This is a genomic window from Mannheimia sp. E30BD, assembly GCF_041807785.1.
Lineage (GTDB): Bacteria > Pseudomonadota > Gammaproteobacteria > Enterobacterales > Pasteurellaceae > Mannheimia.
Genome location: NZ_JBGTYX010000003.1, coordinates 171,478 through 229,148 on the forward strand (window position 1 = coordinate 171,478; position 57,671 = coordinate 229,148).

The following is a 57,671-nucleotide window of genomic DNA, read 5'->3' on the forward strand; positions in this document are numbered from 1 at the left end:
TAATCATCGGTACTCATTGCACACACAATCAAATTATAGCCACCCACTTTGGTGTTTTTCTGCATATTTTCAACAATTGCTGGAATGCGTTCACGGTTTAAGAACATCATTACCACCGTTGAAATAATCAGATCATATTCGCCATTTTGATTGGCGATGGTTGCCTCGTTAATATCATAAATATCTGCCGTAATATTCTGAGCTTGTTCTTTTTCGATCATATAGTTGAGGAAATCGATGCTTTCCTGATTCTGATCAACAGCGGTTACATCAAAGCCTAATAAATTTAGGTAAAGAGAATTACGGCCTCGTCCGCAGCCTAAATCTAAGGCTTTGCCACCTTTTACATAATTAACCGCATTTAACACTTCAGAGTGGGTTGTAGTGAGGTTGTATTTTTTCGCAAAGTAATCTTCTGGTTTGCAATAAAAGGCAAGTTGGCATTCAAGATCATCAGATAACGCTTCAACTTTGTGCCATAGTTGAGGCTCAACCATTGGGCGTTGGCGGTTTACATCGAAAATATCTTCTTTAATCACTTCGCCATCTTCGGTTAATTCGTAATATTTTAGCGAGCCTTTTAAAATGGTGAGTTTCGCCCAAGTGCCCACTTTAGTATTGTGCTTTTCTTGGAACATTTGTGGCAAGGTGTCTTTTGTCCACACTGGCATTTGTTTATAGCAGATTAAATTTTCCATTGTTCTGTCCTTCTGTGAAAAAACGAGTGGGAAAATTTTATCACTGTTTAAATGCCTGAAAACAAAAAATCCGACTAAAAAAGTCGGATTTGATCAAATTTATGTGAAATATATTTTGTTAGTCAATGTTTACACTTCTAAATTGACGAGCAAAATAAATTAAACTGTGGTTCGGCTCGACATCAATATGGTTAACTTCCACCACAAAAATAGTATGTGTACCCACAGCGTGAGTATCCACAATATTGCCTTGTAAAGCCGAAATGGCACTGCGTAACACAGGCTGATCGTCAAAGCCATTATCCCAAATATCCCAGCTAAAACGCTCTTCCATTGTGCTTTCAAGAATAGCAGCGAAATGTTTGGCGATGTCTTCTTGCTCGTGGCTTAGCACATTAATACAGACTTTGCCGTTGTGCTTGATAATATCGTGAACGTGGCTGTTTTTATTCACGCAAAAAAGCACCGTTGGGGGAGCATCGGTTACTGAGCTTACTGAAGAAACAGTAAGCCCAACTTTGCCAGCTGCTCCGTTAGAGGTAACGATGCTTACCGCTGATGATAAATGTGCCATTGCTTCACGAAATTTTAGTGAGGCGTTAATAGGTTGAGATGTATCGATGTTCGACATATTTTTCCTTATTATTCTTTCCAAACAACGTGATATTCACGATTTTCTTCTTCGTGTGAAATTAAGAAACGGGCGAATACATCGTCCATTTCGTCTTTCTCATTTACTAAGCCAACCCAAACCTCCGCAAAGGCTTCTGGGTCGATCAGCGTGCCGATTTCTTGATCCCAATCTTCACTGGTTTCGACCATTTCGACCGCACCACACTCTTCAAACTGGAGATTAAACAGTAAAATATCGGCAGGGTCTAAATTCTCGCCAGCCATTTCTAAGAAAATATCGTATGCAATATCTATTGCTTCATCAGGAGTTAATTTTTTCATATGTTGATTCTAATAGTCCTACCATAAAAGTGTTAGATAGATAAGTTTTATTTTATGCTTTTTAGTTATAAAAAACAAAAATATTACGCTTGAATTAAACGGCTTACTACCATTCCCGCCGTTTTCTCTTTTAAAAGTTGCCAGCCTTCAGGCAAATTTAATGGGGCGTGATTTTTTTCCGTTTCCACATACAAAATCGCATTTTCTGCCAACCAGTTATTTTCAACTAGCAATGTTAGTACTTGTGGCACAAGATTTTGATGAAAAGGGGGATCGATAAACACAATATCAAATGGCTCACCGCTATTTTTATTTGATAGATATTGTAACGTATCGGTTTGAACAACAGAGCCATTTTCTGTTTTTAAGGTTTGCAGATTTTTCTTCAACAAATTAGCGGTATTTGCAAATTTTTCCAAAAAAACGACCGCTTGTGCTTGGCGAGAAAGTGCCTCAAACCCCAGAGAGCCACTGCCTGCAAAGCAATCTAAACAGCGTGCGTGAGCAATATCGTGCATTAACCAGTTAAACAGCGTTTCTTTCACTCGATCTGTGGTGGGGCGTAGCCCTTCTGCATTCAATACGGGTAATTTTCTACCTCGCCAAAGCCCAGCAATAATACGTACTTCGCCCATTTGTTGGTTAGATTGCGGAGAATTTCGATTTTTTTTCATACTCACTAAAGGAAAATAAAGGATTTTTTGATAAACTATGTAAGTTTAGTCTATTTTCAGTATAAATGAGAGAAAAATATGTCAGAGAAGAAAAAAGGTTTTTGGTCTTGGCTTGGATTTGGTAAGAAAGAAGAAACAAAACAGGAAGATATTCAGCAAGAACAAGAGGTTATTCAACCCGAAGAGCCTGTGATTATTAAACCAGAAACCGAGAAATCGTTTTCTGAGAAATTAGATGATCTGGAAGATAGAATCGAAGAAAAGACAGATCAGCTAGAAGACTATTTTGAGGAAAAAGAAGATCAAATTGAACAGAAGTTTGAGGAAATTGAGGATAAATTCGAGGAAAAAGTCGAAGAGTTCAAAGAGTTTGTTGAAGAAAAAGTTGAAGAGGTAAAAGAGTTCTTTGATGATGTTGAAGACAAAATTGAACAGACATTTGAGGAAGAAAAAGGCGAACAAGCGGTCGAAAATCTGCAAAATATTGCAACTGAGCAGCTAGATCTTAACGAACAAGAGCAAGTGACTTATCAAGTAGAAGAAGCTCAAGTGGAAGAAGCGGTAGCTCAGGAAGTTGCTGTAAGCGAAGATTTACCTCAGGCGGTTTTAGTTGAAGATGTTGTAGAGCCAATCATTACCGAACCAGAGCCTTTAGATGCTCAAGAGATTGTTGAAGAGCCGACAATTCAAGACGAATATCAAGAAAAGCCTAGTCAAGGAGGTTTCTTTAGCCGTTTAATTCAAGGCCTAATTAAAACCAAGCAAAACATTGGTTCGGGTTTCCGCAATTTCTTCAGTGGCAAGAAAATTGATGATGAATTATTTGAGGAGCTAGAAGAACAGCTACTTGTGGCGGATTTAGGTATGCTGACCACACAAAAAATCATCAATAATTTAACGCAGCACGCCACGAAAAAGCAGTTAAAAGATGCTGAGTTGCTTTACCAGCAATTAAAAATTGAGTTGGGCGAAGTGTTAAAACCTGTGGCTCAGCCTTTAGTGCTTGAAGAGAAAAAACCGTATGTGATTTTAATGGTGGGCGTTAATGGTGTGGGCAAAACCACAACCATTGGTAAACTTGCTCGTAAGTTCCAAAATGAAGGGAAATCGGTGATGTTAGCTGCAGGCGACACTTTCCGTGCAGCAGCAGTAGAGCAACTTCAAGTTTGGGGCGAGCGAAATAACATTCCTGTGGTGGCACAAAGCACGGGTTCAGATTCTGCCTCTGTGATTTTTGATGCAATGCAATCTGCAGCGGCAAAAGGGATTGATGTGCTAATTGCAGACACTGCAGGCAGATTACAAAACAAAAACAACTTGATGGACGAGTTGAAAAAAATCGTGCGTGTGATGAAAAAATATGACGAAACCGCACCGCACGAAATTATGCTTACCCTTGATGCAGGCACGGGGCAGAATGCAATTAGCCAAGCAAAATTATTTAATGAAGCGGTGGGCTTAACGGGCATTACATTAACCAAATTAGACGGTACGGCAAAAGGCGGTGTGATTTTTGCGATTGCGGATCAATTCAATATTCCTATCAGATTTATCGGGGTGGGCGAGAAGATTGAAGATTTACGTCCGTTTAACGCAGAAGAATTTATCGAAGCCTTATTTAGCCACGAGGACGAACAACAATGATTAAATTTACTAATGTGAATAAGGTTTACAAAGGCGGTAAACCTGCTTTACAAGGCATTGATTTCCACTTGCCAGCAGGTGGAATGGCGTATATTACAGGGCATTCCGGTGCGGGTAAAAGTACGCTGTTAAAATTAATTATGGGCATTGAGCGTGCCAATGGCGGGCAAATTTTGTTTAACGGACACGATATTACTCGTCTTTCTCATCACGAATTGCCGTTTTTACGCCGTCAAATCGGAATGGTACACCAAGATTATCGTTTATTAACCGATAGAACCATTTTAGATAATGTTGCCCTCCCGCTCATTATTTTAGGTATGAACCAAGCGATTGTAGAGCGTGAAGCGCTTATTGCACTTGAGCGAGTAGGGCTTGCGGATAAAGCCAATTATCTACCATTGCATCTTTCAGGCGGCGAACAGCAACGTGTTGATATTGCCAGAGCCATTGTTCATCGCCCAATTTTGTTGTTAGCAGATGAACCAACGGGGAATTTAGATGAAAAGCTCTCGTTTGAAATTTTCCGTTTATTTGAAGAGTTTAATCAGGCTGGCACTACGGTGCTTATTGCGACACACGATACCAATATCATCTCAAAACGTTCAAAGCCGTGTTTGGTGTTGGAACAAGGGCATCTTAAATTTTAAGGGAAGATTATGATTCGTTCATTTAACAAATTAGGTGCTCAAACCAGCTACTCTTTACGAGCGGTTTGGCAAGATTTAATGAAACGCAAACTAGGTACATTTTTAACCATATTAGTGATTGCGGTTTCACTCACTATTCCAACGGTAAGTTATTTACTGTGGAAAAATACGCACACAGCGGCAACACAGTTTTATCCAGAACCACAACTTACGGTTTATCTGCACAAAAACTTAGCGGAACACGATATCAATACGGTGGTTGATCGTATTCGTGCTTATGAATCAGATAAAATTGATTCCTTTAATTATATTTCTCGTCAGCAGAGTTTAGAGGAATTTCGCTCTTGGACAGGCTTTGGAGAAGCGTTAGATATTTTAGATGAAAATCCACTGCCGGCGGTAGTTACCTTAAAACCAAAAGCAAATTTCAATAGTGCGGATGCAATGGTTGAGCTACGCAATGGTTTACAACAAATCAAAGGTGTACAAGAAGTCCGTTTAGATAATGGTTGGTTAGAAAAATTAACCGCCTTAACGTGGCTGATTGCACGCATTGCGGTTGTTTGTACAGTATTGATGTTATTAGCGGTCTTTTTAGTGATTGGTAATAGTGTAAGAACCGATGTGGCAAATAGCAAAGCGGCGATAGAAGTGCAGCAAATTCTAGGGGCAACCGATCACTTTATTGCTCGTCCGTTCCTTTACACAGGAATGATTTACGGCTTTTTCGGCAGCCTGTTAGCTGTACTGTTTAGTGCAGTAACGATTAGCTATTTTACAGGCATTGTGAAGTATGTAACCGATATGTTCACGGTTCAATTTGAACTAAAGAGCTTAAATTTTAGCGAAGCCTTTTTCTTAATTGTACTTTGTATATTTATCGGCTGGCTGTCGGCAAAAATGGCGACAATGCGAAATATTTTCAGAATTGGCAGTCGATAATTTCTTTTAAATAAAAGCGGTCTATGTTGTTCAATTTGCAAAATAATGAACAAAATAGACCGCTTGTTGTTTCTATTCCAATACCATTAAGCCCGGCAGCGTTGCAAAACTTTGATCTTTGATGGTGTCGTGGAAATCATCTAGGTAGGCAAGGGCAGCATCTGATTCACGAATTGCCCCATAAAGGTTGCTATATAAACCTTGCTGAGTGATTTTGCGAGCTACCACATAGCCTCTGTCCAAATAAGGTTTAACCGCCCAATAAGGCAGAGCTGCCACCCCTCGACGGCTTGCCACAAGCTGAATAATGGCAATGGTTAATTCGCTATTGCGACGAGTAACTTTAATGCCCGCAGGATTTAGCACTTTACGCAGTAAATCGAGCATATCATCAGGCACAGGGTAGGTAATGAGGGTTTCATCTTTAAAATCTTCCGCTTCCCACACTTCTTTTGTTGCAAGAGGGTGATCTTTCGAGCAAATCCCCACCATTTCATAAGAAAATAGCGGTTTACAAATAATGCTTGAATTATCTTCAACTTCCGACACAATCGCCAAATCTGCCCTATGGCTTAATAATAAGCCCACTGTATCCGTATGGAAGCCCGATACAATATCCAATTCCACTAATGGCCAATGCTGGCGGAAAGTATCCATTGCAGGCATTAACCAGTCAAAACAAGTATGGCATTCCACCGCAACCCGCACTTCGCCCACTTCACCTTGTTTTACCCGAGCCAAATCAAGCTCAGCCTCGATCACTTGTGGCAAAATATCATAGGCAAGTTTAATTAAGCGTTCTCCTGCTTGGGTGAAGCGAATGGGCGAGCTTTTACGTTCGAATAGTGTAAGATCGTACTGCTCTTCTAAGAGTTTGATTTGATGGGAAAGGGCTGATTGGGTTAAATGCACACGTTTTGCTGCTAAAGAAACGCTGCCGCTTTCTTTTAACGCAACTAATGTTCTTAAATGACGGATTTCTAGGAAAATGGGCTTCATAATTTATTCATCTAAAAGTGAAAAAAGATGAAAAGAATTATAACAAACAAGCGGTCAGATTTTGCAAAAAATTTACAAATTCTGACCGCTTGTAGAGATTGGTTATTAGGATTATTTAGTTAATTGAACTAAAATACGGCGAACAGGCTCTGCTGCACCCCATAATAATTGGTCGCCCACCGTGAATGCTGCTAAATATTCACCACCCATTGCTAATTTGCGTAAACGCCCAACTGGTACGCTTAATGTGCCGGTTACTTTCGCAGGTGTTAATTCACGCAATGTGGTTTCTTTGTCGTTTGGAATCACTTTCACCCATTCATTGTGAGCTGCAATGATTTGCTCAATTTCTGCTAATGGAATATCTTTCTTCAGCTTAATTGTGAATGCTTGGCTGTGGCAACGTAATGCGCCAATACGCACGCATAAACCATCAACAGGAATTGGATTTTCGCTTAAACCTAAGATTTTGTTGGTTTCCGCATAGCCTTTCCACTCTTCTTTGGTTTGTCCTGTTTCAGGTAATAATTTATCAATCCAAGGAATTAAGCTACCACCTAATGCCGCACCGAAGTTCTCAGTTGGGAAATCGTCCGCACGCATTTTTGCGGTTACTTTACGTTCAATGTCTAAAATTGAAGAAGCAGGATTTGCTAATTCTGCTTTTACGCTATCTTCTAATTCACCCATTTGTGAAAGTAATTCACGCATATTTTTTGCACCAGCACCAGAAGCTGCTTGGTAAGTAGCAACAGAAACCCATTCCACTAAATCTTTTTCAAATAAGCCACCGATTGCCATTAGCATTAAACTTACCGTACAGTTACCACCTACGAAAGTTTTAATACCGTTTTTCAAGCCTTCAGAAATAACGTGTTGGTTTACTGGGTCTAATACGATGATTGCATCATCTTTCATACGAAGTGCAGAAGCAGCATCAATCCAGTAACCGTTCCAGCCGCTTTCTTTTAATTTTGGATAAACTTCGTTGGTATAATCGCCACCTTGACAGGTTACGATGATGTCTAATTTTTTTAATTCTTCGATATCAAAGGCATCTTTTAATTCACCAGCATCTTTTCCACCAAATACTGGGGCTTTTTGACCGGCTTGTGAAGTAGTAAAGAAAATAGGATTGATGTTAGCGAAGTTATTTTCTTCTACCATACGATCCATTAATACTGAACCCACCATTCCACGCCAACCGATAAAACCTACATTTTGCATTGTGCTTGCTCCTAAAAAGTTATTGTTTTAAAATTTAAATAAATACAGGATTTTCATTGAAAAATCAATGTTTTTTATTTGTTTGTAAAACTTTGACTGCTATGGTTAAAATGAATTGCCAATTACGGCTTATCTATAAAAAAGGGCAGTCTTATGAAAATGAAAACAGCATTAGCAATTGCATTAGGTTCTTTATTCAGCTTTTCGGTAACAGCAGCCGAACCGGAAAAAATTATCGTGCCGATTCAACTTCTTGATGTAGAAAAAGGCAATAAAGATATTGGTACAGTAGAAATTACTGAATCTAAATACGGCTTAGTATTTACTCCAAATCTAAAAGATTTAACAGAAGGCTTACACGGCTTCCATATTCACGAAAACCCAAGCTGTGATGCAAAAGAAAAAGATGGCAAGCTCACAGTAGGCTTAGCCGCAGGAGGACACTGGAACCCTAATAAAGCTCCACATCACGGCTTCCCGTGGTCTGATGATGCTCATTTAGGCGATTTACCTGCATTAACCGTTTTACACGATGGTACATCAACTAATCCAGTATTAGCCCCTCGCTTGAAAAAATTAGATGAAATTAAAGGTCGTTCATTAATGATCCACGAAGGCGGCGATAACCACTCAGACCACCCGGCTCCTCTTGGTGGTGGTGGTCCTCGAATGGCGTGTGGTGTAATTAAATAAAATTTGATTTAGTTAAAAAGTGTTGGTTTAAATATCATTCCAACACTTTTTTATTTCTAGCCATTACCATATAATTACCTCCTATTAAGGAGAAATATATGTCTATAAAAGCAAAAAAAGAACCCCATAAGATACTTCCAGAACAAGCAACTTTTTCTAAGAGTTCGCCGGTTTATATTCCCCTATTTTTTGCTAACAAAAAGGCAAGAGTACAAACAGTATGGGAATTAGAACTTGAAAATGGTGAACGTGATTCAGGAAAGGTGAAACGTAATCGTATTCAATTTAATCGTTTGCCAGTCGGTTGTCACAAATTAACAGTTATTGCTGGTACACCGCTTTTAGGGCAAGGCACAAAGATTTTTGAGTGTTCATTACATATCATTGATAAGCAATGAAATAAAAACTCATCAAAACGTCTATCTGTTTTCTGATTAAAAAATCATTCTCAAGCTGCTTTATAGATAAGCTATTCATAAACTTGAATAGCTAAAAAATTTACAAATTATAATTAAGCAAATAAAAAACCTGACTGCAAATAGCTGCTAGTCAGGTTTTTTACTTATCAACTAACTATATTTATGCCTTTTTTCTCACCACTAACTGGCTTAATACCACAAGGGTTAATGAGAAGATAATCATAATGGTTGCTAGTGCATTTACCTCTGGGGTTACACCTGTTTTAACCAATGAGAAGATTTTCAATGGTAATACTTCGTAGCTTGGGCTTGTTACGAATGAAGAGACGATAACGTCATCTAATGAAATCGTAAAGCTTAGTAGCCAGCCTGAAATAATTGAAGGTAATGCCAGTGGTAAAATGATTTTGCGTAAAATCGTGACTTCACTTGCACCTAAATCTTTCGCCGCTTCTAACATCTTGCCATCAAAATCGCTTAAGCGTGATGAAATAGCGATAACCACATAAGGTAAACAGAAAGTGATGTGAGCAATTAATAGCGAAATAAAGCCTAATTTTATACCTAAGATCATAAATAATACAAGCATAGATACCGCCATCACGATATCTGGCGACATCATTACCACGAATAACATTCCGCCTACTAATTTTTTACCACGAAAGCGGTAACGATAAAGTGCGATTGAAGTTAATGCACCTAAAATAGTAGAGAATGTAGCAGCGAAGAACGCAATGGTTAATGAGTTCATTGTTGCTTGTACTAACGTATCATTGCTGAATAAACGCTCATACCAGTTCCAAGTAAAGCCTTTCCAGTTCAAGCCGAAACGGTCTGCATTGAAAGAGTTTACCACTAAAATAATAATTGGAATATATAGGTAGGCAAATACAGCCAACATAAAAAGGTTTCTAAACATCTTTTTCATTATTCAAGCTCCACCTTTTTATTTAATAGTTTATTTGCACGATAGTAAACATAAAGCATTAACGCCATTAAAATAGTTAAAGCAATACTTACCGCAGAACCGACTGCAAACTGGTTAGTATTTAAGAATAAGCTCTTAATAATGTTACCTACCAATGGTGTTTTACCGCCGCCTAATAAGTCTGCCACATAGAACATACCCATTGCAGGTAGTAATACTAATAAACAACCCGCCACAATGCCCGGCATTGTAAGTGGAATAGTTACTTTAATGAAACGTTGGAATGCATTTGCCCCTAAGTCTTTTGCAGCTTCTAGTAAGCGGTTATCAATTTTCTCGATTGATGAATAAAGTGGCAAAATCATAAATGGTAATAGAATGTAAACTAAACCGATGATAATTGCCGCTTCTGAGTTTAATAAACGTAAAGGTTCATTGATCAAGCCTATTGCCAATAAAGTTTCATTTAAGAAACCTTTTACACCTAAGAAAATTTTAATACCGTAAATACGAATTAGCGAGTTAGTCCAGAACGGTAACACCACTAAAAACAGTAAAAACGGGCGCAATTTTGCAGGCATTTTTGCGATAAAAAACGCAAAAGGGTAACCAATTACCAAGCAGATAATTGTTGCAACGCCTGCCATATAGAGCGAGTTCCACAATACGGTTGCGTAAGTGTCATTAAATAATGCTTTATACGCATCTAAGCTAAACGCAAAATCAACAAAGTATTGGCTTTGACGATTTTCCGTTAAGAAACTGATAATTAAAACGAGTACGTTCGGCACTAATACGAAAAGTAATAACCAACCGAAAATAGTTGCGACCGCACCATTTTGGAATTTGTTATTCGCCTTCATCGTTTAACACAACCTCCCAGCCTTCATACCAAGTAAGAGCCACTTTTTGCCCTACTTCGTGGTCAATGTTCGGGTCATCTTCGTTGAAGAATTCGCTAACCAATACGTTCATACCGTTATGATCTAATCTTACGCTAGACTCTAACGTCATACCTTTATAGTTACGGTCGATAATATGACCGATAATCGCTTTCGAGCTTTCGTTTTCATCTAACTCTTCAATCACGATATCTTCAGGGCGTAGTAATACTTTTAGTTTTTGGTTCGGGTGAACGTCTAAATCTTCAATTTTAATGTTGCAGATGCGACCTTCTACATTCGCTTTCACGTTAGTTGCATCAACACGCTCAATCACAGTTGCATCAAACACGTTGATTTCGCCGATGAAACGAGCTACGAATAAGTTGCTTGGCTCTTCGTAAATTTCACGAGGTGTGCCATCTTGAGCAATTTTACCGCCATTCATTACAATAATACGATCAGACATTGTTAATGCTTCTTCCTGATCGTGTGTTACGAAAATAAAGGTAATACCCAATTGACGTTGTAACGCTTTTAACTCATTTTGCATCTCTTTACGCAATTTATAGTCAAGAGCAGATAGAGATTCATCTAATAACAATACTTTTGGCTTATTAACTACCGCACGAGCAATCGCAATACGTTGTTGCTGACCACCAGAAAGCTGAGCAGGTTTTTGTTGCGCTCTATCTTCTAAACGCACCATACGTAATGCTTCCATTACACGAGGTTCGATTTCTGAATTTGGCACTTTCTGCATACGCAAACCAAATGCTACATTTTCAAAAATAGTCATATGTGGGAAAAGCGCATAGCTCTGGAATACGGTATTCACAGGGCGTTGTTCTGCCGGAACATTAGAAACATCTTGCCCATCAAGAATAATTGAACCCTCAGTTAAATCTTCAAAGCCGGCAATTAAACGCAACGCAGTTGTTTTACCACAACCTGAAGGGCCTAAAATCGTTAAAAATTCACCATCGTTAATGGTTAAATTCAAATTTTTAAGAATCGTTTTACTACCGTAGCTTTTCGTTACATTTTTAAGCTCGATGATAGCTTTTTGTTCTAATTTTTCCATCTACTGTTTTTTTCCCTTAAATTGAAAAAAGAAAAGTACTCACAAAATCAGGCTCTCGCCCCCAAAAAATCAACTTATAATGATATAGCTAAAGGGGCAAGATTGAAAGGAAAAATTTACATTTTGGGGATTTTTCTTGGATTAACAAGCGGTCTAAATTTTAGAATTTTTTGCAAAGTTTTTAAGAAATTCGACCGCTTGTTTTCTTTCCGTTAAAATACTTCCCAACAATTACTTTTCAAACTATCTTATGAAACTCAATTCTCAACAACAACAAGCCGTAGAATATACAAACGGGGCTTGCCTTGTGCTGGCGGGGGCCGGTTCGGGTAAGACTCGGGTTATTATTAATAAAATTGCTCATTTAATTGCAAACTGTGGCTATTCGCCGAAACAGATTGCGGCGGTTACTTTTACCAATAAAGCCGCCCGCGAAATGCGGGAGAGGGTGGCTCATTCTATTGGTAAGGAAAACAGCAAAGGGCTGACGATTTCTACCTTCCACACACTCGGTTTTGATATTTTAAAGCGTGAATACAAATTGCTGGGCTTTAAATCAGGTATGACCTTGTTTGATGAACACGACCAAATCGCCTTACTCAAACATTTATTGCCTGAAAATGTTACGGAAGATAAAGATTTACTGAAGGCCCTGATTTCCACCATTTCAAATTGGAAGAATGATCTGCTTTCGCCTGAAATGGTCATTTCTCGTGTGCGTGATGAGCGTGAGCGAGTCTTTTCGCATTTTTATCAGCTCTATCAAAATCAACTTAAAGCCTATAATGCGTTGGATTTTGATGATTTGATTATGCTGCCTGTATTGCTGTTTCGCCAATTTCCAGAGGCAAAAGAACGTTGGCAGAACAAAATTCGCTATTTGTTGGTTGATGAATATCAAGATACCAATACCAGCCAATATGAGTTAATTAAGCTGATTGTCGGCAACGAGCCAAACTTTACGGTGGTGGGCGATGATGACCAATCTATCTACTCTTGGCGTGGAGCGAAGCCAGAAAATATGCAGCGGCTGCGTGAAGATTTTGATTCAAAAGTGATCAAGTTGGAGCAGAATTACCGTTCCAGCCAGCGGATTTTGCATTGTGCCAATATTTTGATCGACAACAACGACCATCTGTTTACTAAACGCCTGTTTTCAGAGCTTGGCGAAGGCGAAAAGCTAAATGTAATTGAAGCGAAAAATGAAGAACACGAGGCGGAGCGAATTGTTGGGGAGCTGATTGCACACCGTTTTTCTTGCAAAACAAAGTATAAAGATTATGCGATTTTATATCGGGGTAATAGTCAATCCCGTTTGTTGGAAAAATTGCTCATGCAGAACCGTATTCCCTACAAAATTTCGGGCGGCACATCATTTTTTGCCCGAGCGGAAATTAAAGATATGATGGCGTATCTGCGTTTGGTGGTAAACCAAGATGATGATGCGGCATTTTTGCGGATTGTAAACACGCCAAAACGGGAAATTGGGGCTGCAACATTAGAAAAATTGGGAATACTGGCGAATGAAAAACAAGTCAGCTTATTTGAGGCGATTTTCGATTTTGAGCTGATTCAACGCTTAACGCCAAAACCTTACCAAGCCTTGCAAGATTTTGCCCGTTGGATTGTGGAAATTGCCGACCAAGCAGAGCGGTCTGACCCGATTGAAGCGGTAAAAGATTTGTTGGCAAAAATTCAATACGAAGCCTATTTGTATGAAATGGCTGCAAATCCAAAAGTGGCGGAAATGCAGAGCCGAAACGTGCAGACCTTGTTTGAATGGGTGCAAGGAATGTTAGAGGGAGATGAAATAGAAGAGCCGATGAGTTTGGTACAAGTAGTAAACCGCTTAACCTTGCGAGATATGTTAGAGCGTGGCGAAGATGACGATGAAGCCGACCAAGTACAGCTAATGACGCTTCACGCCTCCAAAGGCTTAGAATTTCCACACGTTTTCTTAATTGGAATGGAGGAGGGCATTTTGCCACACCAAACCAGCCTTGATGAAGAGAATGTGGAAGAGGAACGCCGTTTGGCTTATGTGGGCATTACCCGAGCCCAACAAACGCTTACTTTTTCACTCTGTAAGGAACGCCGCCAATATGGCGAAATCATCAAACCCGAGCCAAGCCGTTTTTTAATGGAATTACCGCAAGACGATTTGGTGTGGGAAAGCAGTAAACCAAGGCTTACAGAAGAGCAGAAAGAGGCAAAATCGTCCGCTAATATAGCGAACTTAATGGCGATGTTAAAAGCGAATAAGAAATAGCAACAAGCGGTTAAATTTTGCAAATTTTTCAGCAAAATCTGACCGCTTGTTTATGTGATAATTTTTGACTTATCTCAATAAATTGGCGGAATACCTATTTTCAATTATTACATTGAGCGTTTCGACGTTATAGACTAAAAAGTGTTTGTAGAGGAGAAATAAGATGGAATTAAAAACAGTTATTGAGCAACGCAAAACTATTAAAGCCTTTAATCCTACCGTGAAAATCAACCGTGAAGAGCTGCAAGAGATGCTAACCTTAGCACAATTTGCCCCTTCAAAAGCGAATTTGCAGCCTTGGCGATTTGTGGTGGTTGATGATGAGGCAGTCAAAAAAGAGCTGTCGGGCAATGTTGCTTTTAATGGACCACCTTGTGAAACAGCCTCTGCTGTGGTTGTGGTGCTTGCCGATTTGCAATATGACAAATTATTAGGTGATATTGTTGATCAATCGGTTGAAACAGGTTGTTTGCACCAAGAGTTTCGTGATCGTAAATTTGATTTTCTACTCGGTCTCCATCAGCAATTAACAGATGCGGATATTCGTGATCAGGTGCTAATCGATAGCAGTTTAACTGCTATGCAGCTGATGCTGATTGCTAAAGACAGAGGCTACGATACCCACGCAATTGGTGTATTTAACCGTAGTGCTGTAATGGATTTACTGGAAATTGATAGCTCTCGTTATCTGCCGGTAATGTTATTAGCCATTGGTCGAGCGGCAAATCCGGCATTACCAAGTTGCCGTTTAGGCTTAGAATACACGGTGTCTTGGAATAACGGCAAAGGATTTAAAAAATAGTCAATAATCTTCACAACAAGCGGTCGAATCTCTTAATTTTTTTGCAAAAAATTGCTAGAATTCGACCGCTTTTATTATTGTGTTTTTATAATTATGTGGGATTGATATGAATACAGGATTAGATCCAAAATCGAACTTTTTCGGCAAAATGATTTTTGCCAGCCGCTGGCTACAGTTGCCTATTTATCTAGGTTTAATTGTGGTGCAGGGGATTTATGCGTACAAGTTTATGAAGTCGCTATATCATTTGGTGGTTGATCTCAACCAAATGGATTCAAATATGGTAATGCTTGCTGTATTGAATTTGATTGATGTGGTGATGATTGCTAATCTTTTAGTGATGGTGATTGTAGGTGGCTATGAAACCTTTGTGTCTAGATTGCGAGTTGATGGACACCCAGATCAGCCTGAATGGCTTGATCACGTTAATGCGACGGTACTGAAAGTCAAACTGTCGATGGCAATTATCAGTATTTCATCTATTCACTTGTTGCAAACTTTCATTAATGCCTCCAACCTTGATGAGAAGCAAATGATGTGGCAGGTAATTATTCATCTTACTTTTGTGGTTTCTGCTTTAGTGTTGGCATATATTGATAAAATTTTGAATGCTCAACACATTAAAAATTAATCTTAGGTACATACATTTTGACTAAAAGCGATTATAATAAAATCGCTTTTATTATTATTTAGACGAATTGATAGGACGAAATTATGGCAAAACATTATGATTATATTGCAATTGGTGGTGGTAGTGGTGGTATTGCTTCTATCAATCGAGCGGCAAGCTATGGGCAAAAATGTGCGATTATTGAAGCAAAACATCTAGGTGGTACTTGTGTTAATGTAGGTTGCGTGCCGAAAAAAGTAATGTTTTATGGTGCTCAAATTGCAGAAGCAATTCACCGTTATGCCTCTGATTATGGCTTTGATGTCTCTGTTGAACATTTTGATTATGCAAAATTGGTGGAAAGTCGACAAGCCTATATTGAGCGTATTCACACTTCATACAATAACGTACTGAGTAAAAATAATGTTGATGTGTTAAATGGTTTTGCTCGCTTTAAAGATACAAAAACTATTGAAGTGAGTTATGAAGATGGATTGAAAGAAGATATAACGGCTGATCATATTTTAATTGCAACAGGTGGTCGCCCAACTATTCCTAATTTAGAAGGGGCAGAATATGGCATTACGTCAGATGGTGTATTTGCATTAAATGAATTACCAAAATCAGTGGCAATTATAGGGGCTGGCTATATTGCTGTTGAATTAGCAGGTGTATTTAATAGTTTAGGCGTAAAAACGCATTTGTTTGTGCGTCAGCACGCACCTTTACGCCAGCAGGATCCACTTATTGTCGAAACATTGTTAGAGGTGTTAGAGCAAGATGGCATTGAGTTGCACACTCAAGCAATTCCGCAAAAAGTAACGAAAAACCAAGATGGAACACTTACTTTAGCTTTAGAAGATGGGCGTGAAACCACTATTGAAACCTTAGTTTGGGCAATTGGACGTGAACCTGCAACCGATGTGATTAACTTAGAGGTAACAGGTGTTAAAACAAACGAACGCGGTTTTATCAAGGTAGATAAATTCCAAAATACCAATGTGCCAAATATTTACGCAGTAGGCGATATTATTGAAGGTGGTATTGAATTAACGCCCGTAGCGGTGGCAGCAGGTCGCCGATTATCAGAACGTTTATTCAACAATAAACCAAACGAACATCTAGACTATAATTTAGTGCCAACGGTAGTATTTAGTCACCCTCCAATTGGAGCTATTGGCTTAACTGAGCCACAAGCTATTGAGCAATATGGAAAAGAGAATGTAAAAGTCTATAAATCTTCTTTTACCGCAATGTACACAGCGGTAACTCAACATCGCCAACCTTGTCGAATGAAGTTGGTGTGTGTAGGCAAAGAAGAAAAAATTGTCGGGTTACACGGCATTGGCTTTGGCGTTGATGAGATGATTCAAGGATTTGCAGTTGCAATCAAAATGGGAGCAACAAAGGCGGATTTCGACAATACAGTCGCAATTCACCCAACAGGTTCAGAAGAATTTGTCACAATGCGATAAATATAATAGAATATGGCGATGGATAGAGAATATTATTCTAATAATTTTTAGGAAAAATATGAGGACATCTCTTATCTTAGTGACCTTATGTTCGTTTATGATTGGGAATGTTTATGCACAGCCTAATAGTAAAACTAATATAAGTGACTTGGAAGAGCAGGAAAATAATAAACCGACATTTAAGATTTCAGAACGTAGAATACTAAAAAAGCCGGTAGAGGACAATTCGGAAAGTAGTTTTTCTATGGAGGAATTGCGTGTCGGTGCTCAACGGATTCCAGATGCTGCTGAAATTCAATATTATAAATCTCAATGCCGCTATGCTTTTATGTCAGAGAGAGATGTTATTGAAAATAGGTGTGAGACTAAAAAAGTTTCGAGACCTAGATAACAAAACGGAGCTTATGCTCCGTTTTATTTTAGCTATTCGCCTTGAAATAAGAATGGATTTACCCCGCTTCTCGATAAGCCTTTTTGCTCCATTTCAGAATCTAAAAACAGGCTGGCTAAATCGTCTGCTACAGGCTCAACGTTAAAATCTTTATCTTGATAAAGCACTTTTAAGTAAGAGTGGCAATCTCCACAGCTTTCTGCTTTCACTGCTGCTTCAACAGAATCTAAGCTCCAGTAATCTAGCTTACCTGTTTCATCACAGTTAGTACATTTTGCCCGTACAACGTGCCACTCGCTTTCGCATAAAGAACAGTGTAGGTAGCGTAAACCTTGTGCTTCACCAAAATGAATGACACTGGTAACAGGTGCGGAATTACACACAGGACAAAAATGTTTATGTCCAACTTCAGCACGGGTATTACGAGGTAACTGCTGAGCTAGTTGCACCCAGTAGAGTGAAAGAGCTGCCCAAATAAATACGGCCTTATCGGCTGCTACAAGTTCATAATGCTCATTTAAAAGATTATCCGCTAGCGTTTCTAATTCAGAAGCAGAGGCTTTTTCTAACCATTCTAGTGTTGGAAGAATAGGATCATTTGCATAAGGCTTGAATTTCTCAATAATAGCGAATAATAGCTCTCGCCATTCATCACTACGTTGGAAACTTTTACTGTTTAATGGTTTATCTCCTTGTGTTAATTCTACACAAGCGGTTATTTTTTCCGAATAATTTGCAATTGGTCTGCTGGTTAATAATTCAAGCTGAATATCCACTAAATTAGCGGAGAATTCCATATAATCGCCAAACGGATTTTCTTTAGCTAATTCGCGTAAACGTTTTGCACGGCGAGAGTAGAGGTTTTTAGGGTTAGCAAAAAGTAACTCAGGTTGTTGAAATGAACTTGCAACTTGTTGAATTTCATCTTGCGGTAAAATTTTGATACTCATAACTTTCCTAAGTTATATAACATAGTTATAAAATAAAAGTGCGGAATTCTCCGCACTTTGGTGATTATTGAATAGTGTTATCTTTCTTAACGTGTTTTTCGATTTCAGGTAAGATTTCTTCACGATACCATTTTGGGTGGTGTTTTTTCGCCCAGCGAACTGTTACCCAGCCTTCAACCATACCTCTAATTGAGCCTTTTACCCAGAATGCCATATAGATATGTACTAGAATTCCAGTAAATAACATAAATGCACTAAATGAGTGAAGTAAAATCGCAATTCTTAATACCGGAATTGAGAAATAGTGAGAGAAAAATTGCCTCCACATAATAATCCCTGTAATTAAGAGGGTAAACATCGCAAGAATCAATGTCCAGAATAGTAATTTCTGACCTAGATTGTATTTGCCGTTATCGGCAACCGCGTGTTCATTACCTTTTAACACCTCAACAATGCCTTTTGCCCAGCGAATATCGTTTTTCTCCGGAATATTATGATGCCAATAAACTAGCACCATAATAATAAATGCAATAAACATAATAATCCCAGTGAAAGGGTGTATTGCACGAGCAATTTGTGGTGTACCTAAGATCTCAGTGAGCCACGCAAAATCAGGGAAGAAGAATGCCACACCAGTAAACATCGTCATAAAGAATGAAATAACGAGGAACCAGTGACTAACACGAGGTAACGGCTTATGACGAATAATTTTAGTATCATTCGTAACGATAAATGGCTTACTCATGTCTATCTCCTTCTCTAATATTGTGGTGATGATCTTCAACATCCTCTTCAACGTTTGGACCAACGGTTACATAGTGTGCAACTTCTGCTAATGCTAAGCCACCTAATGCAACGGCTGCAACCGGTTTTAAGACGTCTTTCCATAGTGTAACTGTGGTGTCAATCTTCGGATCTTTCGGTAAGCCTGAATAAAGTTCTGGTTTATCTGCGTGATGTAATACATACATAACGTGTGTACCACCCACACCTTCAGGATCGTAAAGACCTGCATTTTCATAACCACGAGCTTTAAGGTCTGCAATACGTTGTTCTGCGTAGAACTTCATTTGCTCTTTACTACCGAAGCGAATTGCACCTGTTGGGCAAGTTTTCACACAAGCCGGCTCTTGACCTACCGCTACACGATCCACACATAATGTGCATTTATAAACACGGTTATCTTCTGGGTTCATACGTGGAATGTTGAACGGACAACCTGCGATACAGTAACCACAACCGATACATTTATCAGATTGAAAATCGACAATACCGTTAGCATATTGAATAATTGCACCCGGAGCAGGGCAGGCTTTCAAGCAGCCCGGCTCCATACAGTGCATACAACCATCTTTACGAATTAACCACTCTAAACGGTCATTTTCCTCAACTTCGTTGAATTTCATTACCGTCCACGCTTTTGCATTCAGATCGGCAGGATTATCGTAAACACCAACACAAGCAGCGTCGATATCAGAGCGGATATCATTCCACTCTGAACAACCTACCTGACAAGCCTTACAGCCAATACAGGTCGTTACATCAATTAATTTTGCCACTTCCACTTGGTGAGAACGAGCCTGTGGTGCAGGTGTTAAACCAGAGGTAGCGGAGATCTTAATAATGTTTTGAGATTGAACTGCTCCCATTTTTAGCCTCCAATTTTCTCAATGTTTAACAACATACACTTCGATTCTGGCGTATTAGAACTAGGATCGCCCGAGCGTACTGTTAGGTTATTAGCAAAATAACCTTTTTTCGCTCCAGTAGTTGCTGCAAATCCCCAGTGAATCGGAATACCGATAGTATGGATTGGCTTACCATCAGACACTAATGAACGAATACGTTTTGTTACTACTGCAACGGCTTTAATTTCACCACGTTTAGACCAAACACGTACTTTATCTCCGTTTTTAATGCCTTTTTCTTCAGCCAATTTATCTCCAATTTCAACAAATTGCTCTGGCTGAGCGATTACATTGAGAAGCACGTTTTTTGTCCAATAGTGGAAATGTTCTGTTAAGCGGTAAGTTGTACCTACATAAGGAAACTCATCACTTGTACCTAAATCTGCTTTATCCGTTGGTAAAATACGAGCTACAGGACTGTAAATTACATTAGGGTGTAATGGGTTGGTGCCGATTGGTGTTTCTAATGGCTCATAATGTTCTGGGAATGGGCCATCAATCATACGCTCACGCACGAATAAACCAGATACTCCCTCTGGTTGCATAGTAAATGGCATTGTTGGAGAGTTTGGAGGTGCAGTACCGAAGTCAGCAACATCAATGTAGTTCCAGTTCTTTCCATTCCATTTTACTAATTGGCGTTTTGGGTTCCACGGTTTACCACTTAAATCCGCTGATGCACGGTTATAAAGAATACGACGGTTTGCTGGCCACGCAAATGCCCAACCTAAGGTGTTACCCAAGCCCGATGGGTCTGAGTTATCACGGTTAGCCATTTGGTTACCTTTTTGTGTCCACTGACCTGTATAAATCCAGCACGCACCAGAGGTTGTACCATCATCACGCATTTGACCGAAGCTTGATAATAATTCGCCTTGTTTCACAAGGATATTACCATCAGCATCTTTCACATCAGCTAAAGCATAACCATTATTTTCTTTCGCAATTTCTTCTGCCTTTGGTTCTAGCGGATTTGCATAATTCCAAGTCATTGCTTCTATTGGCTCAACTGGTGCTTTACCGCCTTCTTTATGGTAAAGGTGGATTAATTCGGCACGAATTTCAGATAAGATATCAATATCTGGTTTTGCTTCGTGTGGAGCATCTGCCGCTTTCCAATGCCATTGTAACCAACGACCAGAGTTTGCAATAGAACCATCTTCTTCTGCGAAGCAAGTTGTTGGTAAACGGAATACTTCAGTTTGGATTTCTGCAGAATTTACATTATTGAACTCGCCGTGATTTTTCCAGAATTCAGACGTATCGGTAATAAGCGGGTCAAAAATGACTAAATATTTCAAATTACTTAACGCTTTGATAATTTTCTGTGAGTTCGGGTAAGAGGCAACAGGGTTCATACCTTGACAGAAGTAACCATTGATTTTGCCTTCATACATTTGCTCAATGAAACGGAAGTGGTCGATGCCCCCTTTTTGTAACTTCGGCAGATAGTGGAAACCAAACTCGTTTTCAGCGGTTGCATTATCGCCATAAAATGATTTCATCATACTGATGAAGAATTTCGGTGCATTTACCCAATAGTTGACCTGACCTGCGCCCATTGTTTTTGGTGTAATACGTGTTAAGAATGCTTCTAATGAAACATCGGTTTCGCTAGGCAGTGGTAAGTAAGCGGGAAGCCGTGCTGGGAATAAACCTAAATCAGTAATACCTTGCACGTTTGAGTGGCCACGTAATGCGTTTACGCCACCACCCGACACACCGATGTTACCACACAGTAGTTGGATCATCGCCATAGAACGGATATTCTGCGAACCAACGGTATGTTGTGTCCAACCTAACGCATAAAGGAACGTTGCGGCTTTATCTGGAGCAGAGGTTTTCGCAATTTCTTCACAGAAAATCAAGAAATCTTTTTGTGGTGTGCCTGTAATACGCTCAACCATTTCCGGCGTATAGCGAGAAACGTGTTCACGCAACATATTCAGTACGCAACGAGGATCTTGAAGGCTCATATCTCTTAACGGATTGCCTTCTTCATCCATTTGGTAAGTCCAAGTAGATCTATCTTTATAGGTACGCGTAGCTTTATCGTATCCGGTAAATAAACCGTCTTCGAATTTAAAGCCTTCGTGTACTAAGAAAGTCGCATTGGTATAATGTTTAACATATTCGTGCTGAATTTTATCATTTTTCAACAAATAGTTTACTGCACCTAATAAGAATGCAATATCCGTACCTGGTCGTAACGGCATATAAATATCAGCAACTGCAGCACTACGGTTAAAGCGTGGGTCTACCACCATTAACTTAGCACCGTTTTGTTTTTTCGCTTCAACCGCCCAGCGGAAGCCGACAGGATGAGCTTCAGCGGCATTACCGCCCATTACGATAACGAGATCAGAGTTCTTAATATCAACCCAGTGGTTAGTCATCGCACCGCGACCAAATGATGGAGCAAGACTTGCTACCGTTGGTCCGTGTCAGATACTCGCTTGGTTGTCGGTAAATACCATACCGAGAGAGCGAACCCATTTTTGGGTTAATAAACCAGTTTCGTTACTACAGGCAGAACCAGCTAAGAAGCCAGCGGTTAACCAGTGATTAACTGGTGTACCTTCTATATTTTTTTCAATAAAGTTAGCATCACGGTCGTCTTTAATGTGGCGAGAAATACGTTCAATAGCCTCATGCCAAGAAATTCGTTTCCATTCGCTTGAGCCAGGCTCTCGCACCTCAGGATAATGTACACGGCGATCACTATTTACATAGTCTAACGCGCCTGCTCCTTTAGGACATAATGCACCACGGCTAACAGGATGGTCAGGATCCCCTTCAATGTGGAAAAGTTTTCCTTTGCTATTCATTGCTTCGCCGCCTAAGCTGTACATCATCATTCCACAGCCTACAGCACAGTAAGTACAGGTTTGGCGAGTTTCTTTCGCTCTTAAGAGCTTATACTCGCGAGGAGCTGCTAATGCTGCTGTTGGAGCAAAGCCCAACATTGCCGCAGAAGTTCCCGCCATACCACCTGCACAGACCTTAAAGAACTTACGTCTTGAGATCTGCATAATCACTCCAAACACATAATGTGGTAAATAAAAGTAAAATGATCAAAAAATTAAGTTAATAAATTGATCGAAGAGGTGTATCATTTTCCTCCTAATAAAAGAAAATGGATATACTCTTTTTTTGGTAAAAAGGTTAAATCTCAAAAAAGTTTGATTTAAACCAAATTTTTTCGAGCATAATGATACAACTTTTTAACAAAATAAACTACTTTTTAAGCATAGAAGAGATGAAAATTGTGAATAAGATCACAAAAATAGATGCCAAAAAATTATTATTCTCAACAATTGAGCTAAAACAGCAAAATTGTGAAGATAATTTGATTTCAGAAGTGCCTGTTGCACTGGTTTATAATGGTATTTCTCATACGGTGATGATGACAACACCTTCAGATTTAGAGGATTTTGCATTAGGTTTTTCCTTAGCGGAAGGGATTTTGAACTCTCCGCAAGAGTTATACGGATTGGATATTTTTGAACAAGAAAATGGCGTAGAAATTCAGCTTGAGATTTCTACCCGACAATTTGTGCAGCTAAAAGATAAACGTCGTTCAATGGCAGGCAGAACAGGGTGCGGAATTTGTGGCGTAGAGCAGTTGGAACAAGTCAATCAAAGTTGCAAAATTGTTAAGAAAAATAACCGCTTGCAAGATGTGAATCCGCTTATTTTAGAACGTTGTTTAGAGCAGTTAGAAAACGCACAAACATTATCGAAAGAAACAGGTGCAAGCCACGCTGCTGCTTTTTTTAGCTTTGAAGGCGAGTTATTAGCCATTCGAGAAGATGTAGGGCGGCACGTTGCATTAGATAAACTGATTGGCTGGTATGCGAAAGCAGGCTTTCCAAACGGTTTTGTATTTGTCACCAGTCGAGCCAGTTTTGAAATGGTACAAAAATGTTTAGCAGTTGGAATTGAAATGCTCTGTGCGATTTCTGCGACAACTGAAATGGCAGCCAAAATGGCTCGTGATAATCAATTCACATTATTGGCGTTTGTCCGCAAAGGAAAAGCTACCATTTATTCGGGAGAGGAGCGATTAGCTCTTAAATAGTAATGGAAATCGCACTTTTATTAGCAGATAAAATTTTACAGCTTACCTTAATGGTTTTACTAGGTTATGCTATTGTCAAAACCAAACTTTTAACATCAGAGCAAAGTTATCCCATTTCGATTATCGGGCTTTATATTATTAGTCCTACAATGCTGATTACTGCCTTTCAAGTCGATTACACTACCGAAACGCTGAACGGTTTATATCTTGCTTTTATTATCTCAATTATCTTCAGTGCGTTACTAATTCTATTGGGTTGGATATTCAAAAAAACGCGAAATTAAACAATATTGAGCAAGCCACAACCACTTATTCCAATTCAGGAAATTTAATTATTCCAATTGTAGCCTCTCTTTTGGGGGCTGAATGGGTTATTTATTCCACCGCATTTATTGTGGTACAAAGTGTTCTGTTTTGGTCGCATTTAAGAGCGTTAATCTGTGGCAAGGGCAGCGTACCATTTAGAAAAATTCTCTTTAATATCAATATCATCGCTATTATTGTGGGTATGGCGTTATTCCTGTTACATATCAAATTACCCACAACCATTGCCAGCACCTTATCCAGTTTAGGCAATATGATAGGTCCTTTATCGATGTTAGTTGCAGGTATGCTTATTGCCGAAATCCCATTTAAAGAAATTATTACCGATAAACGGATTTATCTGGTTACATTCCTGCGCTTAATCTTTATTCCGTTGATTTTATTAGCGGTGATTAAATTATGCGGTTTTGAACGCTGGGTTATTAATGGCGAAACCATTGTGATGATTACCTTTCTTGCCACAATCAGCCCTTCTGCGGCAACTATCACACAGATGGCAGTGGCTTATGGGCAAGATGCTAAAAAGGCGAGTGCGATTTATGGTGTAACCACGCTATTGTGTGTGTTTACGATGCCGTTTATTATTTGGCTTTACCAAGTAATATAAAAAACAATCGGTCAAATTTTACTAAAATTCGACCGATTGTTTGTGTTTAAACTAAGCCACAGTTACAGACTTAATCACTACATCTTCAACAGGAACGTCTTGGTGGAAGCCTTTATTCCCTGTTTTCACGCCTTTGATTTTATCTACAACGTCCATACCTTCAACCACTTCGCCAAATACCGCATATCCCCAATCTTGAACAACGGTTTTGCCAAACATCTCTTTTGAACGGTAATCTAAGAACGTATTATCTACCACATTGATGAAAAATTGTGATGAAGCAGAGTGCGGATCAGAAGTACGAGCCATTGCTAAAGTACCGCGTTTATTGCTTAAACCGTTGCTTGCTTCGTTTTGAATTGGGGCTTTAGTTGGTTTTTCTGTCATTCCAACTGTCATACCGCCGCCTTGAATCATAAATCCATCAATCACACGGTGGAAAATTGTGCCGTTGTAAAAGCCTTCTTTGCAATAATCTTCAAAGTTTTTTGCAGTAACAGGGGCTTTGTCAAAGTTTAATTCGATTTTGATGTCGCCAAAATTGGTGTGTAGTGTAATCATTTTTTCCTCTTAATATAAAGATTTAGTAGGGACAGGTCCTGTGCCTGTCCGTCTATTACAGTTTATTTTTGGACGGGCACAGGATCCGTCCCTACGAGTTTGTTAATATTATTAAAAAGTTTAGCGGAAATTGCAAAAAAATCTCAAAATCAGACCGCTTATTCGCTATACTTAGACGTATTTCTTGATTATTTCGTAAAATTGATGGTACAAGCGTTCACGCTTGTACCTCATATTCTATATTTAGCTAACAGAGGACACTATGCTCAAAATTTACAACACCCTAAAACGTGAAAAAGAAGAATTTAAACCGATTAACCCAAACCAAGTAGGAATGTATGTGTGTGGCGTAACGGTTTACGATCTTTGTCATTTTGGGCACGGTCGAACCTTTGTTTCTTTTGATGTGATTGCACGCTATTTGCGTTATGCAGGCTACAATTTACGCTATGTACGTAACATTACCGATGTGGACGATAAAATCATTAAACGTGCATTAGAAAATAACGAAACTTGCGATCAATTAGTGGAAAGAATGATTGCCGAAATGCACAAAGATTTTGATGCGTTAAACATTCTTCGCCCTGATGTTGAGCCACGAGCAACACAGCATATTCCAGAAATCATCGCAATGGTTGAAAAACTGATTCAGAACAAACACGCCTATGTGGCGGCTGATGGCGATGTGATGTTTGATGTTGAATCATTTAACAAATACGGGGCATTGTCTCGCCAAAACTTAGAACAGTTGCAAGCAGGTGCAAGAGTTGAGATTAAATCGGTGAAGAAAAACCCAATGGACTTTGTGCTTTGGAAAATGTCAAAAGAAGGCGAGCCAAGCTGGGAAAGTCCTTGGGGCAATGGTCGCCCAGGCTGGCATATTGAATGTTCGGCAATGAATAGCAAAGAATTAGGCGAACATTTTGATATTCACGGCGGTGGTTCGGATTTAATGTTCCCGCACCACGAAAACGAAATCGCTCAATCTTGCTGTGCTCACGGGGGCGATTATGTAAACTATTGGCTACATACGGGAATGCTCACGATTGATAAAGAGAAAATGTCGAAATCACTTGGCAACTTCTTCAGCATTCGCCATATGCTAGGCTTATATGATGCAGAATCACTACGCTATTTCTTCCTTACCGCACATTATCGCTCATTGCTTGATTACAGCATAGATAACTTAGATCTTGCTCGTTCCGCACTTGAGCGTTTATACACCGCACTGCGTGGCTGTGATGTATCAGGCGAAGCCATTGGTGGAGAGCAATATGTGGAAGCCTTTAAAACCGCAATGGACGATGACTTTAACACGCCAGGTGCATTAGCGGTATTATTTGAAATCGCTCGTGAACTAAATAAACTCAAAACCGAAGATATGGCAAAAGCTAATGGTTTAGCGGTTCGCTTAAAAGAGTTAGCTGGCGTGTTAGGCTTATTAGAACAAGATCCAGACACATTCTTAAAAGGCGATGCCAATGATGATGAGGCAGCAGAAATTGAAGCTTTAATCAAACAACGTAATGAAGCCAAAGCAGCTAAAAACTGGGCGGTTGCGGACGAAGTGCGTGATAAACTCAAAGCGATGAACATCGTATTAGAAGATATGCCGAATGGCACAACGTGGCGTAAAGCTTAATTCTTAATTTTGACAAGCGGTTGAAATTTGCAAAAAATTTGCAAAATTTGACCGCTTGTTGTTTTTATGATGAAAACCAATCATACAAAACCGTAATTTATTTCAAGTGCAATCTATTATTTTATGCGTTATGCTTATTTGGAATAAAAAAATTAGGCTAGTTAATTGACATAGCATTCTAGACGTCTAAAATAATGCAGAATAGAACGATTAATCAAAATTGGATAGTAGAAAATGATTCAGCTGAAAAATATCAGCAAACAATTTGAGGTAAAGGGTAAAAAAATTACCGCTCTTGATAATGTAAACCTTGAAGTTCCAAGAGGCACTATTTATGGTGTCATTGGGGCATCGGGTGCGGGGAAGAGTACCTTAATTCGTTGCGTAAATTTATTAGAACGCCCGACAATGGGGCAAGTGATTGTGGATGGGCAAGATTTAACCGCAATGTCGGACAAAGAGCTGATTAAAGCTCGTCGTAATATTGCGATGATTTTCCAACATTTTAATCTGCTCTCATCACAAACCGTGTTTGAAAATGTGGCGTTATCGTTGCGTTTAAGCAATACACCAAAGGAGCAAGTTGAGAAGAAAGTTAATGAACTATTGGATTTAGTTGGCTTAACGGATCGTAAAGATGTTTATCCGGCAAATCTTTCCGGTGGGCAAAAGCAGCGTGTTGCCATTGCTCGTGCATTGGCAAGTGATCCGCACGTTCTATTGTGTGATGAAGCCACCAGTGCGCTAGACCCTGCAACCACGCAATCAATTTTGCAGTTATTAAAAGATATTAATAAACGTTTAGGTTTAACCATTTTGTTAATCACGCACGAAATGGAAGTGGTGAAACGTATTTGTGATCGTGTGGCGGTAATTGATAGAGGTCAGTTGATTGAATCCGGTTCGGTAAGTGAAATTTTCTCAAACCCGAAAACAGAACTGGCTCAAAAATTTATTCAATCAACATTCCATTTTGATTTGCCGCAGGAGTATAGAGAGCAACTTTTAAACTCACCAACGGAAAATAGCAAACCAATTATCAAATTTGAGTTTACCGGGCGTTCGGTTGATGCTCCGCTGCTCTCAACAGCATCAAAAAAATTCGGTATTGATTTTAGTATTTTGATGTCGCAAATTGACTATGCAGGTGGAGTGAAATTTGGGTTTGTGATTGCAGAAGTTAGTGGTAATCCGGATTCTATTGCAGAAGCAAAATTTTATTTAATGGATAATAATGTAAAAGTAGAGGTGTTAGGCTATGTGGGCTGATTTTTTAAGAGAGATGACGCCACAAATGTGGGGCTTAGTATGGGAATCTACTTTTGAGACTATCTATATGGGCTTTGTGGCGACAGCATTGGCGGTCATTATTGGTTTGCCGATTGGTTTTTTAGCTTTTTTAACAGGTAAAGGTGAAATTTTAGAAAATCAAAGATTGCATCAAATTTTAGATGTGGTTATTAATATCGGGCGTTCAATTCCGTTTATTATCTTGTTGATTATTTTATTGCCTTTTACTCGCTTAATTGTTGGCACAACACTTGGCACAACGGCGGCGATTGTTCCTTTAAGCGTGTCTGCCATTCCTTTTTTTGCACGTTTAACTTCAAATGCGTTGCTTGAAATTCCGTCCGGATTAACAGAAGCGGCAAAATCAATGGGGGCAACGAATTCGCAAGTCGTTACAAAATTCTACCTGCCGGAATCTTTGCCGATTTTGATCAACGGTATTACTTTAACCCTAGTTGCGTTAATCGGCTATTCTGCAATGGCAGGAGCTGTGGGTGGCGGCGGTTTAGGTAATTTAGCCATTAGTTACGGTGAACACCGTAATATGGTCTATGTAAAGTGGATTGCAACTATCATTATTGTAGCGATTGTAATGGTAAGCCAAAAATTAGGCGATACCTTAGCAAAACGTTATGATCATCGTTAATTTTTTATAAGTAGAGGTTTTTTATGAGTTTCAAGAAGATTTTAGGTGTAGCATTGGTTTCTGCATTAGCATTAACCGCGTGTAAAGATGAGAAGAAAGCAGAGCCTGCAGCAGCTCCGGCTTCTGCAAAAATCAAAGTAGGGGTAATGTCTGGTCCTGAGCATACTGTTGCAGAACGTGCAGCACAAATTGCAAAAGAGAAATATGGTTTGGAAGTTGAGTTCGTATTATTCAACGATTACGCATTACCAAATACCGCAGTAAGCAAGGGCGATTTAGATGCAAATGCCTTCCAACACAAACCTTATTTAGATAAAGACAGCCAATCAAAAGGGTTAAATAACTTAGTGATTGTAGGTAATACCTTTGTTTATCCATTAGCAGGTTACTCTAAAAAAGTAAAAAGTGCTGCTGAGTTAGCAGAAGGAGCGGTAATTGCAGTGCCAAATGACCCTTCAAACTTAGCCCGTGCCTTAATTTTATTAGAGAAACAAGGCTTAATTAGGTTAAAAGATAACACTAACTTATTCTCAACTTCGTTAGATATTATCGAAAATCCGAAAAACTTAAAAATTAAAGAAGTGGATACTTCAGTTGCAGCGAAAGCATTGGACGATGTTGATTTAGCGGTAGTAAACAATACTTACGCAGGGCAAGTAGGTTTAAATACCCAAGATCACGGTGTATTTGTAGAAGATAAAGAATCGCCATATGTGAATATTATTGTTGCCCGCCAAGACAATAAAGAGGCAGCAAATGTACAAAACTTTATTAAATCTTACCAAACTGAAGAAGTTTACCAGGAAGCACAAAAACACTTTAAAGACGGTGTGGTAAAAGGTTGGTAATCCAATTTAACGGCGGTTAAACGCTTGTTTAATCGCCTTTTTTATACTCAAAACGTTGCATAGGAGCAAATATGAACTTTAAAAAATTATTAGGCGTGGCGTTAGTGTCTGCACTAACTCTGACTGCTTGTAAAGATGACAAAGCACAAACCGCAGCAACAGCTAAAGCGGAAAAACAAGCCCCGTTAAAAGTTGGGGTTATGACTGGGCCTGAAGCCCAAATGACTGAAGTTGCAGTGAAAATTGCCAAAGAGAAATATGGCTTAGAAGTAGAATTAGTGCAATTCACTGAATACACTCAACCAAATGCTGCATTACACGCAAAAGATTTAGATGCGAACGCTTTCCAAACTGTGCCATATATGGAACAAGAAATGAAAGATCGTGGCTATAAATTAGCTATTATCGGCAATACGTTAGTATGGCCAATTGCAGCATACTCTAAAAAAATTAAAAATATCTCTGAATTACAAGATGGTGCACAAGTTGCTATTCCAAACAATGCAAGTAACACCGCTCGTGCGTTGCTATTACTTCAGGCTCACGGATTGTTAAAGTTAAAAGATCCTAACAACGTATTCGCAACAGAAAACGATATTATTGAAAATCCGAAAAATATCAAAATTGTTCAAGCTGATACCGCATTGTTAACCCGTATGCTAGATGATGTTGAATTAGCAATTATCAACAATACCTACGCAGGTCAAGCAGGTTTAAGCCCGGATAAAGATGGTATCATCGTAGAATATAAAGATTCTCCGTATGTGAATTTAGTAGTTAGCCGTGAAGACAACAAAGATGACCCACGTTTACAAACTTTCGTGAAATCATTCCAAACTGAAGAAGTGTTCCAAGAAGCGTTAAAATTATTTAACGGTGGTGTGGTAAAAGGTTGGTAATATAGAGATTACCTAGATAGAAGTAAGGCATAGCGATAAAACTATGCCTTATTTTTTATTGTGTAGTTGCTTCTGTTGGAGTAGTTTCAGTCGGAGCTGCTTCTTGAGGTTTTGCTTCTGCTGGTGCTACTTCAGGTTGAGGAACCGGGGCATATTTTGCTCTTAATGCATTCTCCAGTGTTTGTCCTTCTTCCGCTAACTGATTAAGTTTAGTTTGTAGTTTGCCGAAGGTTTTATGGGCTTCAGGGGTTGGATTTTTCTCCATACTAGCCCCTTCAATAATCATTTGAGTACCTAAAGTAAGCACTTCCAATATTTTGTCTTTAAGTGCTTTTACTTCACTATTTTGAATATTTAGGGCTTCAGCACTTGCCTTAATGCTATCAAGCTGGGCTAGTAATGTTTTATTAACCGTTTCTTGCATAACTGTAGGATCAGCTTTTTGTTTTTCTGTAAGACCATCTGTTGCTGTTTGAATAGCGTCATTTAATGCTTTTTCTTGAGTATCTTGCCAATCACGGAAGATTTGATAATCTGCTGCACCGGTATTTGCCGACTTAACTTCTTCTTTTTTTACCTCAGAGGCTTGTGCTTGCTCCGGTTTTTGTTTGCTTGGTTCAGTAGTCGGTTTTTCACAAGCGGTCAAAAAAACTGCAAATAATGCAGATAAACTAATTTTAGAAAGTGTGTTCATAATCGTCCTTAAGTCCGTAAAAAAAGCTAGAGCAAAATCTCTAGCTTTCGATATTATACTAATTATTTAGCTGAAAATCTTTTTTCTACTTCAGCACTAATTCTTTGTAACTCAGTATTTACTTCAATTAATGCTTCAGCTTTTTTCTGTGCTGATTGTCTTAGTGCTTCATCAGTTGGGTTTGCTAACACTTTTACTTGCTCGTTAAGCACTTCGCTTGAAAGTGTTAGAGCTGATTTACTTTTCTCTTTTAATTCTTTCAGTTGAGCATCAGATACATCAACAGCGTCTAAACTTTTTACAGTTGCTTCTACTTTTTGATTGAATGCCGCTAAGCCTTCTTGCATTTGTTTAGGATCTTGCGTTGCTAATTTTTGTTGTAATTCAGCTTGTGCTGCTTGCATTGATTTCTCTTGTTCTGCGTTCCAAGTTGCTAATTTCTGGTAATCAGCTTTTGCTGCCCCACTTGGTGTTGCAATTTGAGTTGTTTCTGCTGATTTGGTGGTTTCTATAGTTGTTTGTACTGGTGCAGTTTCTTCTACTTTTTGTGCCGGCTTTTCACAAGCTGCTAAAAATAAAGCCACTAAAGCGGTTGCACTAATTTTAGTAAATTTGTTCATTAAAATAATTCCTCAAAGAATATAAAAATAAAACCCAAAAGGGGCGGTTATTGTACCAACTAATAGACAAATAGTCTTAAAATTAGTTCATAAAAGATGAAATCTTTACGCTATTTCAATCTAATTTACATTTTATAGATAAATGGCTTGTTGAATTAATAGCTTTTTGGCAAAAGGGAGTTGATTGGTCATACTTAATCCAACGCCTCTTACTAATTTTTTCAATGGGTGGTTGTCATTGAAAAGCTGTTTTAGTCCTTCCATTGCGGTTAATAATTTGACTGCTTCTGCTTTGCGAATGCGTTCAAATTGACGTAAATGGCGATATTCGCTAAGATCGTTACCGTTGCTAATATGCTTTTGGATTTCATCTGCCAGTGTTTTAGCATCGGCAAAGCCTAAATTTACTCCAAGTCCTGCTAATGGGTGGATAGTGTGGGCTGCATCGCCAATTAATGCAATGCGAGATTGCGCAAAATCACGGGCAAAGCGTGCGGTAAGCGGATAAATTTCACGCAAACTTTGCAATTTGCATAAACCAAGTTTATTGTCAAATGCGATAGTTAATGCCTTATTAAACTCCTCTTCGCTTGCATTTTTTAATTCATTCGCTTTATTCGGTGGAAGTGACCAAACAATAGAGCAGAGATTTTCATCAGCCATCGGCAGGAAGGCTAAAATGCTATCTTCAGCAAAAATCTGACGAGCTGTTTTCCCGTGTGCTTCCGTTGTTTTTACATTGCATACTAAAGCGGTGTGTTGATAATCTTTGCTGGTTAAAGGGATTTTAGTTTGATTACGCACCCAAGAATTTGCTCCATCAGCACCTACCACTAATTTAGCTGAAATCATCTCGCCGTTATCGAGTGTTAAAAATGCCCCATTTTCGCTTACACCTAATGTTTTCGGGGTTGCGATAATATATTCCACATTGGATTGCTTAGAAATCTGCTGCCAAAGAGCGTGTTGGATAACCGCATTTTCAATAATAAAGCCAAGTTGCGATAAGCCTAACTGCTTAATTTCAGCATCGTTATTATCAAAATGAATGTTGGCAAAGCTATCTTTTTCCCATACAAACATTTCGGTATAAGGAGAAAGACGATGTTCAGGAATTTGCTGGAATGCGCCAATTTGCTCCAACATTTTTTGGCTTGAGGCATTGATAGCACTAACTCGATGGTAAGTTTTGCTATCATCAAATTGAGGTGTGTTTTTTTCAATAATTGTGATTTGGCAGTCGGTCTCTTTTAATAGCCCTGCAAGAGCAAGCCCAACCATTCCGCCGCCAATAATAACGATATCTGCAGATTTCATAATGATTTGTAGGGGCGGTGCCCTGTGCCCGCCCTAAAAATGATTGAAAATGAGGGAGGGCACAGGACCTCCCCTATGGGTTAATTTGTTGATTTCTTATGATGTTTTTCCAAACTTTTATGGCGAATTTGCACATTCTTACCTTTCGCTTGGAAATATTTTGCTAATTGCTCGGCAATAAATACAGAGCGATGTTTGCCGCCAGTACAACCAATGGCAATAGTCAGGTAACTACGGTTATTTTGCTCTAACATTGGTAGCCACATTTCTAAATAATTGCGTGTTTGGTAGATGAAATTATGTACATCGGTTTGGCGTTCTAAAAAATCAATTACAGGCTGTTCTAAGCCTGTCATTGGCTGAAGCTCAGGATTCCAATGTGGATTTGGTAAAAAGCGAACATCAAACACATAATCGGCATCGGCAGGTAAGCCATATTTAAAACCGAAAGATTGGAAAATAATTTTTAGCTCTTTATCACTCGAACCTTGTAATAAATGGCGTAGATTTTCTGCCAATTCGTGTGAAGAGAGGTTACTGGTATCAATAATATAGTTCGCATTTTGCACTAACGGTTCGAGTAATTTCCGTTCGAGATCAATAGCCCCTTCTAACGAAAGATCATCTTGTGTAGAAAGTGGGTGAATGCGGCGAGAGTCGCTATAACGGCGAATGAGCGTATTACGATCGCAATCTAAGAAGATAAATTTAGCATTCAAGGGCTCAAGCTGAGTGAGTAATTCTTCAATCGCATTCGGTGTATTCGGCAAATTGCGAATATCTAAGCTGATGACTACGGAACGATTTTCTTGGGCAAGGTAGTAAGTTAAGGTTGGAATTAACGCCAAAGGAATATTGTCCACGCAGTAATAGCCTGTGTCTTCTAATGCTCTTAATGCAACTGACTTACCCGAGCCAGAATGCCCGCTGATAATGATTAATTCCATATTGCCTCACTATTATTCTTGATCTTTGGGGTGATTATCAGCATACACTAAAATCTGCCAAATATCTTCTGCTGACTCTGCTGCTCGGAGCTGTTTTAATAAGGATTTATCTGATAATTGTTTAGCAATTTGTGGTAAGCAACCTTTATATTGTTCGCAGCTATTTTCCGGGAACATAATAGCATAGATTAAATCAACGTCTTTATGGTCTTGTGCTTCGTAATCAATCGCTTCTTCTAATTGCAAGAATATGGCGATGGGCTTTTCAAGTATTACGGATTCACAAGCGGGTAATTTGGCGTGAGGAAGAGCAATCCCTTGATTTAACCCGGTTGTGCCGAGCTTTTCCCGTTTAAAGAGGTTACTAAAGCATTCAATAGGGCAGAGTATTTCACTCTCTTCGTGCGAATGTTGTTTAGCGTGATTAATAGATTCCGCAACCACTTTTCCAACTAACTCTAATGCCCGTTTTTTACTTGAAACTAATACACCCTGACGAATATTCTCAGGGCTTAAAAATTCCGTTAATTTTGTCATAATTTTTCATCTAAAGATGAAATCCCCTAAAAAGGGGATTTAGTTAAAGTTTGAATTGATCGCCTAAATAAACACGTTTTACATCAGGGTTTTCAAGCACTTGTTGTGGCGTACCGCTGGCAATCATCTCGCCGCTCCCTACAATATAAGCACGCTCGCACACGTCTAAGGTTTCACGCACGTTATGGTCAGTAATTAATACACCTAAACCACGTTCTTTTAAATTCACGATAATTTTTTTTATGTCGATTACCGAGATGGGATCAACCCCTGCAAAAGGCTCATCTAACAGGATAAATTTAGGATTTGCCGCCAATGCACGGGCAATTTCCACACGGCGGCGTTCACCACCAGAAAGCGATTGTCCTAAGCTATTGCGGATATGTTCAATGTGGAACTCGGCGATCAGCTCTTCTGCACGGGCTTTTCGCTGTTCGTTATTAATATCTTTACGCACTTGCAGTACAGACATTAAATTATCATACACGCTTAAACGGCGGAAAATCGAAGCCTCTTGTGGAAGATAGCCAATACCTTGTTTTGCACGGTCGTGCATTGGTAATGTGCTGATATCTTCATCATCAATACGGATTGTGCCGTGGTCGTGTCGAACTAAGCCCACAACCATATAGAAAGTGGTTGTTTTACCCGCACCGTTTGGACCAAGTAAGCCAACAATCTCACCTGATTTCACATTCAGGCTGACATCTTTTACCACTTGGCGTTGTTTATAACTTTTCGCTAAATGTTCTGCATAAAGTACAGACATAGACTAACCCTATTTTTTCTTGTTATTTTGAAGTTCGTTTGGAATTAACACCGTTTTTACACGTGATTTTCCACCGCTTGTTGCTTTAAGCTGCTGTTTTTTTACATCATAGGTAATTTTATTTGCTCGGATAAAGCTGCCTTGCTGTTTTAATTCAGCATTGCCGATGAGTGTTAAAAATTCCGAATTTAAGTCGTAATGAACGCTACTTCCTTTACCGTTTACCGGCTTGCCATTATCCAATGTTTGTTGGAAAGTAACGGGAGAGCCTGTTGCCTCAATAGTCTCTTTTTTACCTTCTTGGCGGATAATTTTTACATTTGCAGCGGTTACTTTAATTGAGCCTTGCGTAATTACGACATTATCGCTAAAGGTAACGATGTTGTTCGTCATATCTAAAGATTGGCTGCCTGAATCAATATTGATAGGCTGATCAGTATCGCCTTTTAACGCATAAGCTGAAAAACTGCTACCTAGTAACATTGTTACTAAAATAGATTTAAACATTAATTTCATTGTTATCCCTTATTCAAAAGCACATTATTCTTTTGTTTCTTTAATAATGGTTGGTTCAATATAAGATTTTACATCTTTTTTCAAGGTTGCAACTTGCTGTTTTAAGTTACCTGTTAAACCAACGCCTGTTGTGGTAAAGCCAGAACCTATTGATTTGACTTCACTTTCGGTAAAAATATCCTGTGTATTTAAATCAACGGTTAAAGTATCAGTTGTGATTTGTTGTAAACGTGAAGTAGGATCTAACGCATCAAGTTTGATATTACCCTTTAAATTTAACATTTTTTCTTTGGTAATTTCAGCGTAATCAGCACTCACTTTCCACTGTTTTTGTGTTGAATCTTTTGCAAAAAGCTCAATAAAGGGTTTAAAAAATTCTGTTCGCTCGGTAGATTCATAACGTTTAATTTCTGAAGCCTGAGCGAAATATTGTGGATTGCCTTTCAAATCATAAACGGTGGTGGACATTTTATTCCCCACATATTCAGGCTGTCCTTCCTTTTTAATAAGCTGATCAAGCCCCATATTCTCTTTTTCTTGTAAGCTGTAATACCAGCCGCCAAGTATGGCAACAATAATCAGTAAAATAAAGGTTAAACGTGTATTCATAATCTAAACATAATCCAAAAATAGTGTTTGATTGTAGCACAAATTTGAAAACGGATATAGTATGGCGTGAAAATGCAAAAAAGTAAGAAAAAACAACCGCTTGTAAGTTTGAAAGCCTACAAGCGGTTACAAAAACTGAAATTTTCTACAATTATTTAAAGGTTGCCCAAACAGGGGAATGGTCTGATGGTTTTTCCATTGCACGAATTTCTAAATCAATCCCTGTTTCCACACAACGTTCAGCAAGTGATTTTGAGGCGAGAATTAAATCAATACGCAAGCCACGATTATCGTCAAAACCTTTAGAGCGATAGTCAAACCACGAGAATTTATCGTTTACTTCTGGGTTAGCAACACGGAAGGTATCAACCAAACCGTAACTGTATAAGCGATCTAACCATTCACGCTCTTCAGGTAAGAACGAGCATTTACCATCACGCAACCAGCGTTTACGGTTTGGCTCGCCAATACCGATGTCTAAATCTGTTGGGCTGATATTCATATCGCCCATAATGATGATGGGATTTTCTGGCTTTAATTCAGTTTCCAAGTAGTGTTGCAAATCAGCATAGAATTTCTGTTTTGCAGGAAATTTGATTTCGTGGCTGCGGTTTTCCCCTTGTGGGAAATAGCCGTTTAACACGGTTAAAACGCCAAAATCGGTTTCTATATCTGCCATAATCATTCGTTTTTGGGCATCTAACACATCAGTTGGGAAACCTTTACGCACAGCAAGCGGCTCTTTTTTCGTCAATAAGGCGACACCATAATGTCCTTTTTGCCCGTGATGGAAAACGTGATAGCCTAAATGATTGACTAAATCATAAGGAAAATCTTCATCAGCAACCTTGATTTCTTGCAGCCCTAATACATCGGGTTGGTGTTTTTCAATAATGGCTTCAAGTTGATGAGGTCTAGCACGCAAGCCATTGATATTAAAAGAGATAAATTTCATTCTATATAACCTGAGTTTGTAAAAAATAAATGAAAATAGACCGCTTGTCATCTCTACAAGCGGTCTTTTTCTCGCAAAATTTTGCTTATTATAACTTAAAGTGTCATTGCTGCAATCCAACCGAACACTAATAGTGGAATATTAAAGTGGATAAAGGTTGGTACAACAGAATCCCAAATGTGGTCGTGCTTGCCGTCAGCATTTAAGCCTGATGTTGGGCCAAGTGTAGAGTCTGATGCTGGAGAACCTGCATCACCTAATGCGGCTGCAACGCCCACAATCGCCATTGTAGCAAGCGGCGAGAAACCAAAAGAGACACAAAGTGGTACATAGATTGAGGTAATGATTGGTACAGTTGAGAATGACGAACCAATACCCATTGTAATGAATAAACCAACCACAAGCATTAATAATGCTGCCATCTCTTTTGATGAGATAACATCACGCAGGCTTTCAACTAATGCCAGCACGCCACCTGTTGAGTTTACTACGCCAGCAAAGCCTGAAGCGGCAATCATCACAAAGCCGATCATCGCCATTAAACGTAAACCGGCTGAAAATACATCATTACTTTCTTTCAGTTTGAATACGCCACCTAAAGCAAAAATGACTAAGCCGATTAAGCCACCAATAATAGTTGAATTTGTTGCTAATTGTACCGAACAGGTGGCAATAATTGCTAAAATACTAATACCAATATGGAAAGGTTTAACGTTAGCTACTCGAGTTTCAATATCATCAATAGCTGGCTCAGGTGTGTTTTCTATATACACTCGAGGTTTGCGGTATGACACAAAGAATGCAAAAAGTAATCCAATAATCATACCAGATACAGGAATAAACATCGCTTTTGTCATTTCAGCGGTTGTTGTTACCAATTGGAATGGCTCACCTGCTTGGTTAATGTTTTTTACTAAAATACTCTCAATAAAGATTTGCCCGAAACCCGCCGGAATTAACATATAAGTAGCGGTTAAGCCAAATGTTAAAGCACAAGCAACGGCACGGCGGTCAATCTTTAATTTATTCATCACACTTAATAGTGGTGGAATTAAGATTGGAATAAAGGCAATGTGAATTGGAATTAAATTTTGTGAAGACATTGAGAATGCTACTAACACAAATAACACAATATATTTAAACCAGGTTACAGAACGATCTGATGGACTATGTCCAAATGATTTAATCACTTTATAAGCCAATAAATCCGTTACACCTGATTTTGAAAGTGCTACTGCAAAAGCCCCGAGAACTGCGTAATTCATTGCGGTTTCTGCTCCGCCGCCTAAGCCACCGGTGAAACTTTTGATAGTTTTTTCTAATGCCTCGGCAAAACCAGCACCTTCAACCCCTAAATTACCGATTAAACCGCAGGTTAATGCTGAAATAATTAATGCGATAACTACATTAATTCTGAGTAAGCTGAGCACTAACAATACGATAATCGAAATAAAAACTTCGTTTGATAGCATTGTATTTTCCTTAAGTAATAAAAATAGCATTTAATTTACTCAAAAAAATAGTGTTGTCGAGAATTTTTTTAAAATTAGGGAGCTTTTTTGACAATTAAAATTTGGAGTGATGCTATCAATATTTATTTTTTGTGATGTAGATCGCATTTTTGATTGTTGAGATTTGCTAAAATTTATCCACCATTTTTGAGGTGTTGGTATTTAAGAGAGGCTGTAATGAGTGATATTGCACTGACTGTCAGTTTACTATCTTTAGTGGCAGTGTTGGGATTATGGATTGGTCATATCAAAATTAGAGGTGTTGGTTTAGGTATTGGTGGAGTATTATTTGGTGGGTTATTCGTTTCCCACTTTATGTCAGAATTTGGCGTTAAGCTCGATGCTCATACCCTTCATTTTATTCAAGAATTTGGTTTAATTTTATTTGTTTACTCAATAGGGATCCAAGTTGGTCCGGGATTCTTCTCCTCTCTTAAACATTCAGGCTTAAAACTTAATGGTTTTGCTGTTTTGATTGTGCTGTTAAGCGGTGTTCTGGTTGTCCTTCTTCATAAATTTTTCAACGTGCCTCTACCTGTTATCCTCGGGATTTTCTCTGGTGCGGTAACGAATACGCCTTCTCTCGGTGCTGGGCAGCAAGTGCTTGCTGAATTAAGTGGAGAAAGTGTAACCGAAATTATGGGTATGAGCTATGCCATTGCTTATCCATTTGGGATTATCGGGATTTTGCTGACAATGTGGTTAATTCGCATCATCTTAAAAATTAATATAGATAAAGAAGCAGAAGCCTTTAACCAAGTTCAAAATCAAGGCAAGGAGCAGCTTAGTACTTTAAATGTGCGTTTAACCAACCCAAACATTAATGGTTTAACACTCAAAGAACTGCCTGATTTTGATTTACACGAAGTATCCTATTCACGTTTAAAAAGAGGTGAAGAACTCTCAATTCCCCGAGTGGATACAGTATTACAAGTTGGCGATATATTACATTTAGTGGGCGATCAGGCATCACTGAATAAAATGCAAATTATTTTAGGTGAAGTAGCTGATGTATCTGTTTCAACAAAAGGCACAATTTATCGCTCGGAACGAGCTGTGGTTACTAACGAAAAAGTATTTGGCAAGCAAATTCGCCAGTTAATGCTGAAAGGGAAATATGATGTTGTGATTTCTCGCCTTAATCGTGCCGGGGTAGAGTTAGTTCCAACAGGCGATATGAGCTTGCAATTCGGTGATGTACTGAATTTAGTTGGTCGCCAAGCAGATATTGAAATGGTAATGACGATTATTGGCAATGCTCAGTCAAAATTACAACAAGTTCAAATGTTGCCTATTTTTATTGGGATCGGTTTAGGTGTCTTGCTAGGTTCTATCCCGATTTATTTACCGGGCTTTCCTGTTGCATTAAAACTTGGCTTAGCAGGTGGGCCGCTTTTAGTCGCTCTTATTTTGGCTAGAATTGGCAGCTTCCGCAAACTCTATTGGTTTATGCCACCGAGTGCGAACCTTGCGTTGCGTGAAATTGGTATCGTGCTATTTCTTGCTGTTGTAGGCTTAAAATCAGGGGGACGATTTCTTGAAACCTTACTTAGTAGTGAAGGTATGGAGTGGATTCTCTTTGGGGCAATCATCACATTCTTTCCACTTATGATTACAGGCTTAATTGCCAGAATTTATGCCAAAATGAACTATCTAAGCCTTTGCGGATTGCTTGCGGGCTCAATGACTGACCCACCGGCTCTTGCTTTTGCAAATGAAATAAAAGAAGGTAATGGAGCAGCCGCCCTCTCTTACGCAACGGTTTACCCACTCGTAATGTTTTTACGCATAATGTTACCACAGGTGTTGGCGATAATGTTATGGGTCTCTAGTGGATAAAAGTAGATATCAAGTATATAAGCTAAAAAGGCGACTGAAAGTCGCCTTTTGTCTTATCTAACTTTTATTGCATTTACGGATTAAATTAACTTCTTGTAATAAGGCTTGAATATCTTTATTTACAAAAATTTCCTCAATGCTCGTGTTTAAACGCCGCCGCCAGTTTGCATATTGCGTACTGGTTCCCGGAATGTTAACCGGCTCAGTCATACCTAACCAGTCTTCGGGTTGGAAGCCGAATAATCCGCTGCTTACATTTGCAACATAGGTTTGTAAACGGTGAATAAATGCGGTATTCACCGGTGAATTAAGTTGCTCGCTAATTTCAGGAGCGATCTCTACGTTATGTTCTTGTAAGCGTTGTAAGATTTTGGCTTTGGCATTAACTCGGTCTTGCTTAAGGATTGCTAAAATATCCGCATTAGGATAGACACCGAATTTTTCGCCTAACTCAAAATCATAGCCTCGCCAATAACCGTTGATAGTCGGTAAATCGTGGGTGCTTAATGTCGTCATTGCTTGGTAAGGGTAATGCTGTAAGTCTCGGCTTTTCCCTTGTTTATCAAATTCAAAATAGAAAATTTTATAAGATAAAATCCCTGCGTTTTTGAGCTTGCCCACAATTTCTTTTGGCACAGTACCTAAATCTTCACCGATAATCAGGCATTGATGGCGTTGGCTTTCCAGTGCCAAAATGGCAATTAAATCATCAACCGGATAACGGATATAAGCACCGTTAACCGCACTGTCGCCTTTTGGAATCCACCATAATCGTAATAAAGACATAATATGATCAAGGCGTAATGCACCGCAGTGGCTCATATTGGCTCTGACCAGCTCAATAAACGGGCGGTAGGCTTGTTGTTTTAATACGTGTGGGTTCATTGGGGTTAAGCCCCAGTTTTGTCCTTGCGGACCTAATACATCAGGCGGAGCTCCGACAGAAGCATTTAAGCAATAGAGATGCTTGTCATTCCACGTTTCTGCTCCGTTGGGGCTGACGCCAACGGCGAGATCACGATACATACCTATACGCATATTTTGCTGACGGCAAATTGCATCACATTCGGCTAACTGTTGATCGGCAACGAATTGCAACCAAAGGTAAAATTCTACCTCTGTTTTATGAGTTTCTCTAAATTGCTGCACGGCTGCGGAGTGGTAGTCTTGGTAGGCTTTCTCCCAGAAATCCCAGCCCCATTGGTTGGCAAACTGTGCGGATAAATGCTGATGAAGGGCATCAAATGTGGCTTGAACTTGTAGGCTTTCACCGCCTTTTTGTACAAATTCGGTAAAGGCAGAGTCAGCACAAGCGGTCATATTTTGCTGGAATTTTGCAAAAGCAAAGCGTAGCCCCTTTAATTTCAACGGAATGATTTTCTCGTAATTTAACCAATCTTGAGTGCGTAATTCCGATAATTGTTGTTGGATTTCAGTAGAATGAAACCAAGTTTGTGCTTCATCACTTTGTTGAAATTCTGCTAGCTGATTGATATCAATGTAAGCAATATTCAGCCATCGGCGAGAGGACGGGCTGTATGGGCTGGCAGAATTCGGATTTGCCGGAAAAAGCGAGTGAATCGGGTTCAAACCGATAAAATCTGCTTGGTAAGGTGCAATCTGTTGAATGAAGTTTTTTAAATCGCCAAAATCGCCAATTCCCCAGTTATGGGCTGATTTTAAGGTATAGAGTTGTAGAAATGTTCCCCATAATTTTTTTTGTTCAAGCACGGCTTGAGGTTGGTAGCAACGCTCCGGAGCGATAATAATGGTGCAATTAAAGGTTTTATCTCGTGTTTTTAGTTGTAATTGGTGATAGCCCAAAGGTAAATCTTGAGGTAATGTAATTCCCCTTGCTTTAATTTTGCCGGAAATAACTTGGTTTGAATTTTCTAGTTGTAGCTGCCAAGTACCGGTTAAAGGATGTTTTTTATCCGCTAAATGAAAAGGTAAAAAACAGGGTTGGTGTCGGTAAAAAATTTTGACTGCAGGAATAGGTGTTTCTTTCGCTTGAATATTGCCGTTAAAAGCATTGAATAATGTGTATTTTATTTTTTCGGATGCAGTTTTTTTTACACCACGTTCATCGAAAAAATAGGGCATAATACCGGCCCGATGATATTGTTTGGCAGTTATTTTCATCATTTCTCTCCATATATAAATACATATGAAATACAGCAGGAAATAGGCGACTTCCTGTTGAGAGAAGTCGCCCGAATTTATTATCTATTCAACCAGATGCGTTGTTGATAATCTTTAATTGAGCGGTCTGAGCTAAATGCACCCAAACGAGCGGTATTTAAAATTGCACTACGCAGCCAAGCTTCTTGATCTAAATAGGCTACACCAATTTTCTCTTGTGCTTGGCGATAGCTATCAAAATCGGCAAAGACTAAGAATGGATCACGCTCCAGGAGGCTGTTTAACATCAGCTTGAATGTCTCTTTATCTCCGTTAGAGGCTTTTCCTGTGGCTAAGAAATCAACCGCATTTTTTAAAATCGGATCTTGATTGTAATAGGCTTTTGGTTGGTAACCTTTTGCTAACAATTCCCTCACACTTTCTACGGTGTGTCCGAAGATAAAGATATTCTCCTCACCGACCATCTCGGCAATTTCCACATTAGCACCATCTAGCGTACCTAAGGTTAATGCCCCGTTGAGTGCCAATTTCATATTACCGGTGCCTGAGGCTTCTTTACCTGCCATTGAGATCTGTTCTGATACATCAGCTGCTGGAATAATTTTTTCCGCAAGACTGACTCGATAATCCGGTAAGAATGCCACTTGTAGTCGATCATTTACCTGCTTGTCGTTATTAATAATATCTGCCACATTATTAATAGCGTGAATAATATTTTTTGCTAAATAATACCCCGGAGCCGCTTTGCCCGAAAATAGGAATAGACGTGGTGTGTAGTCTTGGTTTGGGTTAGCTTTTAGCGATTGATAGGTCGCAATAATGTTTAACAAATTCAAATGTTGGCGTTTATATTCGTGGAAACGCTTAATTTGCACATCAAAAATCGCATTAGGATTGACATTTAACCCTAATGTTTTATGGATTTCATTGGCTAAAACCACTTTGTTATTGCGTTTAATGCGTTGATATTCTTCACGGAAACCGGTGTCATCCGCATATTGTTCAACGCCTTTTAATAATTCCAGATTATGTGTCCAATCTTGTTTTAAGGTACGATCCAATAAATCACTTAATTGTGGATTAGCTTGTCGAATCCAGCGGCGAGGTGTGATGCCGTTAGTAACATTGCAGAATTTTGTTGGGAATAATTTGTGGTATTCCGGGAATAGATCGGTCACTAAGAGATCGGAGTGAATTTCCGCAACGCCGTTTACACGGAAACAGGTAACAACGCAAAGGTTCGCCATACGTACTCGATAGTCAAATAGCACGGCTAATTTTTCCCAAATTTTGGCATCATCGCCAAATTCTGCCCGTACTTTTTCGTGGAAAATATCGTTAATTTTTTCCACAATTTGATAATGGCGAGGTAATAGCTGCTTAAATAGGCGTTGATCCCATTGTTCAAGTGCTTCAGGTAATAAGGTATGGTTAGTGTAAGCAAAGGTATTGCTGCAAATATCCCAAGCCTGCTCCCAAGTGAATTGGTGTTCATCTAATAGTACACGCATCAATTCAGGTATAGCGAGCGTTGGATGGGTATCATTGAGTTGAATAACTTGGCGTTTTGCTAAATCTTCTAGCGAATAACCTTCGCTAATGTGACGATCTAAAATATCGGCAACCGAGCAGGCACAATGGAAGTATTGCTGCATTAAGCGTAATTTTTGTCCGGCTTGATGGTTGTCGTTTGGATACAGCACTTGAGTTAGTGCGGCTGCATTGACAATCGTTTTATCGGCACTTAAAAATTTACCCTCATTAAAGGCATCAAAATCAAAAGATTGGTCGCTATCTGCTTGCCATAAACGTAATGGTTGAATGATGTTATTTTTATAACCGACAATCGGCAAGTCAAAGGCTTTACCTTGAATGGTCAATTTAGGCTGCCATTCATATTGATCGGCTTGGATATGTTTGATTTTTCCACCAAACCCGATATGGCGGGTTTTAGACGGATTAAAACGATGCCACGGGTAGCTGTCACGAGCCCAAGTATCCGCTGCTTCTTTCTGCATTCCCTCTTTGAAGCTTTGTTTAAACAGACCATATTGATAATGAAGCCCATAGCCGGTTGCATTTTGTCCGACAGTTGCCATCGAATCTAAAAAGCAGGCAGCAAGACGACCTAATCCACCATTACCCAATGCTGGATCACGCTCTTGTTCTAAAACATCTACTAATTCAACTTGATATTGTTTAAGATAGTCACGAATTTGTTCGTAATAACCTAAATTCATTAAATTATTGCCGGTTAATCGACCAATTAAGAACTCCATTGAGAGGTAGTTCACGTGGCGTGATTCTGTCGGTTTGGTTGCAGGCTGGCTATAAATTAGCTCAAGGGAACCTTCAGCAACAACTTGATACCACTGCTGTAAGGTAAAGTGTTTTGGAACTGTCACATCAAAGTAGCGACAGTATTTTTCTACAATAGAATTAAATGTCATAGGAAACCCCCGGTTAAAAATGAATGTCGCTATTATGTAAAATCCAAATAAAATCAAATCATCCCAATAATCATCTTGTATGGTATGATTATAAGGAAGTAGTGAGAACACAAATGGTGGATATATCATCCCTATTTTGTTATGAGAGAAAATTGAATTTATTATGTTAATACCATCAAAACTTGTTTGTTCTTTTCGATTACAAAACAGCATTCCCCGAAAACGTTTAATTCAAGAATTAGACAAATCTTGCAGTTATCCGGTCGTATTGATAAATGCACCGGCAGGTTATGGCAAAACCACTCTGGTTTCCCAATGGGTTGAAAATAAAAAGAATATCGGCTGGTATGCGTTAGATGAAGGCGATAATAATTCAGATCGTTTTGCCGCTTATTTTAGTGCGGCATTGCATTCAGCAATCAATGAAGAAATAGACGTACTGTTAGAGGAAAATCGTAAAGCTAATTTATTAGCTTTATTTAATCAATTATTGATTAAAGCCGCGGCATTTTCAGAGCATTTTTATCTTGCTATTGATGATTATCATATTATTGAAAATGATGAAATTCACGAAGCATTAAAATATTGGATTAAACATCAACCGTCTAATATGACGCTTATCTTGATTTCTCGATCAATTCCCCCGTTAAGTATTGCCAGTTTAAGAGTGCAAGAACAATTATTGGAAATTGATATTAACCAGCTAATGTTTGATCACCAAGAAAGTGCTGCTTTTTTTCAAGCAAGATTAGGTACAGAGCTAAATCAGCAAGATATTATTTCACTGTGTAACGAAGTTGAAGGCTGGCCTACAGCCCTTCAGCTAATTAGCCTTTTTGCAAAAAATAAATCACACACGCTACAAGTACCACTGCAAGATATTGCCAAACGTTTAGCCAAATCAAACCATTTTCATATTAACGAATATTTAGCCGATGAAGTGCTTAATAAAGTCGATGAAGAGACTCGTTTGTTTATTTTGCGTTGTTCGGTTTTGCATTCAATGAATGAGTCTTTAGTGCAGGCTGTTACAGGGGAGCAAAACAGCCGCACCAAATTAGAGTCTCTCGAAAAGCAAGGTTTGTTTTTACAACAAATGGCAAACAGTAAGTGGCAGAGTAGTGATGATAGCTGGTGGAAATTCCATCCGCTTTTTGCGTCCTTTTTAAATTTATGTTGCCAAAATGAGTTGTATGCTGAATTACCGCAACTGCACCAAAAGGCAGCGAATGCGTGGTTACAATTAGGCTATGTTACAGAAGCCTTACATCACGCAATGCAATTATCGGATACCGAATTATTACTCAATATTTTGAGCAAACACGCTTGGACGGTATTTCATCAGGGCGAACTCAAATTATTGGAAGAGAGCTTAAATTGCCTAGATTACGTCCATTTAACTGAACATACTAATTTGGTGTTACTCAAAGCCTGGTTGGTACAAAGCCAGCACCGCCATATTGAAGTAGGTGGTATTTTAGCGGATTTTTCTCGTGCATTAACTGAAAATAAGATTGAATTGAGCAAAACCGCCAATGCAGAATTTAATGTGCTACGGGCACAAGTTGCTATCAATTCCGGTGATGAAAATACTGCACTTCAATTAGCGTCTGAAGCGTTAAACGATCTTTCCGAAAATGCCTATTATGCCCATATTGTTGCAACCTCTATTATTGGTGAGGCATATCATTGTCACGGTAACCTAGCAGAAGCATTGTCAATGTTACAAAAAGCGGAACGAATGGCACGCCAGCACCATACTTACCATAATATTTTGTGGTCACAGCTTCAACAATCTGAGATTTTACTAGCACAAGGCTTTTTACAAGCGGCCTATGAAATGTTAGATAAAGCCAGTGATTTTGTGAAAGAAAATCACCTACAAAAAGTGCCGATGTATGAATTTTTGCTACGTTCTAAAGGTAAAATTCTATGGGAATGGTATAACTTAGATAAAGCCGAATCAATGGCAGTTGCCGGAATGAATGCCCTATCTAAATTTGAAGACAAGCTACAATGTTTAACCTTACTCACAAAGATTTCATTAGCTCGTGGCAATCTAGATAACACCGCCCGATTATTAGGTGAGGTTGAACAATTAGAGCATTCTCACTCTTACCACCACGATTGGATTGCCAACGCCGATCAGGTAAGGATGTTTTATTGGCAAATGACCAATGATATTTCTGCTGCTCATCATTGGTTAATTCAAAATCCATCGCCAATTTCTGATAAAAATCACTTTACTCAAATTCAATGGCGTAACATTGCGAGAGCCAGAATTTTACTAAAAGAATATGATAAAGCAAAAGCCATTTTAGATAATTTAATTGAAACGGCTGAAAAATTTTCTCTGATTAGCGATTTAAATCGTGCATTGATTGTTCGTAATAGGCTCTATTTTTTACAAGGCGAGAAAGAATTAGCTCAGCAAGATTTAATTCAGGCACTAAAACTTACACGCCAAACGAATTTTATCAGTGCGTTTGTGATTGAAGGGGATGTGATGGCACAGCAGATCCGCCATTTATTGCAACTTAATGTGCTAGATGAATTGGTATTACACAAAGCACAATTTATTTTACGCAATATCAATCAATTTTATCGCCAAAAATTTGCCCATTTTGATGAAAACTTTGTAAATCAATTACTGAAAAATCCGAAAGTACCGGAACTCTTAAAAATTAGTCCGCTCACTCAGCGGGAATGGCAAGTATTGGGTTTGATTTACTCCGGATATAGCAATGAACAAATTTCAGATGAGTTGCAAGTGGCAGCAACCACAATTAAAACCCATATCCGAAATCTGTATCAGAAAATCGGTGTGACCAATCGTAACGAAGCAATCAGCTATACGAAAGAGCTGCTGATGTTGATGGGGTATCATTGATCACAAGCTCAGAGGGGAGCAAGCGGTCGATTTTTGCCGATTTTTTGCAACTTGTTACCCCGAACCGGCTTCAAGTTTTCCCTAGAAGGAAAAAGAAAAGAGAAAACTTGAAGCCAAAGCCTATTTAATTTCCAACCCAAACCACCATCACTTTATCTTCATTCAACACACGGTTAAACGCAAAGTAGCCATCATTTTTAATGAATTGGTGAACACCTGCACCAATAGCCGGATGGCGTTGGCGGAATTGTGTCAGTTTTTGCCAATGTTGATGCAATGCCTGTTTCTGAGGATCTTGCTGCAACTCTTGCCAATTCATATCCGAACGTGTGCCTTGTAACGGGTCTGAACCGGTCGCACCAAATGTCCGCCCACTTTCATCACCATAATAGATTTGCACCGCACCGGGTGAAAGCAGCAGCAAATTTGCGGCGGTTTTGTGTTTTTCGATATGTTGTTCACTATCTGAATGGAAAAATAATCGGGTATCGTGTGAAGATAAATAGCTCAGCACATTGAAGTTGCTTAATTTACGGCTCATTTCAGCGTAAACTGGCTCAATATGGGCAAAGCAATTTAACCCTTGTTTAGCCTGATCTTGAAAATCGAAATTGATCATTGCATCAAAACCGTTTTGATAATAGTCACTTTTGAACACGCCGTGTCCCCACGCTTCTCCCGTCATCCAAAAGCGATCGTTAAAACCGGCGTTCGGATTGGCTTGTTGCCATTCGCTTAAGGCTTGTTGTGCCGATTGTTTTAATGCCAGCCACGTGGATTTTTCAACGTGTTTGGCGGTATCCACCCGAAAGCCGTCAATGCCATATTTTCTGACCCAATCGGATAACCAACCAATTAAATAATCACGCACTTTAGCGTTTGGTAATGTTTTGGCATTGGTATTTTTATTTGCAAAAAATTCAGGTAATTTGACCGCTTGTTCGCTCTCGGTTTTTAGATCCGGAAGGGCAACGAGCGACATTTTTAAATCATCAAATTTAGGGCTGTCGTAATCGGCAATATCAGCTCTAACCCATTCTTTTCCCCACCAATTTTGCCAAGCCTGATTATCATTAAAGCGAATGAAATCATTGAAACTGTGCCAATTTTGTCCTGATTTCGGCTTCCAGTGTGTCCATTTTTCGCCTAATGTTTGGCTGATTTCGTCCGGTGTTAAGTAAAATCCGCCAAAGTTAAACTCCTGCATATCGGCAAGCGTCGCATAGCCGGTATGGTTCATCACCACATCAAACAGCACCCGAATACCACGCTGGTGGGCTTGTTGAACAAAGCGACTTAAATCGTCTTCAGTACCCATATTGGCATCTAATTTCGTCCAATCCAAATGATAATAACCGTGATAGCCATAATGCGGAAAATCCCCCTTATCACCGCCGCCAACCCAGCCGTGCATTTGTTCTAACGGAGAGCTAATCCACAATACGTTTACCCCAAGTTGTTGTAGGTAATCGAGCTTTTCGGTTAATCCTTTTAAATCACCACCGTGAAAGGTGCCGATTTCTTGCATTCCGTCTTTTTGGCGGTGGTAGCTGTGGTCATTGGTCGGATCGCCGTTATAAAAGCGGTCGGTCAGCACAAAATAGACGGTGGCATTTTTCCAATCAAACGTTGCCGTATTTTCGGTATTGCTTTTTTCCAGCAAAATCAGACCGCTTGCGTTTTCATTGGGCATTAAGGTGACTTTGCCGTTTTTAACGATAGCGGTGTTGCCTGAATAAAAATCGCTAACCGATTCGCCTTCGGCAAAAGTGGAAGAAACATCAATTTCAATCGGTTTTTTATCCCAATTCGGGCAACTTTGAAACATCGCTTCATTGTGCTGTAGCTGCTGTTCTACGCTGATTGTGAGTGTCGGAGTGCCGCTTCGCAGATCAATTTGTGCCAGATAGTTGCCTTGACGAAACAACCGCAGTTGTGGAGCTTCATTTATACAAGGGACTAACGCAACCGATTGATTTAATTTTATCGCTTGTTGGGGTTGATAACATTGTTCGCCAAATTTGAACCTAAGCGGATAGCTCCCTTTTTCCAATTGAACTTGGGATTGAAACAACCGTTTTTCGAGATTATCGTTAAAATCAGAAAAATGGGAATGTTGCCAAGATTGGGCAAAAAGGCTTGAGGTATAGAATAAGCAGAGATAAGGTAACGCATTTTTCATAGACACCCCTAATAAAGATTGACGACCGCAGTATCAGCTCGACAAGCGGTCGTTTTTAGAGAATTTTTTGCAAACTAGCCTTTCACGCCGCCGGCAGTTAAACCACCGATTAACCAGCGTTGTGCCAATAAGAAGACCAGTGTAATCGGAATTGCGGATAAGACCGCCGCTGCTGCGAAGTCACCCCATAAGTAGTTTTGCGGATAGAGGTATTGTTGCATACCAACGGCTAAGGTGTAGCTGTTTACATCACGCAATAGGAGTGAGGCAACCGGTACTTCGGTAATGGCGGCAATAAATGAAAGAATAAAAACTACCGCCAAAATCGGCACTGAAAGCGGTAATAAGATTAATCGGAATGCTTGCCACGGGGTTGCTCCATCAAGGGAAGCGGCTTCTTCCAATGAACCATCAATCGTTTCAAAGTAGCCTTTGATTGTCCAAACGTGTAAGGCAATTCCGCCTAAGTAGGCAAAAATAACACCACCGTGTGTGTTTAAACCAAGAAACGGTACATACTGCCCAAGACGATCAAACAACGCATATAAGGCAACTAAGGAAAGTACTGCCGGGAACATTTGGAAAATCAGCATACCTTGTAGAATGGTTTTTTTGCCTTTAAATTTCATTCGGGCAAACGCATAAGCACAGGTAGTAGATAAGGTTACAATGCCGATGGAGGTAATTGTTGCCACTTTGATGGAGTTCCATAACCAGCGTAGCACCGGGAATGGAGGCGGTGTGACTGTGCCATCGGCGTGTGTAACATCAAAACCAAGAGCGGCTTGCCAATGTTCCCACGAAATTTGGCTTGGAATAATATCACCGATAGCCAGATTTCCCGGTCGTAATGAAATGCCAATCACCATTAATAGAGGGAAAATAATTAAGGCAAGAAAACAAATTAAGATGAAATGGGTTGCCCATACCCGATAACGCACAGATTTAGATTGAACAATTGCCATATATAACTCCTAAAGTTAGTTTGGGGTCGGGATTGTTAAATCCCTCCCGCTTTTATAATTCCATTTTGGTTGCTTTGATATTTAAGAGTGCCAAGCCACCGACTAATAAGAAAATAATGGTTGCGATGGCGGCTGCTAAGCCGAAATCTTGCGTACCACTTCCTTCAAAGGCAATGCGATAGGTGTAGCTGACTAATAAATCGGTATAACCGGCTGGGGTGGTTGTGCCAATCATATCCGGGCGACCGTTTGTTAATAGTTGAATTAACACAAAGTTGTTAAAGTTAAATGCAAACGAAGCAATCATTAACGGAGTAAGTGGTTTTAACAGTAATGGGAAAGTGATTTTACTGAAGTTTTGCCAAGTGGAAGCACCGTCCATTGCAGAAGCTTCATATAAATCAGCCGGAATAGCTTTGAGTAACCCCATACATAAAATCATCATATAAGGATAACCTAACCACGTATTGACAATTAAGATCATCACTTTGGCAAGGAGCGGATCGTTAAACCATTCAGGACTAATCCCGAATAGTTGGTTTAAAATCATATTGATCTCACCAAAACTTTGGTTAAATAGTCCTTTAAAGATCAGAATTGAAATAAAAGATGGTACGGCATAAGGTAAAATCAATAAGACACGATAGACTGCTTTACCTTTTAATGCCTCCCATTGTACCAAACAGGCAAGAACCATACCGAGAATAACGGTAAAGACAACGGTTAATAAAGAGAAGATCACCGTCCAAATAAATATTTGGACAAAAGGTTTTTGAATACCTTCATCGGTAAAAATTTTAATGAAGTTATTAAAGCCTGATGTGACAGTATAACCCGGTTCAAGTGTTTCGCTTTGCCAATGACCGTTTTCATCAATCGCTTGGAAGAAACCGGTTTCGTCATTTGCTTGATAACGTTTGCCAGTCTCATTATTGAGTAATATTTTATTTTCTTCATCAAATTGATAGCGTGGTTTTTGCTCGGAGAATTGACGTAATGAGCTCATTGTCAGTTCATTGTTATTCGGTAAAACCACTTTCATTGATTGAAGTGCAGCCCGATTTTGCGTAATCACTTTAAGAGGAGCAACTTCGCCGGTTGGTCTGTTTTGCTCGGTCACAACCACATTCGTTCCGGTAGCCAATGAAATCGGCTCTGACACAAAAGTTTGCTCTGTCGTCGGATTGGTTAATGCAATTTGATATTGATTATCTGCTTGCGGATAAAGGGTGAATTGATATTTATCTCCGGCAAAATAGCGTTGTTCAGTTAAGACGGATACCGCTCGTTCAAAGGATAATTGATTAGAACCACTATAGTTGGTAAACGCAATTGCAATAGTCGCAACCAGCGGAAACAAAATAAAAATTGCCATTCCGGTAATGCCAGGGTAAACATACCGCCAAGCATAGGCATTTTTATTGGTAAAAATATAGACACCGGAGGTTAGAATAATCAGCGTTAAAATAGCAAAAAGATATTCACCTTGTGAGTACATTAAGACAACAAGATAGAAGTCAAGGAGCAAGACTAATCCGGCTAAGAGATATTTGAGCCAATGAGTGGATTTGGATTGAGTTTGAGTTAGCATAACAGCACCTCGAAGTTTTACTGCATTTTGTTACGGTACTTTTACTGTACTTTTATTGTATTTAGGGTGAATCTAAAAATAGAGTGGGTCATAATAACCCACTCAGAATGATGAAGAATTATTGTTGTTTTTGAATGCGTGAATGTGCATCATCTAATGCTTCTTTCACCGATTGACGACCGGTTACTGCATTATTGATAGCAGATTTTTCGGCATACCAGAAAGAAGACATTTGCGGAATATTTGGCATAATTTCACCGTTTTTCGCATTTGCCATCGTTGCAGCAATACGAGGATCAGCCGCTAATTTCTCTTGGTAAGATTTTAACGCCACCGCACCTAAAGGTTTATCTTTATTGACTGCATCTAAACCGTCGTCGGTGAGTAAATAATTCTCTAAGAATTCTTTGGCTAAATCTTTATTTGGGCTTGAACTGTTAACACCGGCACTTAATACCCCTACGAATGGTTTAGAGGCTTGACCATTTAATGTCGGTAGTAAAGTTACACCATATTTAATGCCGCTTTTATCAATGTTGCCCCAAGACCAAGGACCATTGATAGTTAAGGCACTTTGTCCTTTATTGAAAGAGGCTTCGGCAACAGCATAGTCCATATCAGCACTAATATGTTTATTTTTCACCATATCTACCACGAATTGTAGTGCTTTTACTGCCCCTTCATTGTTCACGCCAATATCTTTTGCATCGTATTTACCGTTAGCAAATTTAAACGCATAAGCTCCGTTTGAAGCAGCAATAGGCCACGTGAAATAAGGTTCGGATAAGTTCCACATAATGGCATTTTTGCCCTCTTTTTTGAGTTTTTTATCTAATTCGATAATCTCTTCCCAAGATTTTGGTGCTTCTTTAACTAAATCTTTATTATAAATGAGTGAAATGGCTTCAATAGCAACCGGATAACCGATAATTTTGCCGTTGTAAGTTTCAGCATCCCAAGCAAAATCAACAAATTTATCTTTAAATTCTTTGCTTACATTCACTTCAGATAATAAACCTGATTGTGCATAACCACCAAAACGGTCGTGAGCCCAGAACATAATATCCGGACCATCACCGGTTGAGGCAACCTGTGCAAATTTTTCTTCAAGTCTATCCGGATGTTCAACTAAAACTTGAACACCAGTATCTTTTTCAAATTTCTTACCAACTTCGGCAAGCCCGTTGTACCCTTTATCACCGTTAATCCAGATAACAAGTTTACCTTCTGTCATTTTTGCCATTACTGTTCCGGAAAGAACTAAGGTAGCAAGTGCAGCTAAGGTGAATTTGACACATTTGTTTTTCATAAAAAACTCCTTGAAGTTAAATAAAAGAAGAAACGGATATCCACAACCCCTATTAAAATTATTGCAAATTATGGGCTATACAATCTATTTGAGATCACCCTTTGCTCTACGCCCCCCAGGTTAAAAGTATGAACTAAGTAACATTTTTCATTATTTTGTGATCAGATTCACAAAAATAAGCGTTAAAAATGAGAGCTCGATCACAAAATTTATTAAATTTCCCTGAATTAGGTTTTTTTAGGTAATTAGAGTTCTAACCCTAAAAAAAAGTACTCTGGGATGATTTCTTCATTAGATAAAAAGGCGACTATTCAGCCTAAATTCAAACCACAAGCAAAAGCAAAATAAAGAGGTTTAATTATGGCGAATGTATCATTGCGTAACGTGGGAAAATCGTATGGTGATGTTCATATTTCTAAGGATATTAATTTAGAAATTAACGAAGGGGAATTCGTTGTATTCGTTGGGCCATCAGGTTGTGGTAAATCCACACTATTGCGAATGATAGCAGGGCTTGAAGATATTACGACAGGTGAGCTTTATATCGGTGATAAATTAATGAATGATGTCGAACCCTCTAAACGTGGAATTGGGATGGTATTCCAATCTTATGCACTTTATCCACATTTAGACGTTGCCGAGAATATGTCTTTTGGCTTAAAGCTGGCAGGCGTGAGTAAAGCAGAGCGGGATCAGCGAGTTAACCAAGTTGCCGAAATCTTACAACTGGCTCACCTATTAGACAGAAAACCTAAAGCACTTTCCGGTGGGCAACGCCAACGGGTAGCTATTGGTAGAACACTGGTTTCCCAACCCGAAGTATTTTTACTTGATGAACCACTTTCCAACCTTGATGCGGCATTGCGTGTGCAAATGCGGGTAGAAATTTCCAAATTACATAAAAAATTAAATCGCACAATGATTTATGTTACCCACGATCAAGTTGAAGCAATGACATTAGCCGACAAAATTGTGGTATTAAATGCCGGCGGTATTGCTCAAGTAGGTAAACCGTTAGAGCTTTATCATTATCCGGCAAATCGCTTTGTAGCAGGATTTATCGGCTCGCCTAAAATGAATTTTTTACCGGTAAAAGTGATTGCAGTAGAACCGGAACGGGTAAAAATTGAGTTACCTGATGCAAATCATCATAATTTTTGGATTCCGGTTTCCGGCGAAGGGGTGAATGTGGGAGATAACTTATCTTTAGGTATCCGCCCGGAACATTTAGTTCCTTCGGATCAAACCCAAGTCACCTTACACGGTATTGTGCAAGTTGTGGAATTGCTCGGAAATGAAACACAAATCCACCTTGAAATCCCTGAAATCAAACAACCCACCTTAATTTATCGCCAAAATGATGTGGTATTAGTTAATGAAGGCGATGATATGAATATCGGTATATTGCCGGAACGTTGCCATTTATTTAAGGAAGACGGTACAGCTTGCAAACGTTTGTTTGTTGAAAAAGGGGTATAACAATTTCAGTTTATTACTGATTTTAGGGGATGTTTTCCATCTTCTAATCAATTAATACTTAACCTAAGTAAAATCAAATCTTAAGAGAGGTTCTATTATGAAAAAAACAGTCCTAGCAGTTGCAATCAGCGGTGCAATGTTCGCAGCCAGTGCATCAGCGGTCGATTTTCACGGTTACGCTCGTTCAGGTATCGGTTGGACATCCGGTGGTGGTGAACAATCTGCATTTACTGTTAATGGCGGTGGTTCAAAATACCGTTTGGGTAACGAATCTGATACCTATGCAGAATTGAAATTAGGTCAGGAATTATTCAAAAGTGGTGAAAAATCCATCTATTTTGATACCAACCTTGCTTATGGTGGTACGCTTCACAACAACGACTGGACAGAAACCAGCCCGGCATTACGTGAATTAAACGTACAGTTCAAAAACTTTGCCGATAGCTTACCGGGTGCAACCTTATGGGCAGGTAAACGTTTCTATCAACGCCATGATGTTCATATGAACGACTTCTACTACTGGGATATTTCCGGTCCGGGTGCAGGGGTTGAAAATGTTGATTTAGGCTTCGGAAAACTCTCTTTAGCGGTTACTCGTGATACAGAGAAAGACGGTGCATTCTCTTATTACTATGACTATGCTAAAAAAGCGTATGTAAGCAACCGTGATGCGAAAAAAGACGTCTATAATGATATTTTTGATATTCGCTTAGCAGGTATTGAGCTTTGGAAAGATGGTTCGTTAGAGTTAGGTTTTGATTACGGTAATGCTCATACTAAAGATGGTACAAAACTTAATAATGATAAAGCAACCAAAAACGGTTATATGGTAACAGCGGAATACACCCAAGGTAACTTCTTTGGCGGTTTCAATAAATTTACTGCACAATATGCAACTGACTCAATGACTTCTTGGAATAACGGTCACGCACAGGGTTCAAAAGCAGATAATAAAGGCAATATGCTTCGTTTAATCAACCAAGGCGTTGTACAAGCGAGTGATAAAGTTGAAGTGATGTATGCCTTAATCTACGAAAAAACAAAACTAGATAATAAACAAGGTAAAACTTGGTACTCTGCTGGTATCCGCCCAATGTATAAATGGAATGATACAATGAGTACATTATTAGAGGTCGGTTATGACCGTATTAAAGATCAAGCCACAGGTAAGAAAAACGACTTAGTGAAATACACCATTGCACAACAATGGCAAGCAGGTAACAGCATTTGGGCTCGCCCTGCAATCCGTGTGTTTGGTACTTATGCACGTTGGAATGACAAATTCAATACAGAAGCTCGTACCAATGCCGGCTATAAAGCCAAAGACGGCGAGTTTATCACCGGTGTTCAATTTGAAGCTTGGTGGTAATCATCAAACGTTTATGTGGGTAGGGCTGAACCTACCCACTATTTCAGCACTTTATCCTATTTTATAATTTTTAGAGGTTAATATGAAAAAAACGCTTCTTTCGA

General features: G+C 39.2%; 51 protein-coding genes and 1 pseudogene (2 of these 52 only partly in view). 22 read left to right on the forward strand and 30 right to left on the reverse strand.

The window, feature by feature from the left end; translation table 11 throughout:
• The 4 genes from tehB to rsmD all read right to left on the reverse strand — a co-directional run.
• A protein-coding gene (gene tehB, locus ACERCG_RS03405) for an SAM-dependent methyltransferase TehB (protein WP_373610672.1) crosses the window boundary here: on the reverse strand, positions 1–698 show its 5' portion. It extends 175 nt beyond the left edge of the window; the window shows 698 of its 873 coding nt (coding positions 1–698); it begins with the start codon at positions 696–698; its stop codon lies beyond the left edge, outside the window.
• Between the two features lie 118 nt (positions 699–816).
• Positions 817–1,329, reverse strand: a complete 513-nt coding sequence (gene hpaC / locus ACERCG_RS03410) for a 4-hydroxyphenylacetate 3-monooxygenase, reductase component (protein ID WP_373610673.1) — start codon at positions 1,327–1,329, stop codon at positions 817–819.
• 11 nt (positions 1,330–1,340) lie between these two features.
• The gene (locus ACERCG_RS03415; protein WP_373610674.1) at positions 1,341–1,652 is read right to left on the reverse strand and encodes an HI1450 family dsDNA-mimic protein; all 312 of its coding nucleotides are present in this window, start codon (positions 1,650–1,652) and stop codon (positions 1,341–1,343) included.
• 83 nt (positions 1,653–1,735) lie between these two features.
• Positions 1,736–2,326, reverse strand: coding sequence for a 16S rRNA (guanine(966)-N(2))-methyltransferase RsmD (gene rsmD, locus ACERCG_RS03420; protein WP_373610675.1), 591 nt, complete (start codon positions 2,324–2,326; stop codon positions 1,736–1,738).
• Positions 2,327–2,404: 78 nt separating this feature from the next.
• Here rsmD and ftsY point away from each other — a divergent pair, with 78 nt between their 5' ends.
• Genes ftsY through ftsX form a run of 3 tightly spaced genes read left to right on the forward strand, consistent with a single transcriptional unit; the run spans position 2,405 to position 5,562 of the window.
• Entirely contained in the window at positions 2,405–3,970 is a 1,566-nt protein-coding gene (ftsY, locus tag ACERCG_RS03425) for a signal recognition particle-docking protein FtsY (RefSeq protein WP_373610676.1), read from the forward strand.
• Positions 3,967–4,620, forward strand: a complete 654-nt coding sequence (gene ftsE / locus ACERCG_RS03430; RefSeq protein WP_373610677.1) for a cell division ATP-binding protein FtsE — start codon at positions 3,967–3,969, stop codon at positions 4,618–4,620. The genes ftsY and ftsE overlap by 4 nt, the downstream gene beginning before the upstream one ends.
• A gap of 9 nt (positions 4,621–4,629) precedes the next feature.
• A complete protein-coding gene (gene ftsX / locus ACERCG_RS03435; protein ID WP_373610678.1) occupies positions 4,630–5,562 on the forward strand; it encodes a permease-like cell division protein FtsX in 933 nt (310 codons plus the stop codon).
• Positions 5,563–5,634: 72 nt separating this feature from the next.
• Here the strand turns inward: ftsX and ACERCG_RS03440 are convergent, their stop codons facing one another.
• Both ACERCG_RS03440 and asd read right to left on the reverse strand, forming a co-directional pair.
• Positions 5,635–6,561 (reverse strand): LysR family transcriptional regulator, encoded by a 927-nt coding sequence (locus ACERCG_RS03440; RefSeq protein ID WP_373610679.1) that lies wholly within the window; start codon positions 6,559–6,561, stop codon positions 5,635–5,637.
• Between the two features lie 111 nt (positions 6,562–6,672).
• Positions 6,673–7,788, reverse strand: a complete 1,116-nt coding sequence (gene asd / locus ACERCG_RS03445; protein WP_373610680.1) for an aspartate-semialdehyde dehydrogenase — start codon at positions 7,786–7,788, stop codon at positions 6,673–6,675.
• 153 nt (positions 7,789–7,941) lie between these two features.
• On the opposite strand from asd, the gene sodC reads away from it, so the two are divergent.
• Positions 7,942–8,481, forward strand: a complete 540-nt coding sequence (sodC, locus tag ACERCG_RS03450; protein ID WP_373610681.1) for a superoxide dismutase [Cu-Zn] SodC — start codon at positions 7,942–7,944, stop codon at positions 8,479–8,481.
• 98 nt (positions 8,482–8,579) lie between these two features.
• Positions 8,580–8,879, forward strand: coding sequence for a hypothetical protein (locus tag ACERCG_RS03455; RefSeq protein WP_373610682.1), 300 nt, complete (start codon positions 8,580–8,582; stop codon positions 8,877–8,879).
• A gap of 181 nt (positions 8,880–9,060) precedes the next feature.
• Here the strand turns inward: ACERCG_RS03455 and potC are convergent, their stop codons facing one another.
• From potC to potA, 3 genes are read right to left on the reverse strand one after another with little or no spacing between them, the layout of a single operon-like run.
• Entirely contained in the window at positions 9,061–9,828 is a 768-nt protein-coding gene (gene potC / locus ACERCG_RS03460; protein WP_373610683.1) for a spermidine/putrescine ABC transporter permease PotC, read from the reverse strand.
• The gene (gene potB, locus ACERCG_RS03465) at positions 9,828–10,691 is read right to left on the reverse strand and encodes a spermidine/putrescine ABC transporter permease PotB (RefSeq protein WP_373610685.1); all 864 of its coding nucleotides are present in this window, start codon (positions 10,689–10,691) and stop codon (positions 9,828–9,830) included. The genes potC and potB overlap by 1 nt, the downstream gene beginning before the upstream one ends.
• Positions 10,678–11,793 (reverse strand): spermidine/putrescine ABC transporter ATP-binding protein PotA, encoded by a 1,116-nt coding sequence (gene potA / locus ACERCG_RS03470; RefSeq protein WP_373610686.1) that lies wholly within the window; start codon positions 11,791–11,793, stop codon positions 10,678–10,680. Before potA ends, potB begins: the two co-directional genes overlap by 14 nt.
• 250 nt (positions 11,794–12,043) lie before the next feature.
• Here potA and rep point away from each other — a divergent pair, with 250 nt between their 5' ends.
• The 5 genes from rep (at position 12,044) to ACERCG_RS03495 (ending at position 17,340) form a co-directional block, all read left to right on the forward strand.
• Positions 12,044–14,062, forward strand: coding sequence for a DNA helicase Rep (gene rep / locus ACERCG_RS03475; RefSeq protein WP_373610688.1), 2,019 nt, complete (start codon positions 12,044–12,046; stop codon positions 14,060–14,062).
• Positions 14,063–14,225: 163 nt separating this feature from the next.
• Entirely contained in the window at positions 14,226–14,864 is a 639-nt protein-coding gene (locus tag ACERCG_RS03480) for a nitroreductase family protein (RefSeq protein WP_373610689.1), read from the forward strand.
• A 106-nt stretch (positions 14,865–14,970) separates the two neighbouring features.
• Positions 14,971–15,495 (forward strand): TIGR00645 family protein, encoded by a 525-nt coding sequence (locus ACERCG_RS03485; protein ID WP_373610690.1) that lies wholly within the window; start codon positions 14,971–14,973, stop codon positions 15,493–15,495.
• An 83-nt stretch (positions 15,496–15,578) separates the two neighbouring features.
• Positions 15,579–16,949, forward strand: a complete 1,371-nt coding sequence (gorA, locus tag ACERCG_RS03490) for a glutathione-disulfide reductase (RefSeq protein WP_373610691.1) — start codon at positions 15,579–15,581, stop codon at positions 16,947–16,949.
• Between the two features lie 97 nt (positions 16,950–17,046).
• Positions 17,047–17,340 (forward strand): hypothetical protein, encoded by a 294-nt coding sequence (locus tag ACERCG_RS03495; RefSeq protein ID WP_373610692.1) that lies wholly within the window; start codon positions 17,047–17,049, stop codon positions 17,338–17,340.
• A gap of 32 nt (positions 17,341–17,372) precedes the next feature.
• On the opposite strand, the gene fdhE is transcribed toward ACERCG_RS03495, so the two are convergent.
• The 4 genes from fdhE to fdnG all read right to left on the reverse strand — a co-directional run bounded on the left by fdhE (position 17,373) and on the right by fdnG (position 23,010).
• Positions 17,373–18,290 carry a formate dehydrogenase accessory protein FdhE gene (gene fdhE, locus ACERCG_RS03500; protein WP_373610693.1) on the reverse strand — a complete coding sequence of 306 codons (918 nt, stop codon included), beginning with the start codon at positions 18,288–18,290 and terminating at the stop codon, positions 17,373–17,375.
• A 64-nt stretch (positions 18,291–18,354) separates the two neighbouring features.
• On the reverse strand, positions 18,355–19,035 hold the full coding sequence (locus ACERCG_RS03505; RefSeq protein ID WP_373610694.1) for a formate dehydrogenase subunit gamma: 681 nt from the start codon (positions 19,033–19,035) through the stop codon (positions 18,355–18,357).
• Positions 19,028–19,939, reverse strand: a complete 912-nt coding sequence (fdxH, locus tag ACERCG_RS03510) for a formate dehydrogenase subunit beta (protein WP_373610695.1) — start codon at positions 19,937–19,939, stop codon at positions 19,028–19,030. The genes ACERCG_RS03505 and fdxH overlap by 8 nt, the downstream gene beginning before the upstream one ends.
• 2 nt (positions 19,940–19,941) lie before the next feature.
• The gene (gene fdnG, locus ACERCG_RS03515) at positions 19,942–23,010 is read right to left on the reverse strand and encodes a formate dehydrogenase-N subunit alpha (RefSeq protein ID WP_373610696.1); all 3,069 of its coding nucleotides are present in this window, start codon (positions 23,008–23,010) and stop codon (positions 19,942–19,944) included.
• Between the two features lie 236 nt (positions 23,011–23,246).
• On the opposite strand from fdnG, the gene fdhD reads away from it, so the two are divergent.
• Entirely contained in the window at positions 23,247–24,059 is an 813-nt protein-coding gene (fdhD, locus tag ACERCG_RS03520) for a formate dehydrogenase accessory sulfurtransferase FdhD (RefSeq protein WP_373610697.1), read from the forward strand.
• A 2-nt stretch (positions 24,060–24,061) separates the two neighbouring features.
• Positions 24,062–24,990, forward strand: a pseudogene (locus ACERCG_RS03525) (AEC family transporter).
• 51 nt (positions 24,991–25,041) lie between these two features.
• Here the strand turns inward: ACERCG_RS03525 and ACERCG_RS03530 are convergent.
• Entirely contained in the window at positions 25,042–25,551 is a 510-nt protein-coding gene (locus tag ACERCG_RS03530; RefSeq protein WP_373610698.1) for a peptidylprolyl isomerase, read from the reverse strand.
• 262 nt (positions 25,552–25,813) lie between these two features.
• Here ACERCG_RS03530 and cysS point away from each other — a divergent pair, with 262 nt between their 5' ends.
• From cysS to ACERCG_RS03555, 5 genes are all read left to right on the forward strand, one after another.
• Positions 25,814–27,193: a cysteine--tRNA ligase gene (gene cysS / locus ACERCG_RS03535; protein WP_373610699.1), complete on the forward strand. Its 1,380-nt coding sequence runs from the start codon at positions 25,814–25,816 to the stop codon at positions 27,191–27,193.
• A 234-nt stretch (positions 27,194–27,427) separates the two neighbouring features.
• Positions 27,428–28,462, forward strand: a complete 1,035-nt coding sequence (metN, locus tag ACERCG_RS03540) for a methionine ABC transporter ATP-binding protein MetN (RefSeq protein ID WP_373610700.1) — start codon at positions 27,428–27,430, stop codon at positions 28,460–28,462.
• Complete coding sequence (locus ACERCG_RS03545; RefSeq protein WP_373610701.1) at positions 28,452–29,129, forward strand: methionine ABC transporter permease; 678 nt, start codon at positions 28,452–28,454, stop codon at positions 29,127–29,129. The genes metN and ACERCG_RS03545 overlap by 11 nt, the downstream gene beginning before the upstream one ends.
• A gap of 23 nt (positions 29,130–29,152) precedes the next feature.
• Positions 29,153–29,977 carry a MetQ/NlpA family lipoprotein gene (locus ACERCG_RS03550; protein WP_373610702.1) on the forward strand — a complete coding sequence of 275 codons (825 nt, stop codon included), beginning with the start codon at positions 29,153–29,155 and terminating at the stop codon, positions 29,975–29,977.
• A 71-nt stretch (positions 29,978–30,048) separates the two neighbouring features.
• On the forward strand, positions 30,049–30,876 hold the full coding sequence (locus ACERCG_RS03555; protein WP_373610703.1) for a MetQ/NlpA family lipoprotein: 828 nt from the start codon (positions 30,049–30,051) through the stop codon (positions 30,874–30,876).
• A 55-nt stretch (positions 30,877–30,931) separates the two neighbouring features.
• On the opposite strand, the gene ACERCG_RS03560 is transcribed toward ACERCG_RS03555, so the two are convergent.
• The 10 genes from ACERCG_RS03560 to ACERCG_RS03605 form a co-directional block, all read right to left on the reverse strand.
• Positions 30,932–31,570, reverse strand: coding sequence for a lipoprotein Hlp (locus ACERCG_RS03560; RefSeq protein WP_373610704.1), 639 nt, complete (start codon positions 31,568–31,570; stop codon positions 30,932–30,934).
• 62 nt (positions 31,571–31,632) lie between these two features.
• Positions 31,633–32,190: a lipoprotein HlpB gene (locus ACERCG_RS03565; RefSeq protein WP_373610705.1), complete on the reverse strand. Its 558-nt coding sequence runs from the start codon at positions 32,188–32,190 to the stop codon at positions 31,633–31,635.
• 132 nt (positions 32,191–32,322) lie between these two features.
• Complete coding sequence (locus tag ACERCG_RS03570) at positions 32,323–33,507, reverse strand: FAD-dependent monooxygenase (protein ID WP_373610706.1); 1,185 nt, start codon at positions 33,505–33,507, stop codon at positions 32,323–32,325.
• A gap of 80 nt (positions 33,508–33,587) precedes the next feature.
• Positions 33,588–34,454, reverse strand: a complete 867-nt coding sequence (gene rapZ, locus ACERCG_RS03575) for an RNase adapter RapZ (RefSeq protein ID WP_373610707.1) — start codon at positions 34,452–34,454, stop codon at positions 33,588–33,590.
• Between the two features lie 12 nt (positions 34,455–34,466).
• The gene (locus ACERCG_RS03580) at positions 34,467–34,991 is read right to left on the reverse strand and encodes a PTS sugar transporter subunit IIA (protein ID WP_373610708.1); all 525 of its coding nucleotides are present in this window, start codon (positions 34,989–34,991) and stop codon (positions 34,467–34,469) included.
• A gap of 43 nt (positions 34,992–35,034) precedes the next feature.
• Positions 35,035–35,760 carry an LPS export ABC transporter ATP-binding protein gene (gene lptB, locus ACERCG_RS03585; protein WP_373610709.1) on the reverse strand — a complete coding sequence of 242 codons (726 nt, stop codon included), beginning with the start codon at positions 35,758–35,760 and terminating at the stop codon, positions 35,035–35,037.
• Positions 35,761–35,769: 9 nt separating this feature from the next.
• Positions 35,770–36,276: a lipopolysaccharide transport periplasmic protein LptA gene (lptA, locus tag ACERCG_RS03590; RefSeq protein WP_373610710.1), complete on the reverse strand. Its 507-nt coding sequence runs from the start codon at positions 36,274–36,276 to the stop codon at positions 35,770–35,772.
• A 24-nt stretch (positions 36,277–36,300) separates the two neighbouring features.
• Positions 36,301–36,885, reverse strand: a complete 585-nt coding sequence (gene lptC, locus ACERCG_RS03595) for an LPS export ABC transporter periplasmic protein LptC (protein WP_373610711.1) — start codon at positions 36,883–36,885, stop codon at positions 36,301–36,303.
• Between the two features lie 151 nt (positions 36,886–37,036).
• A complete protein-coding gene (gene xthA, locus ACERCG_RS03600) occupies positions 37,037–37,840 on the reverse strand; it encodes an exodeoxyribonuclease III (protein ID WP_373610712.1) in 804 nt (267 codons plus the stop codon).
• Between the two features lie 95 nt (positions 37,841–37,935).
• Positions 37,936–39,312 carry a Na+/H+ antiporter family protein gene (locus ACERCG_RS03605; RefSeq protein WP_373610713.1) on the reverse strand — a complete coding sequence of 459 codons (1,377 nt, stop codon included), beginning with the start codon at positions 39,310–39,312 and terminating at the stop codon, positions 37,936–37,938.
• A 216-nt stretch (positions 39,313–39,528) separates the two neighbouring features.
• Here ACERCG_RS03605 and ACERCG_RS03610 point away from each other — a divergent pair, with 216 nt between their 5' ends.
• Positions 39,529–41,190, forward strand: coding sequence for a putative transporter (locus ACERCG_RS03610; RefSeq protein WP_373610714.1), 1,662 nt, complete (start codon positions 39,529–39,531; stop codon positions 41,188–41,190).
• 57 nt (positions 41,191–41,247) lie between these two features.
• Here ACERCG_RS03610 and malQ read toward each other — a convergent pair whose 3' ends face one another.
• Entirely contained in the window at positions 41,248–43,332 is a 2,085-nt protein-coding gene (gene malQ / locus ACERCG_RS03615; protein ID WP_373610727.1) for a 4-alpha-glucanotransferase, read from the reverse strand.
• An 80-nt stretch (positions 43,333–43,412) separates the two neighbouring features.
• Positions 43,413–45,782, reverse strand: a complete 2,370-nt coding sequence (gene malP / locus ACERCG_RS03620) for a maltodextrin phosphorylase (RefSeq protein ID WP_373610715.1) — start codon at positions 45,780–45,782, stop codon at positions 43,413–43,415.
• A gap of 163 nt (positions 45,783–45,945) precedes the next feature.
• On the opposite strand from malP, the gene malT reads away from it, so the two are divergent.
• On the forward strand, positions 45,946–48,672 hold the full coding sequence (gene malT / locus ACERCG_RS03625; protein ID WP_373610716.1) for an HTH-type transcriptional regulator MalT: 2,727 nt from the start codon (positions 45,946–45,948) through the stop codon (positions 48,670–48,672).
• Positions 48,673–48,796: 124 nt separating this feature from the next.
• Here the strand turns inward: malT and ACERCG_RS03630 are convergent, their stop codons facing one another.
• From ACERCG_RS03630 to malE, 4 genes are all read right to left on the reverse strand, one after another.
• Positions 48,797–50,854 (reverse strand): alpha-amylase, encoded by a 2,058-nt coding sequence (locus tag ACERCG_RS03630; protein ID WP_373610717.1) that lies wholly within the window; start codon positions 50,852–50,854, stop codon positions 48,797–48,799.
• A 74-nt stretch (positions 50,855–50,928) separates the two neighbouring features.
• Entirely contained in the window at positions 50,929–51,819 is an 891-nt protein-coding gene (gene malG, locus ACERCG_RS03635; protein WP_006248005.1) for a maltose ABC transporter permease MalG, read from the reverse strand.
• Between the two features lie 52 nt (positions 51,820–51,871).
• Positions 51,872–53,410: a maltose ABC transporter permease MalF gene (malF, locus tag ACERCG_RS03640; RefSeq protein ID WP_373610718.1), complete on the reverse strand. Its 1,539-nt coding sequence runs from the start codon at positions 53,408–53,410 to the stop codon at positions 51,872–51,874.
• Positions 53,411–53,528: 118 nt separating this feature from the next.
• Positions 53,529–54,719 (reverse strand): maltose/maltodextrin ABC transporter substrate-binding protein MalE, encoded by a 1,191-nt coding sequence (gene malE / locus ACERCG_RS03645; protein WP_373610719.1) that lies wholly within the window; start codon positions 54,717–54,719, stop codon positions 53,529–53,531.
• Between the two features lie 360 nt (positions 54,720–55,079).
• Here malE and malK point away from each other — a divergent pair, with 360 nt between their 5' ends.
• The 3 genes from malK to malM all read left to right on the forward strand — a co-directional run.
• A complete protein-coding gene (malK, locus tag ACERCG_RS03650; RefSeq protein WP_373610720.1) occupies positions 55,080–56,198 on the forward strand; it encodes a maltose/maltodextrin ABC transporter ATP-binding protein MalK in 1,119 nt (372 codons plus the stop codon).
• Positions 56,199–56,295: 97 nt separating this feature from the next.
• The gene (locus ACERCG_RS03655) at positions 56,296–57,567 is read left to right on the forward strand and encodes a maltoporin (protein ID WP_373610721.1); all 1,272 of its coding nucleotides are present in this window, start codon (positions 56,296–56,298) and stop codon (positions 57,565–57,567) included.
• Positions 57,568–57,649: 82 nt separating this feature from the next.
• Positions 57,650–57,671, forward strand: the 5' portion of a protein-coding gene (malM, locus tag ACERCG_RS03660; protein ID WP_373610722.1) for a maltose operon protein MalM. 875 nt of this gene lie beyond the right edge of the window; 22 of the gene's 897 nt are visible here — the first part of the coding sequence; the start codon lies at positions 57,650–57,652; its stop codon lies beyond the right edge, outside the window.

Coding starts and splice junctions, on each gene's coding strand:
- ACERCG_RS03565 (WP_373610705.1), bottom strand. CDS start 32,190: ATGAACAAATTTACTAAAATTAGTGCAACCGCTTTAGTGGCTTTATTT.
- malK (WP_373610720.1), top strand. CDS start 55,080: ATGGCGAATGTATCATTGCGTAACGTGGGAAAATCGTATGGTGATGTT.
- ACERCG_RS03455 (WP_373610682.1), top strand. CDS start 8,580: ATGTCTATAAAAGCAAAAAAAGAACCCCATAAGATACTTCCAGAACAA.
- ACERCG_RS03580 (WP_373610708.1), bottom strand. CDS start 34,991: ATGACAAAATTAACGGAATTTTTAAGCCCTGAGAATATTCGTCAGGGT.
- malE (WP_373610719.1), bottom strand. CDS start 54,719: ATGAAAAACAAATGTGTCAAATTCACCTTAGCTGCACTTGCTACCTTA.
- xthA (WP_373610712.1), bottom strand. CDS start 37,840: ATGAAATTTATCTCTTTTAATATCAATGGCTTGCGTGCTAGACCTCAT.
- fdxH (WP_373610695.1), bottom strand. CDS start 19,939: ATGGGAGCAGTTCAATCTCAAAACATTATTAAGATCTCCGCTACCTCT.
- cysS (WP_373610699.1), top strand. CDS start 25,814: ATGCTCAAAATTTACAACACCCTAAAACGTGAAAAAGAAGAATTTAAA.
- ACERCG_RS03480 (WP_373610689.1), top strand. CDS start 14,226: ATGGAATTAAAAACAGTTATTGAGCAACGCAAAACTATTAAAGCCTTT.
- ACERCG_RS03545 (WP_373610701.1), top strand. CDS start 28,452: ATGTGGGCTGATTTTTTAAGAGAGATGACGCCACAAATGTGGGGCTTA.
- ACERCG_RS03440 (WP_373610679.1), bottom strand. CDS start 6,561: ATGAAGCCCATTTTCCTAGAAATCCGTCATTTAAGAACATTAGTTGCG.
- lptC (WP_373610711.1), bottom strand. CDS start 36,885: ATGAATACACGTTTAACCTTTATTTTACTGATTATTGTTGCCATACTT.
- potC (WP_373610683.1), bottom strand. CDS start 9,828: ATGAAAAAGATGTTTAGAAACCTTTTTATGTTGGCTGTATTTGCCTAC.
- ftsY (WP_373610676.1), top strand. CDS start 2,405: ATGTCAGAGAAGAAAAAAGGTTTTTGGTCTTGGCTTGGATTTGGTAAG.
- malF (WP_373610718.1), bottom strand. CDS start 53,410: ATGCTAACTCAAACTCAATCCAAATCCACTCATTGGCTCAAATATCTC.
- ACERCG_RS03485 (WP_373610690.1), top strand. CDS start 14,971: ATGAATACAGGATTAGATCCAAAATCGAACTTTTTCGGCAAAATGATT.
- ACERCG_RS03550 (WP_373610702.1), top strand. CDS start 29,153: ATGAGTTTCAAGAAGATTTTAGGTGTAGCATTGGTTTCTGCATTAGCA.
- ACERCG_RS03555 (WP_373610703.1), top strand. CDS start 30,049: ATGAACTTTAAAAAATTATTAGGCGTGGCGTTAGTGTCTGCACTAACT.
- metN (WP_373610700.1), top strand. CDS start 27,428: ATGATTCAGCTGAAAAATATCAGCAAACAATTTGAGGTAAAGGGTAAA.
- malT (WP_373610716.1), top strand. CDS start 45,946: ATGTTAATACCATCAAAACTTGTTTGTTCTTTTCGATTACAAAACAGC.
- ACERCG_RS03415 (WP_373610674.1), bottom strand. CDS start 1,652: ATGAAAAAATTAACTCCTGATGAAGCAATAGATATTGCATACGATATT.
- lptB (WP_373610709.1), bottom strand. CDS start 35,760: ATGTCTGTACTTTATGCAGAACATTTAGCGAAAAGTTATAAACAACGC.
- ACERCG_RS03495 (WP_373610692.1), top strand. CDS start 17,047: ATGATTGGGAATGTTTATGCACAGCCTAATAGTAAAACTAATATAAGT.
- asd (WP_373610680.1), bottom strand. CDS start 7,788: ATGCAAAATGTAGGTTTTATCGGTTGGCGTGGAATGGTGGGTTCAGTA.
- ACERCG_RS03655 (WP_373610721.1), top strand. CDS start 56,296: ATGAAAAAAACAGTCCTAGCAGTTGCAATCAGCGGTGCAATGTTCGCA.
- ftsX (WP_373610678.1), top strand. CDS start 4,630: ATGATTCGTTCATTTAACAAATTAGGTGCTCAAACCAGCTACTCTTTA.
- ACERCG_RS03610 (WP_373610714.1), top strand. CDS start 39,529: ATGAGTGATATTGCACTGACTGTCAGTTTACTATCTTTAGTGGCAGTG.
- rep (WP_373610688.1), top strand. CDS start 12,044: ATGAAACTCAATTCTCAACAACAACAAGCCGTAGAATATACAAACGGG.
- lptA (WP_373610710.1), bottom strand. CDS start 36,276: ATGAAATTAATGTTTAAATCTATTTTAGTAACAATGTTACTAGGTAGC.
- ACERCG_RS03605 (WP_373610713.1), bottom strand. CDS start 39,312: ATGCTATCAAACGAAGTTTTTATTTCGATTATCGTATTGTTAGTGCTC.
- ACERCG_RS03560 (WP_373610704.1), bottom strand. CDS start 31,570: ATGAACACACTTTCTAAAATTAGTTTATCTGCATTATTTGCAGTTTTT.
- malG (WP_006248005.1), bottom strand. CDS start 51,819: ATGGCAATTGTTCAATCTAAATCTGTGCGTTATCGGGTATGGGCAACC.
- fdhE (WP_373610693.1), bottom strand. CDS start 18,290: ATGAGTATCAAAATTTTACCGCAAGATGAAATTCAACAAGTTGCAAGT.
- ACERCG_RS03530 (WP_373610698.1), bottom strand. CDS start 25,551: ATGATTACACTACACACCAATTTTGGCGACATCAAAATCGAATTAAAC.
- potA (WP_373610686.1), bottom strand. CDS start 11,793: ATGGAAAAATTAGAACAAAAAGCTATCATCGAGCTTAAAAATGTAACG.
- malQ (WP_373610727.1), bottom strand. CDS start 43,332: ATGAAAATAACTGCCAAACAATATCATCGGGCCGGTATTATGCCCTAT.
- rapZ (WP_373610707.1), bottom strand. CDS start 34,454: ATGGAATTAATCATTATCAGCGGGCATTCTGGCTCGGGTAAGTCAGTT.
- rsmD (WP_373610675.1), bottom strand. CDS start 2,326: ATGAAAAAAAATCGAAATTCTCCGCAATCTAACCAACAAATGGGCGAA.
- ACERCG_RS03505 (WP_373610694.1), bottom strand. CDS start 19,035: ATGAGTAAGCCATTTATCGTTACGAATGATACTAAAATTATTCGTCAT.
- ftsE (WP_373610677.1), top strand. CDS start 3,967: ATGATTAAATTTACTAATGTGAATAAGGTTTACAAAGGCGGTAAACCT.
- malP (WP_373610715.1), bottom strand. CDS start 45,782: ATGACATTTAATTCTATTGTAGAAAAATACTGTCGCTACTTTGATGTG.
- ACERCG_RS03630 (WP_373610717.1), bottom strand. CDS start 50,854: ATGAAAAATGCGTTACCTTATCTCTGCTTATTCTATACCTCAAGCCTT.
- gorA (WP_373610691.1), top strand. CDS start 15,579: ATGGCAAAACATTATGATTATATTGCAATTGGTGGTGGTAGTGGTGGT.
- potB (WP_373610685.1), bottom strand. CDS start 10,691: ATGAAGGCGAATAACAAATTCCAAAATGGTGCGGTCGCAACTATTTTC.
- ACERCG_RS03570 (WP_373610706.1), bottom strand. CDS start 33,507: ATGAAATCTGCAGATATCGTTATTATTGGCGGCGGAATGGTTGGGCTT.
- sodC (WP_373610681.1), top strand. CDS start 7,942: ATGAAAATGAAAACAGCATTAGCAATTGCATTAGGTTCTTTATTCAGC.
- hpaC (WP_373610673.1), bottom strand. CDS start 1,329: ATGTCGAACATCGATACATCTCAACCTATTAACGCCTCACTAAAATTT.